The organism is Shinella daejeonensis, assembly GCF_024281235.1.
Taxonomy (GTDB): Bacteria; Pseudomonadota; Alphaproteobacteria; order Rhizobiales; family Rhizobiaceae; genus Shinella; species Shinella daejeonensis.
This window is the reverse complement of record NZ_JAHWXY010000003.1, coordinates 226,610-284,280: the sequence shown is the minus strand read 5'-3', so window position 1 is coordinate 284,280 and position 57,671 is coordinate 226,610. Positions and strand designations below refer to the sequence as shown.

The following is a 57,671-nucleotide window of genomic DNA, read 5'->3' as shown; positions in this document are numbered from 1 at the left end:
CTCGCGCCGGGTTCCCGCCGGAGCGTGAAATCTTCCCGGCAGGAGTGCTGTCCTGCCGCGGCGACTTGACGCAACCGATTCTCAAACGCACTCTCTCCCCGCACCGGCATCGTCTGTGAGGAGGCAGGCGGTATCGGCGCGTCACGGCCGCGGCGAGAGGGTTTTGCGGCCCTTAAGGAGGACAGAGCTAAATGACCATATTGTTGGGCGTGATTGCATGCGGATTGCTCTCGGTGGTTTATGCCATCTGGGCGATACGGTCGGTGCTTGCCGCGGATCAGGGCAATGCCCGCATGCAGGAAATTGCAGGCTACATCCGGGAAGGGGCGCAGGCCTATCTCACCCGGCAGTACAAGACCATCGCCATCGTCGGGGTCGTCGTCTTCGTCGGCACCTGGCTCCTTCTGTCCGCAACGGCCGCGATCGGCTTCCTGATCGGTGCGGTGCTGTCGGGGGTCGCCGGCTTCATCGGCATGCATGTTTCCGTGCGCGCCAACGTCCGCACGGCGCAGGCCGCGTCCGCCAGCCTGTCCTCCGGTCTCGATATCGCCTTCAAGTCCGGTGCGATCACCGGCATGCTGGTCGCCGGTCTGGCGCTGCTCGGGGTGTCGATCTACTACTGGGTGCTCACCGGCCCGCTCGGCCATGAGACCGCCTCGCGGCAGGTCATCGATTCCCTCGTGGCGCTCGGCTTTGGCGCGTCGCTGATCTCGATCTTCGCCCGCCTCGGCGGCGGCATCTTCACCAAGGGGGCCGATGTCGGCGGCGACCTCGTCGGCAAGGTCGAGGCCGGCATTCCAGAGGACGACCCGCGCAACCCGGCCACCATCGCCGATAACGTCGGCGACAACGTCGGCGATTGCGCCGGCATGGCGGCCGATCTCTTCGAGACCTACGCGGTGACCGTGGTCGCCACCATGGTGCTCGCGGCGATCTTCTTTGCCGGCACGCCGATCCTGGCCAGCACCATGGCCTATCCGCTGGCGATTTGCGCGGCCTGCGTCATCACCTCCATCGTCGGAACCTTCTTCGTGAAGCTCGGCTCCAACGGCTCGATCATGGGCGCCCTCTACAAGGGACTCATCGTCACGGGCGTGCTGTCGATCCTCGGTCTTGCCGCCGCCACGTCGGCGACCGTCGGCTGGGGTGTCATCGGCACGGTGAACGGCATGGAGATCACCGGCAGCGCGCTCTTCGCCTGCGGACTGATCGGCCTCGTGGTTACCGCGCTGATCGTGGTGATCACCGAATATTACACCGGCACCAACAAGCGCCCGGTGAATTCCATCGCCCAGGCCTCCGTCACCGGCCACGGCACCAACGTCATCCAGGGCCTTGCGGTGTCGCTCGAATCGACGGCGCTGCCGGCCATCGTCATCGTCGGCGGCATCATCTCCACCTATCAGCTCGCCGGCCTTTTCGGCACCGGCATCGCCGTCACCGCCATGCTCGGCATCGCCGGCATGATCGTGGCGCTCGACGCCTTCGGTCCGGTCACCGACAATGCCGGAGGGATCGCCGAAATGGCGGGCCTCGACCCGGAGGTGCGCAAGTCCACCGACGCGCTGGACGCCGTCGGCAATACGACGAAGGCGGTCACCAAGGGCTATGCGATCGGCTCGGCCGGTCTCGGCGCGCTGGTGCTCTTCGCCGCCTATTCGAACGACCTCGCCTATTTCGCGGCGAACGGCGACAAATATCCGTATTTCGCGGATGTCGGCGCGATCTCCTTCGATCTCTCCAATCCCTATGTGGTGGCGGGACTGATCTTCGGCGGTCTCATTCCGTATCTCTTCGGCGGCATCGCGATGACCGCCGTCGGCCGTGCGGCGGGCGCCATCGTCGAGGAAGTGCGGCGGCAGTTCCGCGAGAAGCCCGGCATCATGGCGGGGACCGAGCGGCCGGATTACGGGCGGGCCGTGGACCTTCTCACAAAGGCGGCGATCCGCGAGATGATCGTGCCGTCGTTGCTGCCGGTGCTGGCGCCGTTCGTCGTCTATTTCGGCGTGCTGCTCATCTCCGGTTCGAAGGCCTCCGCCTTCGCGGCGCTCGGAGCCTCGCTGCTCGGCGTTATCGTCAACGGCCTTTTCGTGGCGATTTCCATGACCTCGGGCGGCGGCGCCTGGGACAACGCGAAGAAGAGCTTCGAGGACGGCTTCGTCGATAAGGACGGCAACCGTCACCTGAAGGGCTCGGAAGCCCACAAGGCCTCCGTCACCGGCGATACGGTCGGCGATCCCTACAAGGACACCGCCGGCCCGGCCGTCAATCCGGCGATCAAGATCACCAATATCGTCGCGCTCCTGCTGCTCGCCATCCTCGCCTGAGGAGGGGAAGCAGGAAAAAAACCGCGGGGATCGTCATCCCCGCGGTTTTTTCGTCGATTTTTCCGATGATTGCGGACGTCCGGCAAGACGGCCGCGTCGGTCAGGAGCCGTTGCCGAGCACGTTCTTGAGCATCATGCCCGGGTTGGCTCCGCCACGCAGCAACTGGCCGAGGAAGCTGAGTTCCGCGCCGCCGGTGGGGGTCGTGCGCGAGATCAAATCGAAGACCGCGCCGTCCTGAAGCGTGTAATGGGCCAGCCGCCCGACATTGCCGTCCTTGTCGAAATAGACGGCGAGGATGCTCTGCTCGACGAGCTTCGGCTTCATGAAGGCGACGGGGCGCGAGCGCGTCTGCGAAATATAGTAGAAGACCTCGTTACCGAAGGTCGCGGTGGAAGTGGGCGTGCCGAGCGACAGGAGCACCTGCTCGCGCGACGAGCCGACGGGAGCGAGCGCCAGCGTTTCCTGATCGACGACGTAGCCTTGATGCAGGACTTCGCCGGTGTTGCAGCCCGACAGGATGGCGAGGGAGAGGCCCGCGGCAAGAGTGGTGTTACGCAGCAGCTTCATATTCAACGCATCTCTCTTCAACGGCGTCCCCGGACTGTGTTCGCCGCACAGCCATTGCAATTCGTGCCTGCTTGGGTAAACCAGCTTCGACCGTCATGCAACATGACATGCGACGGCTCGATAGTTTGAAACGGGCAAAACTGGGCTTAATGATGATTTTCGGCCTGTTCGGGAAAAAAAACGGCAACCGGCGAATTGTCGAGCGGCAATATGCGCATCTGACGGCGGCGGCGCGCGAGCCCGGCCTCTACGAGGCGCTGGGCGTTCCGGATACCGTGATGGGGCGTTTCGAGATGCTGTCGGCCGTTCTCATCCTCTATTTCCGGCGCACCCGCAGTTGCGCCACCTCCGGCCAGGAGATCGCCCAGGAGATCATCGACGCCTTTTTCGAGGATGTGGATCATTCCATTCGCGAACTCGGCGTCAGCGACGTCGGCGTGCCGAAGCGGATGAAGAAATTCGCCGCCATGTTCTACGGCCGGCTGGAATCCTATGCCGCGGCTCTCGATGCCGCCGACCGGGAGGCATTGGCGCTGGCGCTGCGCCGCAATATATATCCCGAGGCCGGCGACGACGCGCCCTCGATGGAGGCGCTTGCCGACCACCTGATGGCGGTCGAGTGGACCCTGGCGAGCGTGCCGGAAGAGGATATCGATATCGGGGCGCTGCGCCTGTCGCCGCCTCCCGAAACCCGTCCCGGCTGAGGTTGCGGCGCGTCTGTGCGCCGGCAATCGCATGAAAACAAACAGATAGAGCGTTTTCGCGATTCGGTGAAAAGCGGAAATGCTCTAGAATGAAGAATGGACCGGCCGGCGAATCGAAATTCGCGCCGGCGTCCGGAAAGCGATCATGAAGAAAGACGACGATACTCCCTTTTCCTATCCCGTGCGGGTCGGGCATGTCTCGGCCAATCCGGTCGAGGTCACGATCGCGGCCGACGCGGAGGAGCGGGCGGGACTTGCGGCCCTCTGGAACATCCTCGAGGTCAAGGCGCTGTCGGCCAGCTTCCAGTTGCAGCGCTGGAAGCGCGACGGCGTGCGCCTGAAGGGCCGGGTCTCGGCCGATATCGTGCAGGCCTGCGTGGTGACGCTGGAGCCGGTGGACGCCCATATCGACGAGGCGGTCGAAGTGGTGTTCGTGCCGGAAGGCTCCAGACTGGCGCGCATGCCGGCGGCGATCGAGAGCGGCGAGATGCTGCTCGACCCGGAAGGTCCGGACGCGCCGGAAAGCTTTTCCGGCGACAGCATCGATGTCGGGGCGGTGGCGGCGGAACATGTCGCCCTGGCGATAGACCCTTACCCGCGCAAGGTGGACGTGACCTTTTCCGGCCATATAGAGAGCACCGAAAAGGACGACCGCAAGCCGTCTCCCTTCGCCGTGCTCAAGGACTGGAAAAAAGACTGAACGATAATATCGGGGCGGCGGATAATTCAGTTGTCACCCCTGCGAAAAGCAGTATTTTGACGCAATTCCGTCGTACCGGTTCCCCGTCGCCGGAAACAGAACAAGGCAATACACGCGTGGTCACGATTTCCGTTGATGTCATGGGTGGCGATTTCGGTCCGAATGTCGCCATCCCCGGCGCAGCCAAGGCCCTGGAGCGACACCCCGACATACGCTTCATTCTCTACGGCGACGCCGCCCAGTGCGAGCCGCTCCTGGATCGGCATCCGAAGCTGAAGGCGGCGAGTACCTTCCATCATTGCGACGTCGCGGTCGCCATGGACGAAAAACCCAGCCAGGCGCTGCGTCGCGGCCGGGGGAAATCCTCCATGTGGCGGACCATCGACGCGGTCGCCAAGGGTGAGGCCGACGTGGCCGTTTCGGCCGGCAACACCGGTGCGCTGATGGCGATGTCGAAATTCTGCCTGCGCATGATGGCCAATATCGAGCGGCCGGCGATCGCCGGGATCTGGCCGACCCTCAAGGGCGAAAGCATCGTGCTCGATATCGGCGCCACCATCGGCGCCGACGCCAACCAGCTTTTCGACTTCGCGCTGATGGGCGGCGCCATGGCCCGGGCGCTCTTCGATATCGAGAAGCCGACCCTTGGCCTCCTGAATGTCGGCGTCGAGGAGATCAAGGGGCAGGAAGAGGTCAAGGCCGCCGGCCAGCTCATCCGCGAGGCCAACTTCGAGGCCATCGACTATTACGGCTTCGTCGAAGGCGACGACATCGGCAAGGGAACGGTGGACGTCGTGGTCACGGAAGGCTTCGCCGGCAATATCGCCCTCAAGGCGGCGGAAGGAACGGCACGCCAGATCGCGACCTATCTGCGCGCCGCCATGTCGCGCACGCTGCTCGCCCGTCTCGGCTATATTCTCGCCAAGAGCGCTTTCGACCGGGTGCGCGAGAAGATGGATCCCCGCAAGGTCAACGGCGGGGTCTTCCTGGGGCTGAACGGTATCGTGATCAAGAGCCACGGCGGCACGGATGCCGAGGGGTTCGCCGCCGCCGTCGACGTCGGCTACGACATGGCCCGCAACGGGCTCAAGGACAAGATCGAAAAAGATTTGCAAAAGTATCATGCCGGCCGCCCCGTCGAAGGCGAGGCTCCCGGCGTGAGCGGTGGGGTATGAAGATGATCCGTTCAGTGGTTCGCGGCTTCGGAACAGCGCTTCCCAAGCGGGTGCTCAAGAATGCCGAGCTGGAAAGCATGGTCGATACGACCGACGAATGGATCGTGCAGCGCACCGGCATCCGCCAGCGCTATATCGCCGGCGAGGGCGAGACGACCGCGTCGCTGGGGGCCGCCGCCGCGCAGCAGGCGCTGGACCGCGCCGGACTGACAGCGGCGGATATAGACCTGATCATCGTCGCCACATCGACCCCGGACAACACCTTCCCGGCCGTCGCCGTCGATATCCAGAACCGGCTCGGCATGCATCACGGCTTCGCTTTCGACATGCAGGCGGTCTGTTCCGGCTTCGTCTATGCGGTTGCGACCGCCGACGCCCATCTTCGCGGCGGGCTGGCCCGGCGCGCGCTGGTGATCGGCGCGGAGACCTTCTCGCGCATTCTCGACTGGACGGATCGCACCACCTGCGTGCTGTTCGGCGACGGCGCGGGGGCGATCGTGCTGGAGGCGCAGGAAAGCGCCGGCACCAACGCGGACCGCGGCGTTCTGACGGCGCAGCTGCGCTCCGACGGCGCGCATCGCGACAAGCTCTATGTCGACGGCGGTCCTTCCAGCACGGGCACCGTCGGCCATCTGCGGATGGAGGGCCGCGAGGTCTTCAAGCACGCGGTCGGCATGATCACCGACGTCATCGTCGCGGCCTATGACGCCACCGGCTTTTCCAGCGACGATATCGACTGGATGGTGCCGCATCAGGCGAACAAGCGTATTATCGACGCTTCGGCGAAGAAGCTCGGTATCGCGCCCGAGAAAGTCGTGGTGACGGTGGATCTGCACGGCAATACCTCCGCCGCCTCCATTCCGCTGGCGCTGGCGGCAGCCGCCGGCGACGGTCGCATCAGGCAGGGCGATCTCGTTCTTCTGGAGGCGATGGGCGGGGGATTCACCTGGGGCGCGGTGCTGCTACGCTGGTAGCGTAGCGGCGGGCTCGGCGTCCCGACCTTCGGGTCCCCTTCTTTCCGGCGGGGGAGAAGGGGAGAACGGCCGCGTTGCGCATAGGCGATTGTGCCGGGTTCACACGTCACGCCGCTTGACCAGCCGGGGCAAGGACAATAGTCTTTCGCGACTAACCATGCGCTTTCTATAGGAAATCGGCGAGGAGAAGATGAGCGGCAAAACGGTGACACGTGCGGATTTGGCCGAATCGGTTTTCCGCAAAGTCGGTCTGTCCCGAACCGAATCGGCGGAACTGGTGGAGACGGTGATCGACGAAATCTGCAACGCCATCGTGCGTGGAGAGAGCGTCAAGCTGTCGTCTTTCGCCACTTTCCAGGTGCGCGACAAGAATGAGCGGATCGGACGCAACCCGAAGACCGGCGAGGAAGTTCCGATCTCACCGCGGCGCGTCATGACCTTCAAGGCCTCCAATGTTCTGAAACAGCGTGTTCTGAAGGCGCATCTCGTCCGCAAGGCGAAGCAAAAGCCCCAATCGCCGGACAGTTGAGGAAAGCCGGAGGAAATGCCGGTCTCGGGCCTGAGAGCTTGAATGACGGCTGATAACCCGCTGAAATATATGCGATTCGCTGGTGCGTCTTTGCAGGCTGCACCATAGGTTCCGACAGGGGGTAGAATGGACAAGAGCCCGGACGCTTTCCGCACCATCAGCGAGGTCGCCGACGAACTCGACCTGCCGCAGCATGTGCTGCGCTTCTGGGAAACGCGTTTCAACCAGATCAGGCCGATGAAGCGCGGCGGCGGGCGGCGCTACTACCGCCCGGACGATATCGAACTGCTCAAGGGCATCCGGCATCTGCTTTACGACCACGGCTATACGATCAAGGGCGTCCAGAAGCTTCTCAGGAACAATGGCAACAAGTTCGTGGCGGCCATCGCCAGCGGCGACCTTGCGACGGTCGAGGCGCTGGCGGCCGCCAGCCACGAGGAACCGCAGCCGCCGAAGGCCGGAAGCGACGAGGACCAGATCGTCGGCCGGGCCAAGGCGCCGGCCAGCCGCCGTTTCTTCTCTTTCGTCGGCGGCGGGGACGATGCTCCGGAAGTCTCCATCGGCACGTCGAGCGTCGGCAAGGAGGATCGGGCGCTGCTCCAGGAGGCGCTTTACGATCTGCTGGAATGCAAGCGCCTGCTCGATCAGGTGCGCTGAACGCGTCCTTTTCCCGGCCGGCGAACGGGAAGCCAGGCTCAACCCCGATTTTGTCCCTACTTTCGCATTTTAAGCTTGCAAGCAAGTGCCCGAGACTATAGGGGTTTCGGCGGTTCGGAGCGTAGCGCAGCCCGGTAGCGCACTTGACTGGGGGTCAAGGGGTCGTGGGTTCGAATCCCGCCGCTCCGACCATTTTCTTCCTTCCTCGCGGAAGTGGAAGACACCAATCCTTCTCATGATGATGTGACGATCCGGCCGCCGCTGGGGCAGCGGCAGGGAAGCCGGCAAGTTCACGATGACGACGGCCGACAAGGCTTGCCATATCGGTTTCACCAATATTATCGACGACCGCAAGAAAACGAAGATCGCGGTAACGAAGGTCGTTGCAACCCCGGCGCCAAAATCGGGCGAGGTAGCGGTGACGGGCAAGGATCTCATCTATACGCCGGCCAAGGGCTTCAAGGGGCGCGACACCGTCTGCACGAGGAACTCCGCGCCCAAGGTGCCGCGCGCCACGCTTTCGGGGTGTATCACCGTCACGGTGCGCTGACGGCAGGGCAGGTCGCGACCGCCGCTCTTTCCGCCATCGTGAGGCGGCGGCGGAAAGAAATGTCAGGCCCTTGATTTGAACACAATGGCCTCCTATATCCCTGTCATCGGCATTGCTGATGAGCGCTGGAACGTTTCTGCCGCTCGCAATCGCCGCCATCGTTTATTGCTTTTGACCACGGATGTACTGGCACTGGTGAGTAGACGATGAGAAGAAGGTCGGTGCGGTTTCGCCCCGACCTTTTTTGTTTCCCGCGGTCTGTCGGAAGCCGTTTTCGAGCAACCACCGCCGCCGCGCCGGCGCGAAGCGTCGGAATTCTTCGCCTTCCGATGGAACCAGCCGCCACCTCTCCACGTTCTGCACGAACCCGGCCATTGGGGGACGGGTTTTGCTTGAACAAGGAGACGGGAATGGAAGACGCAGCAGGAATCGGCTGGATTGCGGCCATCATCATTGGCGGCCTTGCCGGCTGGCTTGCCGAAATGTTCATGAAGAGCAACATGGGCGTGCTGATGAACATTATTCTCGGCATCGTCGGGGCGGCGGTCGCCAACCTCTTGCTCGGCCTGATCGGCGTGTCGCTCGGCGGCTGGATCGGCTATCTCATCGCCGGCTTCATCGGGGCCTGCATCCTCATTGCGATCGGCCGGGCCATCAAACGCTAGAGCATTTCCAGCCGAAGCGAGATCGCTTCGGCGTCGGATAATGCGGCAAGAACGTTATATCAGAGCAACCCGGTGAAATCCGGCTCACCGGGATTGCTCTGGACGCTCTCCTGCGATCGGGCGACGCGCCCGATTGCCGGTTTTGCGCCGCCATGAAAGACCGCGCATCCCGGAAGGGGGCGCGGTCTTTTGCCATCCGCCCTTCGCCGCTTCAGGAGGCCAGCGCCCGATAGAGCGCTTCCGTCTGGCCGATCATCCGGCCGACACCATAGCCGCCGCTACGCGCGCGGGCGGCCCCGGTGTAGCGCTGGAGGCGCGCCGGGTCGGCGACCGCGATCATCGCCTCGGCAAGAGGGCGCGGATCGTCGTCGTTTTCGACGATAAGGCCGTTGACGCCGTCGGCCAGCACCGTCGAGGCGCCTCCCACCCGCGTCAGGATCATCGGCTTGCCGGCAGCGGCGGCCTCCAGCATCACATAGGACATGGCCTCGTAGCGGCTCGGCATCACCAGCACGTCGATGGCCTCCATCGCCTGCGGACCGCTGAGAGCGGAGGTGAGGTGGATTCGCCCGGCATGGCGGGAGCGCGCAATCCGTTCGCGGACCTCCGCTTCCATCTCCCCCGAGCCGATCATCAGCAGCCTTGCCGCAGGCAGGCGGTCGGCCACAAGGCCGAAAGCGTCGAGCAGGCGCTTCGGCGCCTTCTGCGGGCAAAGCCGCCCGACGAAACCGAAAAGTAGGTCCCGCTCGCCCATGCCGATATCCGACCGGATCGCCGTGCGCGCTCCCCGTGGAGGCGTTGCGACGCCGTTGACGATGAGGTCGAGCTTGCGGGACGGTATGGCAAGCCTGCGGGCATGTTCGTATTCATCGGCGGATACGCAGATCACCCGGCCGGTGAAGAAGCGGGCCAGTATCGTTTCGACGGCGCCATAGACGAAGCGGCCGGCGCTCCCGAGACCGGGGTCCATGGTGCGGAAGGCGTGCGGTGTATAGACCCGCGCGGCGCGATCGCCCGGCAACCGCAGGCGGCAGAGCGCGCCCGCCTTGGAGCTGTGCCCGTGGACCACGTCGAACGGGCCATGGCTCCGGATGATCCGCGCCAGCCCGCGCCAGGCGGCAAGATCGGAAGGGCCGGGCGCGCGGCGCATGGCGAGGGAATGGACGCCGGGAAGGCCGAGGGACTGCAATTCCTCGATGAAACGCGGTTCCGCCCGCAGCGGCGAATAGATCGCCTCGACGTGATGACCGCGTGCCCCGAGACCCCGGCACAGATCGATGAAATGCCGTCCCGAACCGCCACCGCTCGGCTCCAGCACCTGTAGCAGCCGCAGCGGGCGCAGGGATCGTTCCGGCAGGGCATTCATGGAGCGGCGGTCCGGGCGGCGCGGTTGTGCCGCCATTCCAGCGCGAGGCAGCCCCATAGAATGCCGAGCAACAGATAGAAATGCCGCCAGTGATCGGTGTCGATCACGAATCCGATCACGGTGTGGCCGATGAGCGTGATGAAACTGATCATCAGGAACGGCTGCCAGGGCCGGTTGCGCAAGAGCGCGCGAAAAGCCGCTGCAAGCGTCCAGACGATCAGCGTCAGATAGCACAGGAAGCCGAGCCAGCCGTAGGTGGTCAGCGATTTCAGCCAGATATTGTGTTCGTCCTCGGGAAAGATGGTGCTGAACACCATCGGCCCGATGCCGAGCGGCTTTTCCATGGCCATGAGGAAGCCGATGCGGTGCCGCTCGAACCGGCCGAGGTGACCGCCGTCATACTCCTGCACCAGTTGGGAGCGGCTGGAGAAAAGGTCCGCGACCTTGTCGAATTGCAGCGCCACGACGAGCGCCGCGATCATCAGCGCCAGTGCAGAGAGGCTGAGGATGAGGATTTTCAGCCGGAAGGCTCCCGTGCGCTCCTTGAGCAGCATGACGAAGACCAGCGCCACGGCGCAGAAAAGATAAAGCGCCCAGGCGGCGCGCGAGAAGGACAGGAACACCCCCAGCGCGAGGATCAGCAGACCGGTGATCTTGAGCGGTGCGCCGTGAAGGCGGCCGGCGAGCAGGCCGTGCAGCAGATAGAGCGAGGGCGCGACGAGATAGGGGCCGAAGACGTTGGGATCCTGGAATGCTCCCATGGCGCGATCGTAGCGGGTGAATACCTCCGCGCCGGGAAAGGCGTGGAAATAGCCGAGGATACCGAGGCTTGCCGTCATCAGCGCGCCCGCCACCCAGGCGCGGAAGATCAGGTCCAGCCGCGAGGATCGCGCTTCGATGATGGCGGCGAAGAACACGCTGGAAAGCGCGAGGAACAGGGAGACGGCGATATACATCGGGCCGCCCGAAAGATCCTCCATCACCGTCAGCGACAGCATGCCGCCCATGTTGAAGACAACGAGCAGCACGAGGAGCGGCGCGACCGGGCGGGAGATGCGCAAGCCGACGATGGCCCACAGGCCGATGAGCCCGGCCATGAACAACTCGTAGGGCGCGGGCTCGCTGATGACGAAACCCGACAGGAAGACGCCGAAGGCGACCAGCGCCGACCCCAGGACGCCAAGCGCCGCAAGATGCGGCCGGAACGGTGGCGCGGCGATGAGGACCGTGTCGCTCAATAGGCGTTTTCCGTATTCAGAAGCCGCAGCGGTGTCACGAACAGGATCTTCAGATCCATCCAGAGCGACCAGTTTTCGATATAATAGAGGTCGAACTCCGTTCGGTAGCGGATCTTGTCGTCGTGATCGATCTCGCCGCGCCAGCCGTTGATCTGGGCCCAGCCGGTGACGCCCGGCTTGACGCGGTGGCGCGCGAAATAGCTCTCCACAACATCGACGTATTTGCGGTTGTGCGACTGCGCCTGGATGGCGTGCGGCCGCGGGCCGACGAGCGAAAGCTCGCCCTTGAGCACGTTGAAAATCTGCGGCAGTTCGTCGATGGAGGACTTTCGCAGGAAGCGCCCGACCGGCGTCACGCGGGGGTCGCCCTTGGTCACGGCGGCGCGCGCCGACGGGTCGGACAGATGCGTATACATCGAGCGGAACTTGTAGACCTCGATGATCTCGTTGTTGAAGCCGTGCCGCTTCTGCTTGAAGAGAACAGGGCCGGGGGACGAGAGTTTGACCGCCAGCGCCGCGCCGATGAAGACCGGCCACAGCAGCAGCAGCGCGATCACGCTGAAGGCGACGTCGAAGATGCGCTTGGCGACATTGTCCCAGTCGGCGATCGGCTTGTCGAAAACGTCGAGCATCGGCACGCTGCCGACCTGTGAGTAGCTGCGGGGCCGGAAGCGCAGGCCCCTGGCATGGGCGGCGATGCGGATGTCGACGGGCAGCACCCAGAGTTTCTTGAGAAGCGCCAGGATGCGCGCTTCGGCTGACAGCGGCAGCGCGATGATCAGCATGTCGATCCGGGCAAGACGCGCGAATTCGACCAGTTCGGAGATATTGCCGAGCTTGGGATAACCGGCGATGACGGACGGCGAGCGCCGTTCGTCGCGGTCGTCGAAGATGCCGCAGATGCGGATATCGTTTTCCGGCTGCCGTTCCAGCGCGCGGATCAGGTCTTTCGCGGGGTCCCCGCCGCCGACGATCACCGCGCGTCGCTCCATCGTGCCGTCGCGCACCCAGCGGCGGATCGAATAGGCGATGAACTGCCGCTCGGCGACGAGATAGAGGCCGCCGATGACGAGCCAGGCGGCAAACCACACGCGCGAGTAATCCTCGCTGCTCTTGAGGAAGAACAGGATCAGCGTCATCGCCGCGAAGGTGAGCCCCCAGGCCAGCAGCAGGCGGGGCGTCGTGCGCCATGGCGAACGCAGGGCCGGAACCTGATAGGTGTCGGCAAGCTGGAGAAGCAGGACGGCGAGCATCGGCCCGCCGATCAGCAGGGAGAAATAGAAGAACAGCATGTCCCGGTCGGGCTGCACATAGAACATGTTGATCGCATATCCGATGGCGAAGAGCATGACGCCTTCGAGAAGACGCAGGAGGCCGATGATCATCGCCGGCGAATAGGTGTCGTCGCGGAATTGCAGGGCGATCTGCTGCGCCAGCGGATTGAGGTCGGCCGTCTTGCCGCCGTCGATCTGCTCGCCCTCGCGGGACGGCATGGTGCGGATTTCCGTGACCTTGCGTCGCAACGCATCGGCGTCGAACGCAACGGGCTTTTCGACCTGGCTCATGGGGCACCTCCGGAATCCTGGCCCGGGGATAGCATGAAGCCCCTAAGAAACGCTTACGCGGGAGAGCGCAAGGGCCCGTCGGACGCGTGCGAACCGGCCGGTTTTCCGTCGAGAATGTCCCGATAGAGGTCAAGCAGGCGGTTTGCCATGACGGAGGCGGAGAAGGTATCCTGAAAGGCTGACGGATCGGGCATGACGCTGTCGCGCCAGCCGGGATCCTCGATCGCCTGCTGCATGATTGCGGCCAGCGAGGTGATGTCCTGTGGTTCGGCCAGCGCGGGACTGTCGGCGCCGAGGATCTCGGGAATGCCGCCGACCCGGCTTGCAATCACCGGTCTGCGGGCGGCGATCGCCTCCAGCACGATATAGGGCATGGCTTCGGCGCGCGAGGGAACGACGACCGTGCGGGCGAAGGCGAAGGCGTCCTGCGCCTTCATGGCCGGCAGCATGGCGATGCGCCGGCCGAGCCCCTGGCGTTCGATCATGGCGGCGTATTTGTCGCGCTCCGGCCCGTCGCCGACCATCATGGCGGAGAGCGGCCGGCCGACCAGCCGTTCGGCGAGCGCGAAGGCGTCGATGAAGAGGTCCGGCCCCTTCAGGTCGCGCAGCATGCCGATGTAGAGGAAGTCGACGGCGTCGGCCCGGGTATGGACGGCGCCGAAATCCCGGTCGTGAATGCCGTTGTAGATGCGCTCGAAGCGGCGGTGCGGCTTGCCGACCTTGCGCAGATAGGCCTCCTTCTCGTAGTCGCAGACAAAAACAAGCGCATCGGTCAGCGTTTCGAGGCCGCGTTCGGCCAGATGGATGGAAAGTCCCGATAACGTGCCGCGATCATAATGCAGGCTGCCGCCGTGCGGCGAATAGAGACGGGCTACGCGATACCTGTTCACCCGCAGGGCTGAGCCGACCAGCCGGGCGATGGCGCCGCCCTTGGCGCCGTGCCCATGCAGGATATCCGGCTGTAAGCTTTTGATTTCGTAAAAAGATTTCCGGAGTGTGCCAAGATCCGAAAAGCCGATGGAGCGGCTGATCGGCAGGCGGACGAGACCGAGTGACAGAAACGGACGGATGTCGTCGAACAGCGCGTCCTCGTAATCGCTTCCCGTCAGGCTGTCGCAGACGATGCCGATGTCGTGACCGGCCCGGGCGTGGAATTCGGCGAGATCGCGCACATGGCGGAAGATCCCGCCGATGGGGGAGCGGAAGCAATGGATGATGCGCAACGGCCCGTCACCCGCCATGACGGTCAGAACAGCCGTTCGCGGACGTAGATCGTATCGCCCGCCAGGACCGGATCGGAAATCGGAACGCGCCCCGTGATGATCTTGCCGTTGATCTTGCGCGTGATGTCGACATCGGCCTGATTGGCGCGCGGCGAGAAGCCGCCGGCCACCGCGATGGCGTTCTGAATGGTCATGCCGGCGACATAGCTGTACTGGCCGGCCTGGCCCACTTCGCCCATGAGGTAGATGGAGCGGTAGCGGTCGACCTCGATCGAAACGTCGGGATCGCGCAGATAGCCTTGCCGCAGTTTGGCGGCAAGGATGCTTTCCAGTTCCTGTAGCGTGCGGCCGCGCGCCGGCACCGCGCCGACGAGCGGGAAGGCGATATAGCCGGCCTGGTCCACGGAATAGGTGTTGCTGAGGCCGGCCTGTTCGAAGACGGTGATGCGCAGGCGGTCGCCGCTGTCGAGCCGGTAGGGCTGGATCGTCGCTTCGTGAAACGCCTTGGGGGCGGGCCGGTAGCCGCTACAGCCCGCAATCGCCGGCGCAATCAGCGCCAGCGCGAGCAGAACGCCCTTGTTGAACGTTGCGAATGCCATTCGCTTTCCCAATCCGGAATACCTCAGTCGTGCCTTCCTTATCGATCCGTTAGGGTTAACGGCTGGTAAAGGGCGCTCCGGGAATAGACGATCACGGGAAAGCCGTCCGGCTGCGGTTACGGATTTTACGGGTGTGAAAGCAGCGGAGATTAACCCTTAGGTTACCATGCTCGTTTACCTTCCGGTCGAGTTTATTGTCTGGAGTGGGTATATGGCCGGCCATCACGCGAGCCAGCAGGACGTCGATATCGACCTCGGCGGTCTTTTCGGCGCGATCTGGCGCAACCGCAGGCGCGTGTTGCTGGCGACCGTCGCCTGCGCCGGCATCGCTTTCGCCGCGGCAAGCCTGGTCAAGCCGACCTACAGGAGCGAGGCGCGGCTGATCATAGAAACACGCGAACCGGCTTTCACGACGGGTGCCGATCAGGCGCAGGGGCGGGATCAGCCGCCCTTCGACGAGCCCGGTATCGCCAGTCAGGTCCAGCTTCTGAGATCGGCCGATCTGATCAAGCAGGTCGCACGCAACATGAAGCTCTACGAACTGGAGGAGTTCGACCCGACCGCGAAGCCCTCGGCGCTGTCCGACCTGCTCGTCCTGCTCGGCGCCGGCAAGGACCCGCTCGACCTGGAGCCGGAGGAGCGGGTGCTGAAGGAATTCAACGAGAAGCTCCGCGTCTATCAGGTGGAGCGCTCCCGTGTCATCGCCATCGAGTTCAGTTCGCGCGATCCGCGTCTGGCGGCGGAAATCCCCAATGAAATGGCCAAGGTCTACATGTCGCTGCAAAGCGGCGCCAAGCTGGACACCAATTCGGAGGCGACGCGCTGGCTGGAGCCGGAAATCGCCAATCTGCGCGAAAAGGTGCGTGAGGCGGAGCAGAAGGTCGCGGAATATCGCGGGCAGTCCGATCTCCTGCCGACCGGCGAGAATGCCACCTTCGCCGTCCGGCAGCTTGGCGACATCTCCGCGGAACTGGCGCGGGTGCGTGGCGAGCGGGCGAATGCCGAAGCGCGCGCGGCGAGTGTCCGCGCGGTGCTGGAGGCCGGCGGCGCACCCGATACGCTGACGGATGTCGTCGGTTCGCAAATGATCCAGCGGCTGAAGGAGAGCGAAGCGCAGGTGCAGGCGCAGATCGCCGACCTTTCGACGTCGCTGCTCGAAGAGCACCCCCGGCTCAAGGGGTTGCGTTCACAGCTCGCGGGCGTTCGCCAGCAGATCAAGGCGGAGACGCAGAAGATCCTCGGCAGTCTCGCCAATGAGGCCAAGACGGCGACGTTGCGCGAGACCCAGCTCATCGAGCAACTTGCCGCGCTGAAGGCCGACACGGCGCGCGCCGGCGAGGACGAGGTCGGCCTGAAGGCGCTGGAGCGCGAGGCGGCGGCGCAGCGCCAGCTGCTTGAAACCTATCTTGCCCGCTATCGCGAGGCCATGTCGCGGCAGGACGGGAGCGCCGCCCCGGCCGATGCCCGAGTCATCTCGGCGGCGGTGGAGCCGACGGAAGCCGCCTTTCCCAAGGTGCTGCCGATCACCATCGTCGGCGGTGTCGCCGGGTTTGCGCTGAGCGCCATCGCCGTGCTGCTGGCGGAGCTGTTCAGCGGCCGGGCGCTGAAGCCTGTCGGCGCGACCGTTCCGGCGGCTGCCCCGGCGGCGCGGCGCAAGGAGGAAAACGAGGATCCGGATCCGCCTGTCGCGGTTGTCCCGGCATTCGAACCCGAACCGCAGGCGGTAGACGCCGCCGGCCGGGAGCGGGAAACGCCTTTTGCGGCGGCCTCGCTTCTCGCCGGCATTCCGTCGCCGGTCCCCGAGCCTTCGCAGGCGCATGCGTCGCTACTCGGTAGCGCCGAGGACGTGGACGAAGAGGCGGACTTTTCGGTGGCGGCGGTGGCGCGATACGTGGAGGACAACGGCGTTCCGGTTGCGATTGCCGTTTCTCCTTCCGGCGATCGCGGCTCGACCGTCACGGTCATGCTGGCGCGGCGCATCGCGCAAGCCGGCCGGCGGACGCTGCTGATCGACCTGACCGGTTCGGCCTGCCCGACACGGCTGATGGCCCGCGCCGACAATCTGCCGGGCATCACCGAGCTTCTGGTGGGCGAGGCGGCCTTTGGCGATATCATCCACGGCGATCGCCTTTCGGACGCCCATATCATCCCGCGCGGCAACGGCGACATTCGCCGGGCGATGCGGGGCATCGACCGCTTGTCGATGGTGATCGACGCCTTCGCCGACGCCTATGACACCGTGATCGTCGAATGCGGCCCGGCGGACGTCAGCGGGGTGCGCCGGCTGACGCGCGAGCGCGACACCGACATCATCCTCTGCCTGCCCGGATCGCAGGAGGACGAGATCGTCGAGCTGATCGGCGCCTTCGGCGATGCCGGCTACAGCGAGATCGTGCTGATGACGGGAGAGGGCGGATTGCCTTCGCCCGGCCGCGCCGCCGCATAGGCGGCTTGCCGCGGTTCAGCCGGAACGCAGGCGCTGGAGGAAGGAATAGAGCGGCGGGCTCCGTTTGATCAGCCGTTTGGCGGCGGCCTTGGAACGGTGCAGCATCGCCACGGCGCTGCCCGTCGGCGTGACCGGCCAGAGGAGATCGTGCTGGGTCGTCTCGACGGAGCACCAGGAACGCTTGTAGGGCTGGTCGCCGATGCCGAAATCGAACAGCCGGACGTCCTCGCCGCAAAGCCTCTGAATGATCAGATGGAAGAGAAACTCGCCGGGGCTTGCAGGGGCGGCCGGGCCTTCGTCGATGGATCCGAACTGGCAGATGACATGGTCGCCCTTGCGCGAGAGCCCGGCGATCGCCGCGATCCGTCCCTCGTGTCGTCCCTTGAGCCGAATGGCGTGCAGACGCAGCGGATAGGCGTCCGCTTCCTGCGGCAGATCCGCGAGCGTGCGGAAAAAATCCCGTGTCGCCGCATCGCGGAAGACATCGGGAAGTCCCATGGCGTCGAACCGGATGGCTTTCTGCTGGAAAAAGGCTTCGAGAAACAGGCGGTTTTCACGGGCCGTTCCGGCGATCACATGATCATAGCCGCCGAGCGCCATCAGCCGGCGTTCCGATACGCGGAATTTCTTGCGCCGATGGCGGGCGTTGATCTGCACCAGCGTCTGCTCGAAATCCGGATGGAGCGGCAGCTGGAAGGCGGTGTTCTGGTTGCGCGCGGCCGGCAGGCCGGAAAAGGGCGTCGTCTCACCGCGCCAGTCGAGCGGGACTTTCTCCAGAAGAAAAAGATCGAAGTGGCGGGCGAAGTCATCGCGCGCCTCGTCGAAAGCCCGGCGCAAGGGCATCCGCGCGGCAAGCGCGTGCAAGCCGGGCGTATAGAGCCCCGTGTTGATATTGCTGAAGCGGGTGCCGAGGAAGCGGGCGATCCGCGCCGGTCCGCGCTGTGCGATTTCCAGCGGCAGGAGGAATTGGGTTTGTCCGTCGGCGATGCCCTCGGCAATCAGAAGGCGGCAACCGCGGCTGTGCGCCCAGGCGTGGCACCAGTCGTATCCCTGATGGAGCGAAAGGACGTTTTCGGCTTCAAGCCGCCGCCAGCGTTCCTCCAGCGGCTCCATGCGCGGATGCAGGCGGATACGCAGGTCCGCCGCCGTGCGCCTGTCGTCGCCGCCGGACGCTCCGGAGGGGCCGGGAATGCTCTTACGCTCGAACGGCATGATCTGGACAGTGAACTGCACCGCTCCCATGGCGTGACCTTTGTCGACGACGTCGCCAGCCCTGCCGGCGTGAGGCAGGATAGGGGCAGGCCATGGAAGAAAGGTTTAAGGTGTCGGCCGAGACCGCGCCGGTGCGTGGAAAAACAGCCAGCGCGGTTAGCAAGGTCATAACGGCCGAGACGGTGACGATGGCGATATCAGCGATCCTTCGGCCGGCGCGGCTTTTCCATCCATTTGATGATGGCCATCGCCGGCAGGATCCACAGCAGGCCCGTGAACGTGAAATAGAGCAGGTGGATCCACCAGGGCGATTGTCCGAGCGTGGCGGAAGCGACGGTGGTCGCCACCAGCGCATAGACGATGACGAGGACGATGATCAGGACCGTGCCGATCAGCTTTCGGAGGCGAGGGGGCATGGACGATCTTCCAATCTGTGGCCTGCGGCCATTAAACATGCGGGCGACAAGGGCGCGACGGCATGACGCAAAGGTTCGGACCTTGTTTTGCACGGCCGGGTCGGGCAAATCAACGCCAGTAACAGGAGCCGAGAAAATGAGCGTCACGACCGCGACCGCATACCGCAGTTTCAACGATCCGGACAAGATCGAACGCAACCGTCGTCAGGTGCGTCGCTGGCTCGGCTTCGTGCTCTTCCTGCTCTTCTGTCTCGTGCTGGTCGGCGGCGCGACGCGGCTGACCGGATCCGGCCTCTCCATCACGCAATGGAAGCCGATCCATGGCGTCATCCCGCCGTTGTCGGTGAGCGAATGGCAGGAGGAATTCGAACTCTACAAGCGGATTCCGCAATATGAGCACATCAACAAGGGCATGAGCGTCGAGGAATTCAAGGTCATCTTCTGGTGGGAATGGGCGCATCGGTTGCTCGCCCGCTCCATTGGCTTCGTCTTCGCGCTGCCGCTCGCCTTTTTCTGGCTGACGGGCCGGATCGAGAAAAAGACGCGCTGGCCGCTGGTCGGGCTTCTGGCGCTTGGCGGTTTTCAGGGATTCATCGGCTGGTGGATGGTGACCTCGGGGCTCGCCGAACGGGTTTCCGTCAGTCAGTATCGCCTTGCCGCCCATCTCGTCGTCGCCTGTCTGATCTTCGCGGTCACCATGTGGATCATGCGGGCGCTGTCGCCGCACAGCGACGACCCCGCCCCGACGGCGTCTTCCCGGCGCATGGCGGTCGCAATCGCCTGTATGGCGGTCTTCCAGATCTATCTGGGGGCACTTGTGGCCGGTCTTCATGCCGGGCTTTCGTACAATAGCTGGCCGCTGATGGACGGCGCGATCGTGCCGGGCGGGCTTTTCCTGCAACAACCCTGGTGGATCAATCTTTTCGAAAATCCCAAGACGGTGCAATTCGTCCATCGCATCGGGGCCTATGTCCTCTTCGCGCTGGCGCTCGTGCATATGATCTCGTCGCTGCGCGCCGCGCCGCGTACGACCCATGCCCGCCGCTCCGTTGTCCTCTTCGCGCTTGTCCTCATGCAGGCGGTGATCGGTATCCTGACCCTCGTCTGGCAGGTTCCGCTCGGCTGGGCGCTCGCGCATCAGGGCGGCGCGCTGGTCGTGCTGGGCTTCGCCGTCGCGCATTGGCGCGGCTTTCTCGGAGAGTATGAGAGATAGGCAAGCAGGCGGATTGCTCCGCCTGTCCCTTCATCCCTTGAGCATCAGGTCCATGTTCTGCACCGCCGCCCCCGATGCGCCCTTGCCGAGATTGTCGAGCAGGGCGACGAGATTGACGTGCGGCGCGCCGGCGGTGCCGAAGACATAGAGCTTCATGCGATCGGTATCCGCCAGTTCGGTGGCGTCGATCCGGGCGAGTGCGGCGCTGTCCTTCAGGCGCACCACTTCCACGATGTCCTGCCCGGCGTAATGATCGGCCAGGGCTTCGTGAATGGAGCCGAGCGACGCGTTTGCCGCAAGATCGGCGAGATGCAGCGGGACCTGCACGATCATGCCCTGCGGGAATCGGCCGACCGAGGGCGAAAACAGCGGCGCGCGGGAAAGCAGGCCGTGGATCTGCATTTCGGGGACATGCTTGTGCTTGAGCGGCAGCCCGTAGAGGAAGTGCGGCGTGTCGAGCGGATCGGGGTGCGCCGGGTCTTCCATCTGGGCGATGAGTTGCTTGCCGCCGCCCGTATAGCCGGAAACGGCGTTGACCGTCACGGGATAGTCCTCCGGCAGGATCCCGGCCATGCGCAAGGGCCGCAGCAGGCCGATGGCGCCCGTCGGATAGCAGCCCGGATTGGCGACGAGCCTGGCGGCGGCGATCTTCGCGGATTGGTCGCGATCCATCTCGGCGAAGCCGTAGGTCCAGTCGGGGTCGGTGCGGTGCGCCGTCGAGGTGTCGATGACCCGCAGCCTGTTGTTGCCTGCGACCATGGCGACGGCTTCGCGCGCGGCATCGTCCGGCAGGCAGAGGATCGCGATATCCGCGCTGTTCAGCAGCTCTTCGCGCAGCGCCGCATTGCGGCGTTCGCTTTCGGGGATGGACAGAAGCTCCACATCGGCGCGGCCGGTCATGCGGGTGCGGATCTGCAACCCCGTCGTTCCGTGTTCGCCATCGATGAAGATCTTCGGTTTCATCTCGTGTCCAATCCTGAAAACCCCGGAAATTTGCCGGAAACGCACTATCCTGCCGGCTTCACGGGTCTGTCCGTGAAGCCCGGCCCGATATAGACCCTCGGCGGGCCGCGTTCAATGCGCTTCAACGCCGCCCGGCCAGCCATTCGGCGCGAAGGCCGAGCATGTACATGGCGACGGACGAGCCGGCGATTGCCGTGATATCGGCGTGGTCATAGGCGGGCGAGACTTCCACCACGTCGGAGCCGGTGACCTGCAATCCGCCGAGCTTGCGCAGCACGGACAGGATCTTCGCGCTGGAGGGGCCGCCGGAGACCGGCGTGCCGGTGCCGGGCGCAAAGGCGGGGTCGAGGCAATCGATATCGAAGGTCAGATAGGCCGGCGCCGGGCCGACGTGACGCAGGATGGTGTCGGCAAGCTCGGTCGTGCTCATCTCCTCCACCTCGTAGCCGTAGACGATGCGGATGCCGCAATCCTCCGGCGCATGGGTGCGGATACCGATCTGGATCGAGCGCGTCGGGTCGATCAGCCCCTCGCGCACCGCCGTGCCCACGAAGGAGCCGTGGTCGATCCGGCCCTTCTCATCCGGCCAGGTGTCCTGATGGGCGTCGAACTGCACGAGCGCGAGGGGGCCGTAGGTCCCGGCATGGGCGCGCAACAGGGGGAGGGTGATGAAATGGTCGCCGCCCAGCGTCAGCAGATAGGCTCCGGACTTCAGGATCTTGCGCGCCTCGCGCTCGATGGTCGCCGGTGTTTTCTGATGGTTGCCGTAGTCGAGCAGGCAGTCGCCGTAATCGATGACCGCCATGTGCTCGAACAGGTCGCGCGCGAAAGGATATTGCGGATCGTTGTCCATGATCGCCGAGGCGCGGCGGATCGCCTGGGGGCCGAAGCGCGTTCCGGGCCGGTTGGATGTCGCGGCATCGAAGGGAATGCCCCAGACGACGGCGTCGGCATCCTTCAGCACCTTCGTGTAGCGCCGGCGCATGAAGGACAGCACGCCGGCATAGGTCGGGTCCGATGCGGCGCTTTTGAGGCTTCGTGCGGTGACGGCGTGGTCGATGCTCTTGTTGGCCATGGCTTTCTCCGGATTTTGCCGGAGGTTGGCCAATCGGCGGGAGGAAGGCAAGGGGATTTCGGCGGCCGGAAAACGGAAAGGCCGGGCAAGCCCGGCCTTTCGCGATGGTTTCGTTCGGCAGGCGCAATCAGCGCCTGGAGAACTGGCGCGCAATCAGCGCTTGGAGAACTGGAAGGAACGGCGGGCCTTGGCGCGGCCGTACTTCTTGCGCTCGACGACGCGCGAGTCGCGCGTCAGGAAGCCGCCCTTCTTGAGAACCGCGCGCAGCGCCGGTTCGTAGTAGGTCAGCGCCTTGGAGATGCCGTGACGAACGGCGCCGGCCTGTCCGGAAAGACCGCCGCCGGCGACGGTGGCGTCGACGTCGAACTGGCCTTCACGGGCCGCCGCGATGATCGGCTGTTGCAGGATCATCTGCAGGACCGGACGGGCGAAATAGGCGTCGAAGGGCTTGCCGTTGATGGTGAACTTGCCGGAACCCGGCTTGACCCATACGCGGGCGACGGCGTCCTTGCGCTTGCCGGTGGCATAGGCGCGGCCCTGGGCGTCAACTTTCTTGACGTGAACCGGAGCGGCGGCCGGAGCGGCTTCGCCGGTGACGCCCAGATCCTTGAGCGAGGAGAGATCGGCCATTATCAGGCGCTCCTTGTGTTCTTGCTGTTCAGCTTGGCGACGTCGAGAACGACGGGCTGCTGGGCTTCGTGCGGATGGTTCGGGCCGGCATAGACGCGCAGGTTCTTCATCTGGCGGCGACCGAGCGGGCCACGCGGAACCATGCGCTCGACGGCCTTTTCGAGGACGCGCTCGGGGAAGCGGCCTTCGATGATCTGGCGCGCCGTGCGCTCCTTGATGCCGCCCGGATAGCCGGTGTGCCAGTAGTATTTCTTGTCGGAATACTTCTTGCCGGTGAGGGCGACCTTCTCGGCGTTGATCACGATGACGTTGTCACCGTCGTCGACGTGAGGCGTGAAGGTGGCCTTGTGCTTGCCGCGCAGGCGATTGGCGATGAGGGTAGCGAGGCGACCGACAACGAGCCCTTCGGCGTCGATGAGGATCCACTTCTTCTCTACCTCGGCGGGCTTCTGTACGAAGGTTGCCATGGGAAGTGCTCTTTCTTTGGAACCCAGGCCCTTGCGGGATCGGGCGTTTCTTGTTGCTTGGCTTGAGTGTCCGGGGACCTCAAGAAAGACCGGAGCCCGATGCGGACCCCGATCCGTGCGGCTTATAAGGGCGCATGGATTTTACGTCAAGTGATCGGATCAGGGGCTTTGTAATAATAATCAAATGAAAACAAAAGCTTAGTATTGCGGTATTCTGATACCTCAAATTATTCCGATCTGGAACGGCCGTGACGGTTCATGCGAGCTTCAGCACCAGGACGCCGGCCGCGATCACGCCGCCGGCGAGATAGCGCCAGACGCTCGCTTTTTCCCGCAGGATGAAGACGGAAATCAGCAGCGCGAAGAGGATCGCCGTTTCCCGTAGCGCCGCGACGGTGGCGACGGGGGCTTTTGTCATCGCCCAGAGCGCCAGCCCGTAGGAGGCGATGGAGCCCGCGCCGCCGAAAAGGCCGCGCCGCCAGTTGTGGCGGACGTGGTGGCGGACCGCAGCCGCGCCGCGCCGGAAAACCGCCCAGCCGAACAGCAGGACGGGCGGCAGCAGCGACATCCACAGTGTGTAGGAGATCGCGTTGCCCGAAATGCGCGCGCCGGCGCCGTCGACGAATGTATAGGTGGCGATCACGACGGCATTGGCGAGCGCCAGCAATACCGCGCGCCGGTCGCCATGGCGCGATTCGAAGGCGAGCGTCAGGACGCCGAGCGAGATCACCAGGACGCCGGCCATGGACGCCGTGGAAAGATGTTCGCCGAGCACGAGCCCGCTCGTTGCCGCGACGATCAGCGGCGCGCCGCCGCGCATCAGCGGATAGACGAGACCGATGTCGCCGGCGCGATAGGCGGCGGCGACAAGCTGGAAATAGGCGAACTGTAGAAAGGCCGAGACGAGGATGAACGGAAAGGCTCCGGGGGCGGGCAGCGGCACGAAGGGCAGGAAGACGAGGCCCACCGCGCCCGCGCCAAGCGCGATCATCGCCGCGTCGAGCGATTTATCCGTCCCCGCCTTGACGATGGCGTTCCAGGTGGCGTGCAGGGCCGCGCCGAACAGCACGAGAAAGAGGACGTCAAGGGGCAATCGGGACCTCGGCAGGACGGAAGCTGTGGGAAGATGCCCGTACCATTCTCTGAAAGCGATGGTTTGGCAATTGCGATTCTTTCCGGTCTCAGGCTTCCGCCGCAAGCGTCTTGACTTCGCCGCGTCCCGCCGCTCTGCTGCCGGCATAGCGCAGGAGGAGAGCCATGAAACACGATACCTATACCGACGCCTATATCGAGGGCGTCCTGCGCGATACCCGGGTGATCGCTCTGGTCGGGGCGTCGCCCAATCCGGACCGGCCGAGCCATCGGGTCATGGCGTTCCTGCTTGGCAAGGGCTATCGGGTCATCCCGGTCAATCCGGGGCAGGCGGGCAAGGAAATCCTCGGGCAGACGGTTCATGCCCGTCTTTCCGACATCAGGGAGCCGGTCGACATGGTCGATATCTTCCGCGCGCCGGAGGCGCTGCCGGGGATCGTCGACGAGGCGCTGGCGATGACGCCGCGGCCGAAGGTCCTCTGGGGCCAGCTTTCCGTCCGGGACGACGCGGCGGCGGCAACGGCGGAAGCCGCCGGCCTCAAGGTGGTGATGGATCGCTGCCCGGCCATCGAATTTCCGCGTCTCATCGGTTGAGGCACCGTTTCGCCCGATCGGCATGGGAAATGAAAAAACTTTCTTTGACGGGCCTTTAAGGGTCTGGAATAGTGCGGCCGACTTCAGTGAGGGAGGCCTTTCATGACCACGAAGAAACCCGGATTCGCAACGCTCGCCATCCATGCCGGCGCGCAACCGGATCCGACGACCGGCGCGCGCGCCACGCCGATCTACCAGACGACGAGCTTCGTATTCAACGATACGGATCACGCCGCCTCGCTCTTCGGCCTCCAGGCGTTCGGCAATATCTATACCCGCATCATGAACCCGACGCAGGCGGTTCTGGAAGAACGGGTGGCGGCGCTGGAAGGCGGCACGGCGGCGCTCGCCGTCGCCTCGGGCCACTCCGCGCAGCTTCTCGTCTTCCACACCATCATGCGCCCCGGCGAGAACTTCATCGCCGCACGCCGCCTCTACGGCGGATCGATCAACCAGTTCGGCCATGCCTTCAAGTCCTTCGACTGGCATGTGCGCTGGGCCGATCCGGCCGATCTTTCGAGCTTCGAAAGCCAGATCGACGACAAGACCAAGGCGATCTTCGTCGAGAGCCTCGCCAATCCCGGCGGAACCTTCGTCGATATCGCCGGCATTGCCGAGATCGCGCATCGCCACGGCCTGCCGCTCATCGTCGACAACACCATGGCGACGCCCTATCTGCTGCGCCCGCTGGAGCACGGCGCCGATATCGTCGTGCACTCGCTCACCAAATTCATGGGCGGCCACGGCAATTCCATGGGCGGCGTCATCGTCGACGGCGGCACCTTCGACTGGTCGGCCTCCGGCAAGTATCCGGCGCTCTCCGAGCCGCGGCCTGATTATGCCGGCATGGTGCTGCATGCGACCTTCGGCAATTTCGCTTTCGCCATCGCTTGCCGGGTGCTGGGGCTTCGCGATTTCGGCCCGTCCATTTCGCCCTTCAACGCCTTCCAGATCCTGACGGGCATCGAGACGCTGCCGCTCAGGATGCAGCGTCACTGCGACAATGCGCTTGCCGTTGCCAAATGGCTGAAGGGACAGGACAAGGTGTCCTGGGTCAATTATCCGGGCCTTGAAGACGATCCGAACCACGCGCTCCAGCAGCGCTATTCGCCGAAGGGCGCCGGCGCGGTCTTCACCTTCGGCCTCAAGGGCGGCTACGAATCGGGCAAGCGTTTCGTCGAGGGGCTGGAGATGTTCTCGCACCTTGCCAATATCGGCGACACCCGTTCGCTGGTCATCCATCCGGCTTCCACCACCCACAGCCAGCTCAACGAGGAGCAACTGGCGGCCGCCGGGGCGGGACCGGAAGTCGTGCGGCTTTCCGTCGGGCTGGAGGATGTGGCCGACATCATCGCCGACCTGGAGCAATCGCTGGCCAAGGCCTGATGCGAAAGCCGGGGCGGCCTTATCCTGCCGGCCCGGAAACATCGATTGCGTGAGGACGCTCTCCCCTTCTTCCGCCGGGAGGGAGGGGAGATGTCTTTCGGGCAATCCCTGTGGGCGCGGAAAAGAGGGCGGTCATGAGCAAGGCAGCGGATTTCGATATTTCGGGCATCGCGCCGGAAGAGGGCCGGCCGGCCACCGACCGGCTGATCGCCGGCGATCCGGTTTTCACCACCTGGAATATCGAGGAGGCCGAGGGCGGCCTCTATGCCGGGATCTGGCAATCGACGCCGGGGAAATGGCGCATTCGATACGACGAGTGGGAATATTTCCACATCCTCGAAGGCCGCTCCGTCGTGACCTGCGAAACCGGCGAGACGTTTTACCTCAAGGCCGGAGACCGGATGATCCTCAGACCCGGCTTCAAGGGAACCTGGGAAGTCATTGAAACGACTCGCAAGGATTATGTCATCCGTCTTTGATCCGGTCTCTCACCATTCGAGGTGGAGCGCCTCCAGTCCATGGAAGTGGTAGACGTCCTTCACCACCGGCTTTTCCGAAATCCTCAGACCCGGCAGCCGCGCAAACAGGATCGGCAGGGCGACGTTCAGTTCGAGCCGGGCCAGCGGCGCGCCGATGCAGAAATGAATGCCCGCGCCGAAGGAGACATTCGGGCCTTCGTCGCGATCCGGCCGGAAGGCGAGCGGATCGGTGAATTTCTTCGGATCGAGATTGGCCGCGGCCAGGATCATCGCCACCCTGTCGCCGCGACGGAACGGGACGCCGTCGAGTTCCACGTCCTCCAGCGCCCAGCGCTGGAACATATGGACCGGCGCGGAGATGCGCAGGCATTCCTCGATCGTGCGTTCCGTCGCTTTCGCGTCGGAGAAGAAAGCGGCGGGCGCCAGACCGCTTTCGAGGAGGGTGCGCACGGCATTGCCGATCTGGTGCACCGTCGCCTCATGGCCGGCGTTGAGCAGCACGATCGTCGTCGAGACCAGTTCGTCCTCGGTGAGCAGCTGCCCGCGATGCTCCGTATGGATCATATGCGAGAGCAGGTCGTCACGCGGCTCCGCCCGCCGCCGGGCGATGACGTCCCGCACATAGGCGGAAAATTCGGCTGCCGCCCGGTCGGCGGCCCGTTCGTCGTCCTGCGTCCGCCCGAACATATACATGCGCACATAGTCGTGCGACCATTTCAGGAGTTGCGGCCCCATTTCTTCGGGAATGCCGATCATCCGGGCGATCATCGTGACCGGCAATATATCGGCGAAGGCCGACAACAGCTCCACGCGCCCGTCCTTTTCGAACGTGTCGATCGCATTGTGGCAAAGCGTGGCGATCTCCGGCGTCAGCCGTTCGATCTGGCGCGACACGAAGGCGCGGTTGACGAGCGTGCGCAGCCGGGTATGTTCCGGCGGCTCGATCTCCAGCAGCGACCAGGCCTCCGCCGCGTCGAAATTCTTCAGGTGCGGCGAGGGGTCCGGCAGGCCGAGTTCCTCGCGGCTGGCGACATGCAGGATCTGCCGTCCGAAACGGCGGTCGCGCAAGAGGCTGTTGACCTGGTCGTAACCGGTGAAGGTCCAGAGCCGCTGCTCCTTCCAGTAGAAGGTGGGGCAGTGCGCATGCAGCGCCGCATAGACCGGATTGGGATCGGCGTAGAACTCCGGGTTGCGTCCGTCGAGCGAAACCGCGCGGCTGGCCGGGTCGATGGAGAGAAAGGGCAGGGGCTGGATCACGGACTGGGTCATGGCCGAAGGCCTAGCGGATTTCGCTGCGGCGGGAAAGCGCGGCGGCGCACCCGGGGCGAAATCCGCCGGTCCGGAGCGCCCTGCGCCGGAGGCAATTGTGGAAATCCTCCTCTGCTGGCGCGCCGGTTAACCCCATTGTGGCATAGAGCGCCGCAAAACGCGCGCCCGTCTTGAAGTGGGCAGGGCGGAACCTCTATGTAAGGGAGATGAAATTTGCTGATTCCCAACCCGCGCGGCGGGTTTCAGGGCCACTTGAGATGAAGGATTGATATGACAAATCCCGTAGATACCGCCATGGCTCTGGTGCCTATGGTCGTTGAGCAGACCAACCGCGGCGAACGTTCCTACGACATCTATTCGCGCCTCCTCAAGGAGCGCATCATCTTCCTCACCGGCCCGGTGGAAGATCATATCGCCACGCTCGTCTGCGCGCAGCTTCTCTTCCTCGAAGCCGAGAATCCGAAGAAGGAAATCGCGCTCTATATCAATTCGCCGGGCGGCGTCGTCACCTCCGGCATGGCGATCTACGATACGATGCAGTTCATTAGGCCGGCCGTCTCCACGCTGTGCATCGGCCAGGCCGCGTCCATGGGCTCGCTGCTGCTGGCCGCCGGCCATAAGGACATGCGCTTCGCCACGCCGAACGCCCGCATCATGGTGCACCAGCCGTCCGGCGGCTTCCAGGGCCAGGCGTCGGATATCGACCGTCACGCCCGCGACATCCTGAAGATGAAGCGCCGGCTGAACGAAGTCTATGTCAAGCATTGCGGCCGCACCTACGAGGAAGTGGAGCAGACGCTCGACCGCGACCATTTCATGAGCGCCGACGAGGCGAAGGACTGGGGGCTTGTCGACCGCGTCATCACCAGCCGCGAGGCGGTCGAAGGCGCCGAGAGCGCGTGAGAATCAAGGTTTTGTGTACGGCAACGCACAAATGTGACGCATTTGTAATGCTCGTGGGGCTTTATCCGGGCGGCAAAGCCGTTAATATTGGGCATTAATGCTATGTTGATGTGTAACCACCTAGCATTTGTCAGTTCGTCGGGGGATTCGTTGCCACCGGTCAAGGGCATGGCCCGGCGCCGGTCAGTACCTCCGGAGCCTTCCAGGGATGCGCTTTTGCGCAAGCGCTTCCCGCAAGGCGGTTTGAGTGGTCCGGTCGTTCCCCGCGGAATGAGCGGTGTGCTGGAAGGAAAGTGATATGAGCAAGGTCAGCGGCAGCAACGGCGGCGACTCCAAGAATACCCTTTACTGCTCCTTCTGCGGCAAGAGCCAGCACGAGGTCCGCAAACTGATTGCCGGCCCGACCGTGTTCATCTGCGATGAATGCGTCGAATTGTGCATGGACATCATCCGCGAGGAGAACAAGACCTCGATGGTGAAATCCCGCGATGGCGTTCCGACGCCGCAGGAGATCATCAAGGTCCTTGATGAATATGTCATCGGCCAGCAGCAGGCCAAGCGCATCCTGTCGGTGGCGGTGCACAACCACTACAAGCGCCTGGCGCATGCCGCCAAGGGCACCGATGTGGAACTGGCCAAGTCCAACATCATGCTGGTCGGCCCGACGGGTTGCGGCAAGACCTATCTTGCCCAGACGCTGGCGCGGATCATCGACGTGCCCTTCACGATGGCCGACGCCACGACATTGACCGAGGCCGGCTATGTCGGCGAGGATGTCGAGAACATCATCCTCAAGCTGCTTCAGGCCGCCGACTACAATGTCGAGCGCGCGCAGCGCGGCATCGTCTATATCGACGAGGTCGACAAGATCTCGCGCAAGTCGGACAATCCGTCGATAACCCGCGACGTATCGGGCGAGGGCGTGCAGCAGGCGCTTCTGAAGATCATGGAAGGCACGGTGGCCTCCGTTCCGCCGCAGGGCGGCCGCAAGCACCCGCAGCAGGAATTCCTTCAGGTCGATACGACGAACATCCTGTTCCTCTGCGGCGGCGCTTTCGCCGGTCTCGACAAGATCATCTCCGCTCGCGGCGAGAAGACCTCGATCGGCTTCGGCGCGACGGTGCGCGCGCCCGAAGAGCGCCGCGTCGGCGAAGTGCTGCGCGATCTCGAGCCGGAGGACCTGGTGAAATTCGGTCTCATTCCGGAATTCATCGGACGCCTGCCGGTCCTGGCGACGCTGGAAGACCTCGATGAGGATGCGCTGATCCAGATCCTGTCCGAACCGAAGAACGCGCTGGTCAAGCAATACCAGCGCCTGTTCGAGATGGAGGACGTGGAACTGACCTTCCACGAGGATGCGCTGCGCGAGATCGCCCGCAAGGCGATCGTCCGCAAGACCGGCGCGCGCGGCCTGCGTTCGATCATGGAGAAGATCCTGCTCGACACGATGTTCGAGCTGCCGATGCTGGAAGGCGTGCGCGAAGTCGTCATCTCGGATGAAGTCGTCAAGGGATCGGCCCGCCCCCTCTACATCTATTCCGAACGCGGGGAAGAGAAGACCACCGCTTCGGCCTGACGGTCGGTCGATCCGGAAGGACCCGCCGCCGGCGGGTCTTTTCGTTTTATCCTTGGCTTTTGCGGCCGGCCCGCTGGCCGCCGGGGCAGGGCTGCGGCAACGGCCGGCCGTTTCGGCATGACCGGCGCAAGGCCCGCGACAGCGCGGCGGACTAGGGTATCCTTTACGGTTCGGTCGAAGCTGGAGCGGCCAGGTGGCGGGCTTGAAAAAGTGTTAACAGAACGCCACTTGTGGGTGGACTAGGCATATCGGGCAAGCGCTGGCGATCCGGCCGGCCCGGTTCCCGGAAACGGGACGTTTGAAAGGAATTGAAATGACGAAGAAGACGTCCGCGCCGCCAGAGAGCACCGCATTCCCGGTCCTGCCGCTTCGCGACATCGTGGTTTTCCCCCACATGATCGTGCCTCTGTTCGTCGGCCGCGAGAAGTCGATCCGCGCGCTCGAGGAAGTGATGGGCACGGACAAGCAGATCATGCTTGCGACCCAGATCAACGCCTCCGACGACGACCCCGAAACCGATGCGATCTACCGCATCGGCACCGTCGCCAATGTGCTGCAACTGCTGAAGCTGCCCGACGGCACCGTCAAGGTGCTGGTCGAGGGCCGCGCCCGCGCGGAGATCGACAATTATACCGATCGCGAGGAGTTCTACGAGGCGGTGGCCCATGTGCTGGCCGAGCCGGAGGAGGACCCGGTCGAGATCGAGGCGCTGTCGCGCTCGGTGGTCTCCGAGTTCGAGAACTATGTGAAGCTCAACAAGAAGATTTCGCCCGAGGTCGTCGGCGCCGCGAGCCAGATCGAGGATTACTCGAAGCTTGCCGATACGGTCGCGTCGCATCTCTCCATCAAGATCGTCGAGAAGCAGGAAATGCTGGAGACGACGAGCGTCAAGCTGCGGCTTGAAAAAGCGCTCGGCTTCATGGAAGGCGAGATCTCGGTTCTCCAGGTGGAAAAGCGTATCCGTTCGCGCGTCAAGCGCCAGATGGAGAAGACCCAGCGCGAATACTATCTCAACGAGCAGATGAAGGCCATCCAGAAGGAGCTCGGCGACGGCGAGGACGGCCGCGACGAGATGGCCGAGCTGGAAGAGAAGATCGCCAAGGTCAAGCTTTCCAAGGAAGCGCGCGAGAAGGCGGACGCCGAGCTGAAGAAGCTGCGCCAGATGAGCCCGATGTCGGCGGAAGCCACCGTCGTGCGCAACTATCTCGACTGGCTGACCGGCATCCCGTGGGGCCGCAAGTCGAAGATCAAGACCGACCTCAACAACGCCGAGAAGATCCTCGACGAGGATCATTTCGGCCTCGACAAGGTCAAGGAGCGCATCGTCGAATATCTGGCCGTGCAGGCGCGCTCGAACAAGATCAAGGGTCCGATCCTTTGCCTCGTCGGCCCGCCCGGCGTCGGCAAGACCTCGCTTGCCAAGTCGATCGCCAAGGCGACCGGCCGCGAGTATGTCCGCATGGCGCTCGGCGGCGTGCGCGACGAGGCCGAGATCCGCGGTCATCGCCGCACCTATATCGGCTCGATGCCCGGCAAGGTCATCCAGTCGATGAAGAAGGCGAAGAAGTCCAACCCGCTCTTCCTGTTCGACGAGATCGACAAGATGGGCATGGATTTCCGCGGCGATCCGTCTTCGGCCCTGCTCGAGGTGCTCGATCCGGAACAGAACTCGACCTTCATGGACCACTATCTGGAAGTCGAATACGACCTGTCCAACGTGATGTTCATCACCACGGCGAACACGCTGAATATCCCGGCGCCGCTGATGGACCGCATGGAAGTGATCCGCATCGCCGGCTATACGGAAGAAGAGAAACTGGAGATCGCCAAGCGTCACCTGCTGCCGAAGGCGATCCGCGACCACGCGCTGCAACCGAAGGAATTCTCCGTCACGGACGGCGCGCTGATGGCGGTGATCCAGCAGTACACCCGCGAGGCCGGCGTCCGTAACTTCGAACGCGAACTGATGAAGCTCGCCCGCAAGGCGGTGACCGAGATCATCAAGGGCAAGACGAAGATGGTCGAGGTGACGGCGGACAACATCCACGACTTCCTCGGCGTTCCGCGCTTCCGCCACGGCGAAGCCGAGCGCGAGGATCAGGTCGGCGTCGTCACGGGGCTCGCCTGGACGGAAGTCGGCGGCGAATTGCTCACCATCGAGGGCGTCAGCCTTCCGGGCGGCAAGGGCCGGATGACGGTGACCGGCAACCTGAAGGACGTGATGAAGGAATCGATTTCGGCGGCGGCCTCCTACGTCCGCTCGCGCGCTGTCGATTTCGGCATCGAGCCGCCGCGCTTCGACAAGACCGATATCCATGTGCACGTTCCGGAAGGGGCGACGCCCAAGGACGGTCCGTCGGCCGGCATCGCCATGGCGACCGCCATCGTCTCCATCATGACCGGCATTCCGGTGTCGAAGGACATCGCGATGACCGGCGAGGTGACGTTGCGGGGCCGGGTTCTTCCCATCGGCGGCCTGAAGGAAAAGCTGCTCGCCGCTCTGCGCGGCGGCATCAAGAAGGTGCTGATCCCGGAAGAAAACGCCAAGGATCTGGCGGATATTCCGGACAATGTGAAGAACAATATGGAGATCGTTCCCGTCTCGCGCATGGGTGAGGTCATCGAGCACGCCTTGCTGCGCAAGCCCGAACCGATCGAGTGGGACGCATCGATGGAGGCGGCCAAGGTCGCTCCGGTCGAATCCGCCGACGACGGAACCGGCGCGATCGCCCACTAACGGGCAAGGGCGCGAAAATCGCCCGATTTTGCCTCAGAATGGAAAAAGGCCGGCCATTGTGCCGGCCTTTTTTATGGAAAATCGTGCGAAAAGCCCGGATTCCCAAGGGATGCAGCCGAAATTCGGTTGCGAGGGAAAAGCCGATGCGTATTCTGCCCCGGACTTGTCATGAGTCGTTTCGAACCGAATGAAAGGGGTGGAAACATGAACAAGAATGAACTCGTCTCCGCGGTTGCAGAGAAGTCCGGTCTGTCCAAGACCGATGCCGCGTCGGCAGTCGACGCCGTTTTCGAAACCATCCAGTCGGAACTGAAGCAGGGCGGCGACATTCGTCTGGTCGGCTTCGGCAATTTCTCCGTTTCGCGTCGCGAAGCCTCCAAGGGCCGCAATCTCTCGACCGGCGCCGAAATCGAGATCCCGGCGCGCAACGTGCCGAAATTCTCGGCCGGCAAGGGTCTGAAGGACGCCGTCAACAGCTGATCCCTTCTTCGGCGCGGGGTTGCCGGGACTGCGGGCCGCCCGACGGCATGCGGATGGCCGGCGCCCCACCGGATGCATATACGGCGATGGCGGTGCCGCACGAAACGGCGGCTCCCACTCCGCCGCCAGGCTCGTTTACCGGGATCGGGGTTCGGCTTTCGCCGGGCCCCTTTTTCATTTCCGGGGATTGGGGGGCATTGTCATCCCCCTGTTACAGGGGGAGCGCAGAACCGCCGGGTTCCCAGAAACCGGATCCGGAGATTTTCGTGAAAACCCGTTCCCTGATCGCCGCGCTCGCGGCCGTACTGGCGGCATCGGTCGCCCCGGCCGCGGCCGAGCCCGTCTTTAACCGCATCGCCTCCTTCCCGGTCGCCGACAACCTGCCGCAGGGCACGGATGCCGCGACCGCGACCTCCGCCGAAATCATCGTCGCCACACCCGATGGCGCGATGCTCGTCTATTCCGACAGCCCGCTGAAGGCGATCGGTTTTGTGGATATCGCCGATCCGAGAGCGCCGAAGCCCGCCGGAATCGTTTCCTTTTCCGGCGAGCCGACGTCGGTGGCGGTGGTCGGCGGCAAGGCGCTCGTCGCCGTCAATACGCGCGAAAGCTTTGTCAAGCCTTCCGGCATGCTGGCAACCGTGGACATCGCCGGCAGGACGGTCGAGAACAGTTGCGATCTCGGCGGCCAGCCGGATTCCATCGCGGTCTCCAGGGACGGCACGCTCGCCGCGGTCGCCATCGAGAACGAGCGCGACGAAGACCTTGGCGACGGCGGACTGCCGCAGATGCCGGCCGGCGATCTGGTGATCGTTTCGCTGAAGGATGGCGTCGTCGACTGCGCCAGCCTGAAGCATGTGCCGCTGACCGGTCTGGCGGATGTCGCGCCGGAAGATCCCGAGCCCGAATTCGTCGACTTCAACGGTCGCGACGAGATCGCGCTCACGCTTCAGGAAAACAACCATATCGTCATCATCGACGGCAGGACCGGCACGGTGAAGAGCCATTTCTCCGCCGGCACGGTCGACCTCGAAGGCATCGACACGAAGAAGGATGGCGCGCTGACGTTCACCGGCGAGATGAAAGGTCTCGCCCGCGAGCCGGACGCCGTGAAGTGGCTGGATGACGACCGTCTGGTCGTCGCCAATGAAGGCGACTGGAAGGGCGGCGCGCGCGGCTTCACCATCTTCGACCGGCAAGGCCAGGTTCTTTACGAGAACGGCGCCGGCTTCGAACGCGAGATCGCGAAGATCGGTCACTACCCCGACAAGCGCAACAAGAAGGGCGTCGAGCCGGAAGGCCTGGAAGCCGCGACGTTCGGTGACGACAATCTGTTCTTCGTGCTGGCGGAACGCGCCTCGATCGTCGGCGTCTACAAGGACACCGGCGCGGAGCCTGAACTTCTCCAGCTTCTGCCGTCGGGCGTGGGTCCGGAAGGCGCTGTCGCCATCCCGGGCCGCAATCTCTTCGTGACGGCCAATGAGACCGATCTCGTCGAGGACGGCGGCGCCCGCTCGCACGTCATGATCTATGAGCGCGCGGAAGGGGAGATGGCCTATCCGCAACTCGTTTCCACCGAAAAGGACGGCGAGCTGATCGGCTTCGGCGCGCTTTCGGGTCTTGCTCCGATGAAGGACAAGCCCGGCATGCTCCATGCGGTGAACGACTCCTTCTACGCCTCGCAGCCGACGATCTTCACGATCGACGCCACCGCGAAGCCGGCGCGGATCGTCGACGCGCTGCGCATCACCCGCAACGGCGCCGCCGCGCAGAAGCTCGACAGCGAAGGCGTGACGACGGATGGCGAGGGCGGCTTCTGGCTCGCCAACGAGGGCGATGCCGACAAGCTCTACAGCCACGCCATCATCCATGTGAACGCCAAGGGCGAGATCGACAAGGAGATCGCCATTCCCGCCGAGCTTCGCGCCGGTGAGAAGCGCTTCGGTTTCGAAGGTATCACCAGCGTCGGCGAAGGTGACGACACGGTGCTGTGGATGGCCGTCCAGCGCGAATGGGGCGACGACGAGAAGGGCTTCGTGAAGCTCGTCTCCTACAAGCCGTCCTCCGGGGAATGGGGCGCGGTGCGCTACCCGCTCGAAACGACCGAAAGCGGCTGGGTCGGTCTTTCCGAAATCACCGTGCACGGCGATCACGCCTATATCATCGAGCGGGACAACCTTATCGGCCAGGCAGCGAAGCTGAAGAAGATCTACCGCGTCGCGCTCGCCGATCTGAAGCCGGCCGGGCTCGGTGGCGAACTGCCGGTGGTCACGAAGGAGGAAGTGCGCGATCTCCTTCCCGACCTCAAGTCGGCCACCAACGGCTATGTCGTCGACAAGGTGGAAGGCTTCGCCGTCGATGCCGCCGGCAACGGCTATGTCGTCACCGACAATGACGGCGTGGACGGCTCTTCCGGCGAAACGCTGTTCTTCGGCATCGGCCCGATGAACGCCATGTAAGCGCTGGCAAATCGACAGACGAAAGGCCGGGATCCTGCGATCCCGGCCTTTTCTTGTGGTAGGGGAATGTCAGCCGGTGGCGCGCAGCGCTGAAACGGTGGAATCGTTCGCGCGACGGTCGCGCTCGCGCTGCACTTCCGCCGTGCGCTCGCTGAGGCAATGAATGATCTCGCTGAGATTCTGCTTCTGCGTTTCGTCGAGAACCTCGAAGATGGCTTCGATGGTCTTGTGCTGCGGTTGCTGGGCGGCGGAGATCACGTTGCGGCCGGTCTCGGTGATGGAGACGATCTTCGCACGCCGGTCGCGCGGATCGGGGGCGCGTTTCACCAGCTTGTCCCGCTCCAGCCCGTCGATGGCCTCGGTGACCGTGCGCGGGGCGAAGCCCAGCGCGGAGGCGATGTCGGTGGACCGTTGCGGTCCCTGGCATTCCAGGAGCAGCAGAAACTTGCTGCGGGCAAGCGACACGCCTTCGTCCATCATGCACTCGTTTATCAGGCGGCTGACCTGATGGTAGAGTTTGAACATGCTCTGGGAGATTTCGATCGTCTTATTCATGAGGGTTAATATAGGTTTTGTGAGGGACCATGTCAAATTATCCCATGACATTCCCGGATGTTTGCCGTCCGGGCGCCGGCGTCTGGCCGGTCGCGATTGCGGCGGCCGGGCGCATGCGGGCGGGCGGATCGTCGGAAGACGGGTCAAGCCGCTGAATTCCCGGGCATAACCGGCTGGTTTGCGGTCTCGGCGGGCGGGAGGCATTGACCCCGGCTCCTGGCGGGGCGATTGTCGCGCCATGCCTTTCCGCTTCATCCATACGGCCGACCTGCACCTCGATTCGCCGCTTGCGTCGCTGGCGCTGCGCAATGCCGACCTCGGCGAACGGGTACGCAGCGCCACCCGCATGGCGCTGGAGCGGATCGTCGATCTCGCCATCGCCGAGACGGTCGACGCCGTGCTGATCGCCGGCGATCTCTATGACGGATCGCAGACCTCGATGGCGACGGCGCTGTTCCTGATGGAGCAGATGCGCCGGCTGGATCAGGCCGGCATCCGGGTCTACCTCATTCGCGGCAACCACGACGCCCAGTCACAGATCACCCGCGAGCTGACCTTTCCGCCGAATGTCCACGTTTTCGACGGGCGCGGCAAACCCGTGCTGGCCGGCCGGCTTGCCGGCGGCCGGGAGGTTCATGTTCACGGCATCAGCTTTGCCCAGCCGCATGCGCCGTCCTCGCTGCTGCCGTCGTTCCGGGCGCCGGTCGCCGATGCGGTCAATATCGGCCTCCTGCACACCAGCCTCGCCGGAGCCTCGCGGCACGACCCCTATGCGCCTTGCAGCGTGGCGGAACTGGAAGCCCACGGGTTCGATTACTGGGCGCTCGGCCATATCCACCAGCGCCGCGTGCATCGTGAAAAGCCGTGGATCGTCATGGCCGGCAATCCGCAGGGGCGCGACATCAACGAAAACGGTCCCAAGAGCGTGACGCTGGCGACGGTGGCCGACGACGGCGGCATCGCCTGCGAGGAGCGCCCCGTGGCGATCGCCGTCTTCGAACGGCTGACGGTCGACCTTGCCGGCGTCGAGGATTGGCGTGAGATGCTGGAGCGGGCGGAAGCGGCGCTGGCGGCCGGCCGGCAGGCGGCCGGCGCGCCGCTCATCGGGCGGCTGACGCTGACGGGCGCCACGCCGCTGGCGTGGCGGCTGCGACGAGACGAGGATCTGGTCGTCGGCGAATTGCAGAACCTTGCCGCATCGCTGGGAGAATGCTGGGTCGAGGCGGCTGAACTGGCGGTCACAGCGCCGGTCGACGAGCGGACGGACATGGCCGGCCCGGTCGCCGAGCTCGGCCGGCTGATGCGCGACGATGTCGTGCAGGCCCATGCCTATCGTGAAGACCTGCGGGGGATGCTCGCCGATCTCCTGCGGCAACTGCCGCGCGAGGCGCGCGCGCTGCTTGCCGCCGACGAGGCGGCGGAGGATGCGTTGCTGGACGACATCGTCACGGACGGCTGTGCGGCCGTGCTCGCCCGGCTCGGCGCGGAAGGAGCGGAAGGCTGATGCGGCTCGACCGGCTGGATCTCGTCCGCTACGGCAAGTTCACCGACCGCAGCCTGGACTTCGGCGCGCGGCAACCCGGGCGGCCGGATTTCCATCTCGTGCATGGACCCAACGAAGCCGGAAAGTCGACGCTTTTTTCTGCCTATCTCGACCTGCTCTTCGGCATCGAGAAGTCGAGCGCCTATGGCTTCCTGCATCCCTATCCGGTGATGCGCGTCGGCGGCCGGCTGACCGTTGCGGGCGTGGTCCAGGAGGCCTATCGCATCAAGCGCAATCAGGGATCGCTGGTGACTGGCGACGAACGGGCGCTGCCCGATACGTTGTTTTCGTCCGTGCTCGGCGGCATGGATCGTCCGGCCTATCGGGCGATGTTCTCGCTCGACGACGAGAGCATCGAGAAGGGCGGCGAGGATATCCTGCGCAGCGAGGGGGAACTGGGCGCGATGCTCTTTTCCGCCAGTTCCGGTCTTTCGGATCTTGCCGCGGGCCTTGCGGCGCTGAAAGGCGAGGCGGATGATTTCTACCGGCCGCAGGCCCGCAAGCACCGGCTCGGCGCGCTGAAGGGGGAGATCGAGGCGCTGCGCGAGGAACGCAAGGCGCTGGACGTGGCGGCGCGCGACTACGGCGTGCTTTTGCGTGAACGGGATAACGCGACCGCCGGCCATGCGACGGCCTTGCAGGGGCGCAACGAACTGCGGGAACGGCTTGCCGCGCTCGAACGCAGCCTTGACGCGCTGCCGCTGCTTGCCCGGCTGCGCCTGCTGCGCGAACAGCTTGGAACCTTCGATCTCGGCGAGCCGCCGCCGCCCGGCTGGCGGGCCCTGAGCGGGGAACTGGCGCGCGAGGAAGCGGAAATCGGCGCGCGGGCCGCCCGCATGGACGCCGAGCGCCTGCGGCTTTGCGAAACGCTCGCCGCCCTTCCCGACGATCCGGCCGTACTGGAGGCGGAGCCGGAGATCGCCAGCCTGTCCGGCTCGGATCTGGAAGCCCGTTTCCGCACGGCCGACCTCGACCTCGGATCGCGCGAGGCGGAGCGGGACCGGCTGGACGCGGCCGTTGCGGCATTGCTCGCAAGCCTCGGGCTTCCCCCGCAAACCGATCCGCGAACGGCGCTTCTGCCACCCGGCGCTGTCGAACGCCTGAGCACCCTGTTTTCAAGGCGTTCCGGCCTGCTGGAGCGCCTGGATGCGGCCTGCGCCGAGCGGGACGAGGCGGAGCGGGCGCTTGCCGAAGCACGTCGGGCGGCGGGTGTCGACGACGGGCAGGGCGATTCTTCCGAAGACCGGGCCTTCGACGCCCTGTCGCTCGCGGTGCGGGCGGCGCGGGCCGGCGATGTTGTCACCCGGCGACGGGAGGCGCGTCGGCAGGTGGCGCTGGCCGAAGAGGCGCTTGCGGCGGCCGGCCGGCGTCTGCATCCCTGGGCGGGCGATCCGGCGGCATTGCCGACCCTCGCCGTCCCCTCCGCGGCGCTTCTCAAGGATCTGCGGACCCGTTTCGAGACGGCGGTCGACGCGTGCCGGCAGGCCGACCGGGAACGGCTTGAGCGGGAGCGGGAAGCGGCGATGCGCGGTGCGGCGCTGGAAGCGCTGCTGAAGACCGCCGGCGTTGTCGGCTCCGGCGAAGGGGAGAGCCTGCGTCGGGCGCGCGACGAGGCCTGGCGCAGTCACCGCGCCCGGCTCGACGCGGAAAGCGCGGCAACCTTCGAACGGGCATTGCAGGCGGACGACCGGGCGGTCGACGCGCGGCTCGCCCATGCGGACCGGCTCTCGGAAATCCGGCTTGTGGAACGGGCGGCCGCCGAGGCCGAGGCGCGGCGCGACGCGCTTCGGGAAGACGGCGAGCGCGTGGAGGCGGCGCGGAGCGCCGTCGCGGCGGAAATCGGACGATTGGCGGAAGACCTCGGTTTGCCGCTGGAGACGACGGTCGATTCCATTGAGACATGGCTGACGCACCGGCAGGAGGCCTTAACGGCGCAGGAGACGCTGGCGCGGCTGCGCATCGACGAGGAACTGGCGACGAAGGAAGAACGCGCGGCCTTCGCACGCCTTGCCGGCCTCCTTGAATGGCCGGGGCCGGAGGGCGCATCCTTCGAGGAAATACTGCTGGCCGCCGAGGATCGGCTGGCGGCGCTGCGGGAGGCGCGGGCGCTACGCCATGCCGCACGGGACGCGGCCGAACGGGCCGAAGAGCGGTTGACGGAGCGTCGGCGCGTAGCCGACGAAGCCGGGAAGGCGGCCGCCCTGTGGCAGGACAACTGGACAGGCGTCATCGCCGGCACCTGGCTTTCCGGCCCGCTGGCGCCGGCCGATCCGGAGCGCGTCGGCGGGCTGCTGCCCGTCCTGCAAACGCTCGCGCAGCGGCTGGAGCAGCGCGAGGAACTGGAACACCGTATCCGCGCCATGCGCAACGACCGGGACGACTATATCCGCGGAGCCGGCGACCTTGCCGCGCGTCTCGGCATGGACGCCGGGGCTCCGGCGGAAACCATGGCCGCCATCGGCCGGCGACTGGAGGCGGCAAGGGCCGGGCGGCAGCGGCGGCAGGAACTGGAAGCGGCGTTCGAGCGCCTTGCCGGGGACGAGGCGGATCTGGAAGAACGCCGTTCGATCCTGGAGGCGCGGCTTGCCGAGATGTTCGAATGGCTCGGCTGCGGCTCGCTGGTCGAAGCCGACCGCCTGCTGGACGCCCATCGCCGCCGGCAGGATATCATCGAGCGGGTGGACGAGACGGCGCGCGATCTCATGCGGAAGATGCGGACGGAGACGGTGGAGGAGGCCGAAGCGGCGCTCTCCAGCGTCGACGAGGCGCAACTGGCCGCGGAACGTCTCGATCTTGCCACGCAGGCCGAGGCGGCCGAAGGCGAGGTCGAGCGTCACCATGCGGCACGGGTGCGGGCGGAGGAGGCTCTGGCGGGCGTGGCCGGCAGCGATGCCGCCGCCGCGCTGGAGGAGCGCCGCCGCACCGCCTTGCTCGAAGTGGCGGAAGGTTCGCGGCGCTATCTGGCGATGCGCGCCGGCGCGCTCGCCGCCGAGCAGGCCCTGCGTCTTTATCGCGAACGGCATCGCAGCGTCATGATGGACCGCGCCTCGGAGACCTTCCACATCATTACCGGCGGCCAATATACCGGCCTGTCGACGGTGATGGAAAAGGACAGCGAGTTTCTGGTGGTCAACGCCGCCGGCGGCGGTTCCAAACTGGCGCGCGACCTTTCCAAGGGCACGCGTTTCCAGCTCTATCTGGCGCTGCGAGTCGCCGGCTATCATGAAATCGCCGCAAGCCGCGAGACCGTCCCCTTCGTCGCCGACGACATCATGGAGACCTTCGATGACGAGCGCGCGCTGAATACGTTGAGGGTCATGGCGAATATGGCGATGAGCGGGCAGGTCATCTATCTGACGCACCATCAGCATTTGCGCGATCTCGCACGGGAGGCCTGCCCGGATGTCTCGATCCATGAGCTTTAGCGGTCTTGTCCCGCATCCCCGAACTTGACTTGGCGGACGGTAAATGGTTCTTGGCGCAGCATCCGAACCTGTGCGGACTCCGCTTCGCCAGGGCAACGCCGGCGCTGACGTCGCAAGCGGCGTGCCGAAGACGAGCGGGCCAGAGACAAACTGGCCGGAGACGAATTGGCCAGAAACGGGCAGGCATGACGAAAAGGACCGCAAGAGAGAAGGTCGTCCGGGAGCGCCATTTCGCCCCCGCAAGCCTGCTGCTGCTGTTCTTCGGCCTTTTCCTTGCGCATTTCCTGCCCGTCGATGCGACGCTTTCGCCGGTTTCCGTCGCCCCCGCGACGGCCGAGGGCGGACTGGCCCCGGCACCGCTCGTCACGGATGACGAATTCCTGTTCCCGGCGACCGGTCACGCAGAACGGCGCGGCTGGTACGCCAAGAAGGGCTTTACCGGCGGCGACGCGGCCGGCAAGGCGCTGGCGGCCCGCGCTGGCCCCGCCGCCTATCCGTTCGAGCCGCATTCCCGGCTGACGCCATACGCGCCCGACGAGGACGCCGCCGTTTCCCCGGCTTCCGCCGGCTTCCGCAGCCGCGCGCCTCCGTCCCTCTTTCTTTAAAGGCCTCGTGGCGCCGCCGATGGCTGCGCCGACCGACCAGAATCCCGGAAGCCGGGCGTAGACGCGGATAGCGTATGCCGGGCTCTTTCCAAATCGAAGTGGATCGACTCCATGCGCATTTCCAAATGGCACCTTCTGACCTATGCCGCCATCATCCTGTTCGGGGTGCTGGCGGCCGTGCCGAACGTTCTCACACCCCAGCAGCAGGAAGTGTTCGGACGTTTCCTGCCCGCCAAGCCCGTCACCCTCGGCCTTGACCTCAAGGGCGGCTCGCATCTCGTTCTGGAGGTGGATTCGGCCGCCCTGCGCAAGGCGCGCATGGACACGCTGCTGAACGATGCGCGGGCCATCCTGCGCACGGCCGGCGAACGCGCCTCCGCCGCGCGCCTTGCCGGTACGACGCTGACGATCACGCTTGCCGATCAGGCGGCGCGGGACAAGGTGCTGCCGGAGGTGCGCAAGCTTGCCGCGCCGACAGGGACGCTCGGCTTTTCCACCGGCGCGTCCGATATCGATGTTTCGTCCTCGGGCGATACGATCACCGTCGTGCTGACGGAAGCCGGCATCAACGAGCGCATGTCGGCGGCCGTCGAGCAAAGCCTTGAGATCATCCGCCGCCGTGTCGACCAGGTGGGTGTTGCCGAGCCGCTGATCCAGCGCGTGGGCGGCGACCGCATTCTCGTCCAGCTTCCGGGCCTCCAGGATCCGACCCGCCTGCGCCAGCTGCTCGGCTCCACCGCGCAGATGAGCTTCCACATGGTCGACCAGACGGTGGACCCGAACAGCGTTCCGCCGCGCGGCGTGATGATCCTGCCCGGCGCCAACGATGACAACAGATACGCGGTCGAGGAGCGCGTCGCCATCTCCGGCGACCGGCTCGCCGACGCCAAGGCCGGCTTCGACCAGCGCACCAACGAGCCGATCGTCTCCTTCAGCTTCGATTCCACCGGAGCGCGCCTGTTCGCCGATATCACCAAGGCCAATGTCGGAAAGCCCTTCGCCATCGTGCTCGACGGCAAGGTTCTGACCGCGCCGGTGATCCGCGAACCGATCATCGGCGGACAGGGCCAGATCTCCGGCAACTTCAATCCGCAGGAGGCGACCGTGCTTTCGGCGCTGTTGCGCTCCGGCGCGCTGCCCGCGCCGCTCACCATCATCGAGGAGCGCACGGTCGGCCCCAACCTCGGCAGCGACTCGATCCGCATGGGCCTCTATACCGGTCTTGCCGGCTTCGTCGCGGTGGTCCTGCTGATGCAGGTCCTCTACAGTTCCTGGGGCCTCATCGCCAATGTCGGCCTCATCCTGCATACGATCATGACGATCGGCGTGCTCGGCCTGCTCGGCTCGACCCTGACGCTGCCCGGCATCGCCGGTATCATTCTCGGCATCGGCATGGCGGTGGACGCCAATATCCTCATCAACGCCCGCATCCGGGAAGAGACGGCGGGCGGGGCAGGGGCCATGAAGGCGCTCGATCTCGGCTTCAACCGCGCCTATGCCACCATCGTCGACGGCAATATGACCACCATGGTGGGCATGATCCTGCTCTTCATGTTCGGCAGCGGCCCGGTGCGCGGCTTCGCCATCACCATGATCATCGGCATCGCGATCTCGATGTTCACCTCGATCACCGTCGTGCGCCTGCTGATGCGGGATGTCGTGACGCGCCGCAAGATGAAGAAGATCGAGATCCATTCGATCTTCGGCAAGGTCTGGAGCCTGCCGAGCTTCTCCTTCATGCGCGGCCGCTATATCGCCATCGGCACCTCGGCGGTCATCTCCACGGCCTCGATCATCCTGTTCTTCACGCCTGGCCTCAACTACGGCATCGACTTCGTCGGGGGTATCCAGGTCGAGGCCACCTCGAAGGATCCGATCGACCTGTCGACGTTGCGCGCCAGGATGGAAGGGCTGGAACTTGGCGAAGTGGCGCTTCAGGAATTCGGACAGGGCACCTCCGTCCTCGTCCGTGTCCAGCGTCAGCCGGGCGGGGAAGAGGCGCAGACCGCCGCCCTCCAGAAGGTCCGCGACGGTGTCGCCGAAGTCATTCCGGACGCCAATTTCGAGCGCACGGAGGTGGTGGGGCCAACCGTCAGCACCGAACTGGCCCGTTCCGGCTTCCTGGCCGTCGGGCTCGGCATGCTGGCGATCCTGATCTATATCTGGTGGCGGTTCGAATGGCATTTCGCGGTGGGCGCCATCGTGACGCTGATCCTCGACATCACCAAGATGATCGGCTTCTTCTCGCTGATGCAGATCGACTTCAACCTGACCGCCATCGCCTCCGTGCTGACGCTGATCGGCTATTCGGTGAACGACAAGGTCGTCGTCTACGACCGCATGCGCGAGAACCTGCGCAAGTACAAGACGATGCCGTTCTCTGAATTGATCGACCTGTCGATCAATCAGGTGATCATGCGATGCATCTTCACCTCGATCGCGATCGTCGCCTCGCTGCTGCCGATGGCGATCTGGGGCGGCGACACGGTCAAGCCTTTCGCCTGGCCGATGATCTTCGGCGTCATCGTCGCGACGACCTCGTCGATCTATATCGGCGGCCCGATCCTGCTGTTCCTCAGCCGCTGGTTCAAGGATCGCGAAGGCGTGCGCGCACCGAAGGGTGGCCAGATCGCCGAAGGCTGAGCGTCTTCAGCCTGAAAATGAGAACGGGCGCCCTTGGGCGCCCGTTTGCGTTTGAGGACCGTTACGGCGCAAAGCGGCCGAGACTGAAGGTTGCGGGGTCGACGCCTGCCTGCCGGAGCGGGCCGGGCAGCGGGCTGCCGGTGATCAAGGATGCGGCGAGGCTGCCGAGAGCGGGCGAGGTAAGGATCCCGGAACCGCCCTGGCCGGCCAGCCAGAAGAACGACGGATCGTCCGGTGCCGCGCCGACGACCGGCAGGCGATCGGGCGAGAAACTGCGCATGCCGGCCCAACTGCTGGCGATGCGGCGCACCGACAGCGTGGTGGCCTCTTCGAGGTAGTGGGCGGCATAGGCGATGTCGAGTTCCTCCGGCTGCACGTCGCCGGGCGGGCAGGGCGTCTCGTCGGCCGGCGAGACGAGCAGTCGCCCGGCGTCCGGCTTGAAGTAGAAACTGTCGTCGATCTCGTTCATCTCCGGCAAGCGTTGCGCGTCGACGGATTCCGGCAGGTCGACGGTGATCGCCGTGCGGCGATGCGGCACGATCCCGAGGGCCGCCAGACCGGCCATCTCGGCGATGCCGTCCGCCCAGCCGCCGGCGGCATTGACCAGAAGGCGCGCGTGGACGGTTCCCGCGGCTGTCTCGATGGACCAGCCATCGCCTTGCCGTTTCAGCGCGTGGCAGCGATGGCCTTCGAGGATTTCCGCTCCTTGACGGCGCGCTTCGCGCGCATAGGCCTGAAGCAGTGCGTCGACATCGATGTCCCAATAGTCGGGATCGAAATAGGCGGCCTTCACATAGACGGGGTCGAGGATCGGCGCGCGGGCGTGAAGCGCCGCCGCATCGAGCCATTCGACGGCGACGCCGAGCGCCTGCGTTTCGGTGAACCGGGCGCGCAGCCTTTCCTCCTTGCCGTCTCCGGCGAAAACGACGCAGCCCCGGGCCGTCAGCAGCGGCACCGGCGCAAAGCCCTCCGGCGGTGTCGCCAGAAAGCCGAATGCGGCCTGCGCCAGCGCGTTCACGGCCGGAAGATTGTCGCGCAGCGTGAACTCGGCGGCCGAGCGGCCGGTGCTGTGATAACCGAGCGCGTTTTCCTGTTCCAGCACTGCGACGGACCGGTGCGGCGCCAGAAAACAGGCGAGCGATAGTCCCGCCATTCCGCCGCCGATGATCGCTACGTCGAAAGTCCGCATGCCATTCCCCGCTTGTTCCGTCTCCGGAGCATTTTCGGTGACACACGATCACCTGCAATCGCTCCGGTTTTTGTTTTCCCGCCTTATCCGACGCCGAAGCGATCCCGCTCCGACTGGAAGTGCTCTTTGTTCTAGCCGTATTTCCGAACGCAAAACCGTTTCACACTTTTGCTGGAAATGCTCTAGGTCTACGAAAGCATGGACCATTCTTCAAATTTATAGGCGTGAAGATCGTTATTGATCGGCTTTATGCGTCCTGTCCCCAGGACCAGGGGGCCACCGGGGCGACATGGCCGAGGAAAACCCGTTCGGCGGGGTTCAGCGCCGCGCCGGGATTGGTGATCCGGAATGTGTCCGTCTCCGGCAGGTCATCATAGGGCGGCAGTTGCCACACTTCGCCCGCTTCGACGGCCCGCGCCGCCAGATGGACGGGCAGCATGCCGATGCCGGCGTTGGCGACGACGAGGCGCAGCACCTCCTCCACGTTGAAGGCCAGTGCCCGCACATGCTGGCCGAAGGAGCCGATGGCGCGCACGGCGGTCACGGGTCCCATATGCGGCCCGCCGAGCACGTCGGCTAGGAAACTGACATAGGGTTCGCCGCGCAGATCCTCGATTGTCACGCCGGCGACCCCGAACAGCCGGTGGCCGCGTCCGCAATAAAGGGCATAGCGCTCGCGGCAGAACGGCGCCTTGTCCAGTGTTTGCGGAATGATGCCGTCGGAAAGGCCGAGCGTTGCGACGCCGCGCTCCACCGACCGGATGACGTTCGTCGTCGTCTCGACGACGATGCCCACCGTCACGCGCGGATGGAGCCGGAAGAATTCGGCGATGGCCCGGTCCCATTCGGGGTTCATCGCATGGCTGACGGTATGGATGGCGATATGGCCGGACACCGCCTCGCTCGCCGCCTCCATCGCCTCGGGCAGGCGCACGACGGCGGTGAACATGTCGCGGCACAGCGCATTCAGCCGCGCGCCGGCTTCCGTCAGCTCGAAGCGGCCCGGGCTGCGGTCGATCAGCCGGTGCCCCACCGATTGCTCCAGCCGCTTCAGCGCCATGCTGACGGCAGGCTGTTGCAGGAGCAGCCGGTTGGCCGCCCGGGTGATGCTGCCTTCCTCCACCACCACCGCGAAGGTGCGCAGCAGGTTCCAGTCGAGATTGTGGGCGAAACGTTCGAGACGGTTGATCGGCATGGGCCGACGCTAGAGCAAATCGCGTGAAAGCGCGACGTGATTTTGGAAGGGAGCCGGAGGGGCGCGGCGGGAACGGGATTCCCCTGTCGTCCGTGGCGGGAGGATGCCGGCTGCCCCGTCCCCTTCGACCGATGGGCGTGAAGGAGACGGGGGCGGCGGGCAGGGCCGGTTCACTTCATCGTATAGACGTCGATGGAGAAATATTTCTCGTTGATCTTCTGATAGGTGCCGTCCGCGCGAATGGCCTTGAGGGCGGCATTGAGCCGTTCGCGCAGGTCGTTGTCTTCCTGCCGTACGGCGATGCCGACCCCGTCGCCAACGAACTTCGGATCGGTGACCGGTTCTCCGACCAGTTCGCAGCAGGCCATTCCGTCCTCGTTCTTGGTCACCCAGTCGAGCAGCGGGATCATGTCGCCGGCCTGAAGGTCGAGGCGGCCGTTCACCATGTCGAGATTGACGTCGTCCTGCGTCGGATAGAGCTTGATGTCGGCGTCAGGGTAGACTGCGGCGGCATATTCGGACTGTGTCGTGCCCGATTGCGCGCCGATCGTCTTGCCCTTCAGCGCCTCGTTGGAAAAATCCGTCAGGCCGGATCCCTTGGGGGCGGCAAGCGTCATGGCGGCGAGGTAATAGGGATCGGTGAAGGATACCTGCTGCTTGCGCTCTTCGGTGATGAACATCGATGCGATGATCATGTCGTATTTCCGGGCGATCAGCCCCGGGATGATGCCGTCCCAGTCCTGCGCGATCACCTTGCATTCCGCCTGCATCTGCTTGCAGAGCGCCAGGCCGATCTCGACGTCGAAGCCGCCGAGATTGCCGGCCGAATCCTGGAAGTTGAAGGGCGGATAGGCGCCCTCCGTGCCGATTGTCAGCGTTTCGGCCGATGCGGCGGCGGCAAGGAGCGTCGCGCCGGAAAGGGTGAGAGCCAGTATGGTCTTCTTCATGGTTGTTCCCCGATGTCGTTATGACGATGCGGAACGGTAGCGCGCGCCCGCGCATAAGCGAAATAGATAGGCTTTATGTTTGCTATTCCGTGGGTTGATGACAGGGCGCGGCCGCGCTGGGCCAATGCGGGCGTTCGCAAATGACTCGACGTCTCAGAAAAAGCCGCCAGCCGGCTGAATCGATTCGGAAAACGCCGCCGGACTTGCGGTTCACACGGCCTTTCGGCCACTCCATGGTCCTCCGGCAAGGAGGCGATCCGTTATGGCCTGTGCCGCGGCGTCGGTTCCGGCCCTCGAATAGAAGTTGCCCCGGACCTGATAATGCGCGGCCATCACGCGGAAGAAGGCGGACACGAGCGCCGGATCGGGCGGGAGAGGATCGTTCCAGAAGGCGTTGAGCGTGCCCGGATAGCTGAGGCCGGGCGTGTCGAAGACGGCCGATCCGAGCGTCTTGACCGGCTTTGCAAGACGGAAGGCGGAAAGGGCGGAGGTGGAATTCACGGTCACCATGCCGATGGCGGCTGCCGTGAGCGAGTGGAGATCGCCGCCGTCGATGACATGGATCCGTTCGGCCAGGCCAAGTCGCTCGGCCGTCTCCCGGACGAGGCCGTTCCAGTCGATCAGGCCGTTGTCGAGCGGATGCAGCTTGACCAGAAGCTGATGGTCGCTCCGCGCATGGCGCGAAAACGAGTCCAGCACCAGCCGGATCGCCTCTTCCTGCCCGGAAAAGGGCGAGTGGGCGCGGATCTGGTAGTCGGTCTGCAATTGCAGGGGATAGACGAAGAAGCGGGCCTGCGCGCCGAGCAGGCGGCGGGTGACGACCTCGACCCGGGCGTTCGTCTTCCGCCGGCGGGCCAGCCGCCGCAGCCAGCCGGCATATTCGGCAAGCGGATGGAACAGCGCGTGGCGCTTGTAATGGGGATAAAGGAACCACAGGAAGACGTTCGGCAGGTTGTAGAGGAGGTCGTAGGCGGCTTCGGCGAGAAAGGTCTGGCGGTAGCGCGCCGTTCCGTCCGGCTCCGGCAGACCGTCCGCCAGCGCGAGAATTTCCTCCGGATTGCGCGGGAAATGCGAGTTGGAAGACATGCCGTCGCGCTCGAAGGTCACCCAATCGGGACGCAGATAGCCCATTTCGACCACATAGACGGGGATTGCGAGCGCTCTGGCGGCGGCGGTCGCCGCCTTGTGGCAGGGGCGCTCTTCCCCGAGCAGGATCAGATCGCTGACGCCATTCTTCTCCATGAAGGCGCGCACGAACGCCGGCCAGTTCTCCGACCGGCCGCGATAGCCGGTCGCTCCGGGCCGCCGCCAGAAGATCCGGTCGCCGGCGTTCAGATTGATGCGCAGGCAGATATGGCCCGCCGCTTCGAGGCGTTCCGCGCATTTCATGAAGATGGGTGAAGACGGACCCTGGAGGAAGAGGAAGACCCGCCGCTTTGCGGCCGCGCCAGCCTCGGTCCCGGCCGCGCTCATTGCCGGCTCCGGCGCTGGGCGTCCGCATAGGCGAAGGCGGAGGCGAGCAGGTTCCACGGGGCTTCCTCGCGCGGGGCGGGCGGTTCGGCGGCCGTATCCGCGTCGCGGGCGCTCGCCAGCGGCGTGATGACATAATCCGTTCGCGGGTCCGGGAAGGGATCGGCGAAGGCTTTCAGCAAGGGGGCGTGATCGCCGTAGAATATCAGCCAGACCGGACGGTCCAGCGTATCGAGCCGGTCCATCAGCAGACCGAGCGAATGATCGGCCCGTCTCAGGAGTTCCGTATAGATTTCGACGGGATTCGTCAGCGGGCCGCAGCGCCCCGCCTCCCAGGGACCGTGATTGGCCATGGAGGCGACGAAGAGGAAGGCCGGCTGTTCCGCGTCGAGATCGTCGACGATGTCGATCACCTTTGCCGTCAGCGCCTGGTCCGAAACATAGGGGCCGTCCGTGCGGGGATCATGGGCGAAGGCGTCGAGCATCGACATCGCGTCGAAGCCGAGGGCCGGAAGCGCCCGGTCGCGCAGGAAGAACGACTTGTCGTAGGGGTGGATGAAATGGGTGAGCCAGCCGGCCCGTTTCAGCCGCATCGGCCAGACGACATCCGCATAATGGGCGGCGCGCAGGTAGGGATGGCTGGCGTCCACATAGGCGTCCTCCGGTTGCAGGCCGCTCAGCACCGCAAATTCGGTCCGCAGCGTATAGCCGCCCTCGAACACGCTCGTCATCCGTCCGGATTGGCGGGCGCCGGCCCGCGCCCGGTCGAGATTGGGAAGATGAAGGTCCCCGACGCCGAAGTGCCTGAGGTCGATGAAGGATTCCGACTGCCATACGACGACCAGCGGTGCGCCCTGGGGATGGCCGAACCCCGTCGCCTCGCCCAGTTCGTGAAAGGCGTGTTGCAGCGTCGCTCTCAATTCGGCGAGGATGAGGGCACGCCGTTTTCCGAGCCAGATGATGAAATGGTAGACGATCGAGGCGAAGGTGCCGAAACGCACGGTATTGGCCCGCAGGTCGAGCGATTTCAGCAATCGCTCGCTGAAGCGGACAAGCCTGGCGTTCACGGGCTTCACGAACAGCAGGAGCCAGGGGCCATAGGCGACGACGAACCCGGCGAGGATCCACAGTGCGCGGTTGCGCTCGGGCAGGACGGTCGGCTCGAAGTAGAAATAGAGCCCTGAAGCGCCGAAGACGTAGGTGCAGGCGGCGATCCAGAACACCACGTTCAGTTTCGTGGCGTAGAAGATCGTCTTGTATTTGAAGACGTCGATGACGAGCGCGATGTCGGAAAAAACCAGCGGCTCCCGGATGAAGATGAATTTGGCGCGCGAAATCGCGGTGAAGATGATGAAGAAGCTCATCGTGCCCTGCGCCGCGTAGATCGGCCGCCAGGAAATCGCGAAAAAGCCGGCGAAGACGAGGGCGATGACGGGCAGGCGAGCCAGATATTCGAGCACGGCCCGGGAGCGGGAGCGCTGTATCTTCGCATATTGCTTGTGGACGACATGCCGCGGCAGGGCGAAGCCGTCCGTCAGATAGACGATGACGCAGGCCCACAGGTAGCAGAGGGCCAGAAGCACCGGCGTGTGGCGTGCGAGAACGTGCAGGAATTCGGGGATGCGCGTATTTCCTTTTCAAGGACCGGACGCCGCGCGGCGTCCGATGTGATCTCCTGGCCTTACGGCGCGCGATGGCGCCGTCTCCTGCCGTGCCTTGCCCGCAAGACGCCGGGAGGACGTCTCGTCTTTCCCTTCCACCGGCCGGCAATCCCCGCTTTTATCGGAAAGTCGTCCCCGAAATCAATCGAGGCGCATCGTTATAACCGGTTCGAATCCACACGTTTGTGGCGAGAAAAGGTCGCGGAGGAACACGTTATGAAAGGTCTGTTAAGGCTTTTTACTTGCCACGGCGGATTGCCATCCTGTATTCCAATGAATTGATACGAAGAAGTTCGAGTGCCCGGCAATCCCTTCAGGCCGCTTCTCTCGGGGGCGCGGACGAGGGGATGGTATCGGCGAATGCGTGTTTGGTGGCAATGACAGTCGAAATTATTGGATATGCTGCAATCGCCCCGGGTGCGGATTCGGCATCGCAGCTTTTTGATGTGCTGTGCAAGGGGATATGCACCGTCACCGAAGTGCCGGCCGCCCGCTGGGACCGGGCGCGGTTCTGGCATCCCAATCCGGGCGTCGCGGGAAAGACCTATACGTTCGCCGCCGGCGTGGTCGGGGATATCGAATCTTTCGACGCGCGTCTTTTCGGCCTTTCGCGCCGCGAGGCGATGGCGATGGATCCGCAGCAGCGCCTGCTGCTCTCGGTGACCTGGCGCGCGCTTGAGGACGCCAATCTGCCGCTTGCCGATCTGCGCGACGAAACCGTTGGCGTCTATGTCGGCGCATCGAGCCTCGACAGCGCAAACCTGTCGGCGGAGGACCCGGCATCCGGCGGCCCCTATTTCATGACGGGCAACACCCTTTCCATCGTCGCCAACCGCATTTCCCATATTTTCGGCCTGAGCGGGCCAAGCCTTACCATCGACACAGCCTGTTCATCCTCTCTGGTGGCTCTCGACCAGGCGGTGCGGGCGCTCAATCGCGGCGAGATCGACACCGCCATCGTCGGAGGCGTGAACCTGCTCAGCCATCCGCTGCCCTTCGTCGGCTTCGCGCAGGCCCGCATGCTGTCGCCGGAAGGCCGCTGTCGGGCTTATGACGACGACGCCTCGGGTTACGTCCGGGCGGAAGGCGCAGTCACGGTCGTGCTGCGGCGCTCCGACCGCGCCAGCGCCAAGGGAGACCGCAGCCGCGCGCGCATCGTTGCGTCCGGCGTCAATTCGGCAGGCCGCACCAACGGCATTTCGCTGCCCTCCCAGGAGGCGCAGGCCCGTCTGCTCGAACAGATCTACTCCGAGTCCGCCCTCGATCCGAATCACATCGCGTTTATCGAGGGGCATGGAACCGGCACGAAGGTCGGCGATCCGGCGGAGGTCTGGGCGATCGGCCATGTGATCGGCGCCAAACGCCACGCGCCGGTGCCGCTCGGCTCCATCAAGACCAATATCGGCCATACCGAACCGGCCTCCGGCCTCTTCGGCCTGATCAAGGCGGTGATGGCGCTGGAAAACGATTATCTCCCGGCCTCGCTGTTCTTTGAAAAGCCGAACGAGACGATCGATTTCGCCGGCCTCAACGTGCGGGTGACGTCGACCGCGCTCGAATTGCTGCGCGGCCAGCGGCCGCGGCTGGCCGGTGTCAATTCCTTCGGCTTCGGCGGCACCAACGTTCACGTCGTCATCTCCGATCCCGTATCGCGGCCGCCGGCCCCGGCCGCCGTGGCCGGTGATTATTTCATGGTGAGCGCCCATACGCATACGGCGCTGACACGGCTGCTGGAGGACTATCGCGATGTCCTTTCCGCAAGTGAGGCCGCCGAGGCCGATGCGCTGACCGCGGCTGCCACCGCCGGCCGGACTCCGCTTCGCCATCGCTTCGTCTGTGATGGCCGCAGCAGTCGCGGCGTGACGACCGCCATCGACCGGTTCCTCGCTATCGGCAACCGGTCGCAGGGCGCCAGCGGCGAAGCGCCGGCCGGCGATCCCAAGGTCGCCTTCGTCTTCGCCGGCAACGGAGCGCAATGGGCCGGAATGGGTGTCGAGGCCTTCCGGGGCAATGCATCCTTCCGTCGGCACTTCACCGCCGTCAGTGCGCTGTTCGAGGCGCATATCGGCGAGCGGCTGTCGGACCTGCTGGTCGATCCGGCGCTTGCGGGGCGCTTGACGGATACCCGCGTCGCCCAGCCGTTGCTCTTCTCCATTCAGGTGGCGCTTGCGCAATGCCTGATCGGTGCGGGAATTCGGCCCGCCGCGGTCCTCGGCCATTCGATCGGTGAGGTTGCCGCCGCCCATATCGCCGGCGCCCTGTCGCTCGTTGACGCCGTGGCGGTGGTCGCGGTGCGCTCGCGCTGCCAGCACGCCACACAGGGCAAGGGGACGATGGCCGCCGCCCTTTGCAGCGCGGAAGCCGCGCATGCCTTCCTGGAAAAGAACGGTTTCGATGATCTGACCGTCGGCGCGGTCAATGCCAGCAATTCCGTGACGATTTCCGGCCCGCGTGCGTCCATCGAGGCGGTCCGTTCGCTCGCCCGCCGCCAGAAGATCGCGGTCCAGTTGCTCGATATCGACTATCCGTTCCACCATCCGCTGGTCGACGAGGCGAAGGACGAGTTCCTGTCGACCCTGCCGACCCTTTCCCCGCGCGAGGCGGAATACGATTTCATCTCGACGGTGACCGGCGATGCGCTTGTGGGTACGGCGCTGGATGCATCCTATTGGTGGCGCAATGTGCGCGAGCCGGTCCATTTCATGCAAGGAATGGCCAAGGCTCTGGAGGCTGGCTGCAATCTGCTGATCGAGCTTTCTCCGCGCGCCATCCTGACGAATTATCTCAAGGACGCCGTCAAGGTGGCCGGCGCCTCGGCGCAGACGATCTCCACGCTCGACAGGGACGAGGAGAAGGAGGGGCAGGATCCGGTCGCCCGCTGTATCATGCGGGCTCTCGCGCATGGCGCGGCCCTTCCCCGGGCCGCACGCAACGCGGCGATCGACCTGCCGGCCGTGCCCTACGAACGGGAATCGATGGCCGGCGCTCCGACGAGCGACAGCTACGATATCTTCGGCCGCGACGCCGCCGCCTACACGCTGGCGGGCTGGCGGGCCGATCCCAATGGCTTTGCCTGGAAGAACCATGTCGATGCGCGGCTTTTCTGCGATCTGGCCGAACATGTCGTGGACGGCCGGTCCATCATGCCGGGAGCGGGTTTTATCGAGATCGCGTTGCAGGCCGCCCGCCAGTCGCTTGGAACGGACCACGTTCAACTGACGAATATCGAACTGCTGCGACCGCTGGAACTCGATGCCAATATGGTCGAATTGTCGAGCATTCTGTCGCGCGAGACGGGCATGATCGAAATCCGCTCACGGGAGCGCCTGAGCGCCGACGACTGGACGGTGCACGCGGTCTGCCGCTGCCAGAAGGTCATGCCCGGGGTGCGCGCGGGCGGTTTTGCCGCCTTGCCGGAGACCGGCGTGCAGGAAGTGCCGAAGGAGCAGATCTATCGCATCGCCTCGTCCTTCGGGCTCGACTACGGACCAGCTTTCCGGCTGGCGCGGCGCGCCCTGACGGATGGCGGCAGGCGTATCGACGTGGAACTGGAGCGGCCGCTTTCGCCTGCTCACCCGATGCTTGCCTGGGGCCTGAACCCGATGGTTCTGGACGCAGCCTTTCACGGGCTCGTCGGCCTGTTCGACAAGTTCTCCGGCGACGAGGAGGGCGCGCCCTATATTCCGGTCCACTTCGGTTCGGTCTGCGTGCTTGGCGGCGCAGGGGCTGTGGCGCGGGCGCGCATCGACGTGGAACGGGTCAGCCCCCATTCGATCAAGGCCAGGTTCCTTCTGGAAACGGCGGACGGCACGCCGGTGCTGCTTCTGGAGGATTGCCGCTTCCGCCGCACCTGGCTGCGCCAGCACCAGTCGCTGTCCTCGCTTGCCTATCATTACGAAGCCCGGCCGGCGCCGGGAGTGCTCGGCGCTTGCGACGCCACCGAAGGTTTCTTTCTCGAGACGCGCGAAGACTGCCCGCTGGAAGATGCGACCCTGCTGATCAATGCGGCCGTCTTCCGCGCGACCTACGACATTGCGGCCGCCGTCGTGGACGGCAACGGCCGCATCGGTGTCGGCGCGCTGCCGGGCGATCGGGCGTTTCGCGCCTTCCTGGCCAATGTCTTCCATATTCTGGAGGACGCCGGACTTGCCCGTCAGGAAGCGGGCGTCTGGACGATCGAGCCCAATCCCGACCTGCCGGCTGTCGGCGAGGTCCTGTCCGAATTCCTCGCCGACCGACCGAACCGTGGCGCCGAGGCGGTGATGCTGGCCGATATCCGTGCCGGCGCGCTGCGGCATATCGAGGAACTGGCGCGAAACGAAGCCGGCGATGCGCCGGAACTGCCGGGCAAGGCGACCGGCCAGGCTTTCCTCCTGCATGCGCCTCAGGCCCGCGAACGCGGCGAGATCGTGCTGGAGGCTGCGGCGAAGGTGATCGCCGCAAGAGGGCGGGCGCTGTCCGTCACACAGATCGGCGTGTCTTCCGCCGGTTTCAGCCAGCGGCTTGCCGACATGGTGGCCCGGGCCGGCGGTCGCCTCGATATCGTCGAGCCGGCGGACGACCTGCGCCGCGCCGCGGAGGTTCCCTTCGAGCAGAGCGCCCGGGTCGATGTCGGGAAATGCCCGCGCCCGCTCGTCCATGCGGACCTCATCATCAGTGTGGGCGATCGCCTCAACGCCGTGCTCTCGTCGGACGAGGCTCTGGCGGCCGCCTTCGCCGAGGGGCTGGCCAATGGCGCGCATCTGATCGCCGTCGAGACCGCGCCCTCGCGAATCTACGATTTCTTTTTCGGCCTCAGCGCCGACTGGTTCTCCAGCGGGATCGGCGGCGAATTCTACGTCGGACGGCTGGCGAGCGAGACGGACTGGAGCGCGCGCCTGTCGTCGGTCGCCGGCAAGCGCCATAGCATCCGGACGATATCCGCCATTCATGGCCCCCTGCTGCTGATCGAGGCGACCGGGAGCGATGCAGGCGGCGCGGCGAAGGCCGTCGAAGCGCCGCCGTTCGTGCAGATCGGCGACAATCCGGCGCTGGCCGGTGGCGGCGCGCGAATATCCCTCCACGGGACGGAAGCGGAATGTGCGGCGGCGCTCGACGCGGCGCAGGACGGTCCCGCGACGGCGGCCTATGTCTACGCTCTGCCCGCGCCTGCCGCCGATACGGCTGCGACGCTTGCCCGCGAGGCCAATGCGCTGGCGTGTTTTGCCGGTGTCCTGCAAGGACGCGGCAACGGCAAGAGCAAACCGGTCCTCATGCTGCTTCTGCCCGGCGGTGCGCCAGCCGTCGCGCCGCCCGGAGATCCGGCGGCCGATCCGCTCGCCTCGGGGCTATGGACATTCGCCCGGGTGCTTGCCAACGAATTCAGCGGCGTCGATGTGCGTCTTGTCGATGCCGCCCCGGAAGACTGGCCCGCGGCGCTGCGCCTTCTTGCCGCCTCGCAGGCGGAGCGCGAGTGGCGCGTGATGCCCGGCGGCCATGCCGCCGAAGCGCTGCGCGTCGCCGGTGGCCCGATCGATCCGGTGACCGGCTCGACCGATGATTTCAGCGCTGCGACGGTGCGACAGCGCACCCAGTCGCGCGTCGACAGCCTCTACTGGGAGGCGACGGACGTGCCCCTGCCGGGCGCGGAGGACGTCGTGGTCGAGGTGGCCGCCGCCGGTCTCAACTTCCGCGACGTGATGTGGGCGATGGGCCTGCTGCCCGAAGAGGCTCTGGAAGACGGCTTCGCCGGCGCCACCATCGGCATGGAATTCTCCGGTCGCGTCACGGCCGTTGGCAAGGGTGTGGCGGACCTTGCGGTCGGCGACGCGGTGATGGGGATCGGCCCTGCCGCCTTTTCGACCCATGCGGTCGTCAGGCGCGCCGGGATCGCCAAGATTCCAGGCGACCTCGATGTGGTGGCCGCGGCCACCGTTCCCGTGACTTTCCTGACGGCCTGGTACGCCATCGTCGAGCTCGGCCGCGCGCGCAGGGGCGAGACGATCCTCGTTCACGGCGCCGCCGGCGGCGTCGGGCTTGCGGCGATCCAGATTGCAGCAGCGCTCGGCCTCAAGGTCTTCGCGACGGCCGGCAGCGCCGAGAAGCGGCGCTATCTGCGCGCCCTCGGCGTCGAGCATGTCTTCGATTCCCGCTCGCTTTCCTTCGTCGCCGATGTTCGGGAGGCGACGGATGGCGCAGGCGTGGACCTGGTGCTGAACTCGC

At 65.1% G+C, this 57,671-nt stretch carries 45 protein-coding genes and 1 tRNA gene (2 of these 46 running past the window's edge); 26 read left to right on the top strand and 20 right to left on the bottom strand.

The annotated features are described in order from the left end of the window. Positions 1 to 28 carry the final stretch of an MFS transporter gene (locus KYK29_RS11985; RefSeq protein ID WP_254691123.1) on the top strand. 1,205 nt of this gene lie to the left of the window's left edge, so 28 of the gene's 1,233 nt are visible here — the last part of the coding sequence; its start codon lies beyond the left edge, outside the window; the stop codon is at positions 26 to 28. Between the two features lie 163 nt (positions 29 to 191). Further along, positions 192 to 2,327, top strand: coding sequence for a sodium-translocating pyrophosphatase (locus KYK29_RS11980; protein WP_254691122.1), 2,136 nt, complete (start codon positions 192 to 194; stop codon positions 2,325 to 2,327). 100 nt (positions 2,328 to 2,427) lie between these two features. Here KYK29_RS11980 and KYK29_RS11975 read toward each other — a convergent pair whose 3' ends face one another. After that, the gene (locus KYK29_RS11975; RefSeq protein WP_254691279.1) at positions 2,428 to 2,895 is read right to left on the bottom strand and encodes an outer membrane protein assembly factor BamE; all 468 of its coding nucleotides are present in this window, start codon (positions 2,893 to 2,895) and stop codon (positions 2,428 to 2,430) included. Positions 2,896 to 3,047: 152 nt separating this feature from the next. Between KYK29_RS11975 and KYK29_RS11970 the strand changes: the two genes are divergently transcribed. The 9 genes from KYK29_RS11970 to KYK29_RS11930 all read left to right on the top strand — a co-directional run bounded on the left by KYK29_RS11970 (position 3,048) and on the right by KYK29_RS11930 (position 8,849). Beyond that, on the top strand, positions 3,048 to 3,599 hold the full coding sequence (locus KYK29_RS11970) for a ubiquinol-cytochrome C chaperone family protein (protein WP_254691278.1): 552 nt from the start codon (positions 3,048 to 3,050) through the stop codon (positions 3,597 to 3,599). 145 nt (positions 3,600 to 3,744) lie between these two features. Beyond that, the gene (locus KYK29_RS11965; RefSeq protein WP_254691121.1) at positions 3,745 to 4,299 is read left to right on the top strand and encodes a YceD family protein; all 555 of its coding nucleotides are present in this window, start codon (positions 3,745 to 3,747) and stop codon (positions 4,297 to 4,299) included. A gap of 116 nt (positions 4,300 to 4,415) precedes the next feature. Beyond that, positions 4,416 to 5,474: a phosphate acyltransferase PlsX gene (gene plsX / locus KYK29_RS11960; protein ID WP_254691120.1), complete on the top strand. Its 1,059-nt coding sequence runs from the start codon at positions 4,416 to 4,418 to the stop codon at positions 5,472 to 5,474. Between the two features lie 2 nt (positions 5,475 to 5,476). Then, the gene (locus tag KYK29_RS11955) at positions 5,477 to 6,448 is read left to right on the top strand and encodes a beta-ketoacyl-ACP synthase III (RefSeq protein WP_254691119.1); all 972 of its coding nucleotides are present in this window, start codon (positions 5,477 to 5,479) and stop codon (positions 6,446 to 6,448) included. A gap of 190 nt (positions 6,449 to 6,638) precedes the next feature. Next, entirely contained in the window at positions 6,639 to 6,977 is a 339-nt protein-coding gene (locus KYK29_RS11950) for an integration host factor subunit alpha (protein ID WP_254691118.1), read from the top strand. A 126-nt stretch (positions 6,978 to 7,103) separates the two neighbouring features. Next, positions 7,104 to 7,634: a MerR family transcriptional regulator gene (locus KYK29_RS11945; RefSeq protein ID WP_254691117.1), complete on the top strand. Its 531-nt coding sequence runs from the start codon at positions 7,104 to 7,106 to the stop codon at positions 7,632 to 7,634. Positions 7,635 to 7,749: 115 nt separating this feature from the next. Beyond that, positions 7,750 to 7,826 (top strand) — tRNA-Pro (locus KYK29_RS11940). Between the two features lie 103 nt (positions 7,827 to 7,929). After that, positions 7,930 to 8,184 (top strand): hypothetical protein, encoded by a 255-nt coding sequence (locus KYK29_RS11935; protein ID WP_254691116.1) that lies wholly within the window; start codon positions 7,930 to 7,932, stop codon positions 8,182 to 8,184. 410 nt (positions 8,185 to 8,594) lie between these two features. Beyond that, entirely contained in the window at positions 8,595 to 8,849 is a 255-nt protein-coding gene (locus KYK29_RS11930) for a GlsB/YeaQ/YmgE family stress response membrane protein (protein ID WP_254691115.1), read from the top strand. 211 nt (positions 8,850 to 9,060) lie between these two features. Here KYK29_RS11930 and KYK29_RS11925 read toward each other — a convergent pair whose 3' ends face one another. Genes KYK29_RS11925 through KYK29_RS11905 form a run of 5 tightly spaced genes read right to left on the bottom strand, consistent with a single transcriptional unit; the run spans position 9,061 to position 14,840 of the window. Beyond that, positions 9,061 to 10,215 carry a glycosyltransferase family 4 protein gene (locus KYK29_RS11925; protein WP_254691114.1) on the bottom strand — a complete coding sequence of 385 codons (1,155 nt, stop codon included), beginning with the start codon at positions 10,213 to 10,215 and terminating at the stop codon, positions 9,061 to 9,063. Then, positions 10,212 to 11,453 (bottom strand): O-antigen ligase family protein, encoded by a 1,242-nt coding sequence (locus KYK29_RS11920; RefSeq protein WP_254691113.1) that lies wholly within the window; start codon positions 11,451 to 11,453, stop codon positions 10,212 to 10,214. Before KYK29_RS11920 ends, KYK29_RS11925 begins: the two co-directional genes overlap by 4 nt. Then, the gene (locus tag KYK29_RS11915) at positions 11,450 to 13,018 is read right to left on the bottom strand and encodes an undecaprenyl-phosphate glucose phosphotransferase (protein ID WP_254691112.1); all 1,569 of its coding nucleotides are present in this window, start codon (positions 13,016 to 13,018) and stop codon (positions 11,450 to 11,452) included. Before KYK29_RS11915 ends, KYK29_RS11920 begins: the two co-directional genes overlap by 4 nt. Positions 13,019 to 13,071: 53 nt before the next feature. After that, positions 13,072 to 14,259, bottom strand: a complete 1,188-nt coding sequence (locus tag KYK29_RS11910) for a glycosyltransferase family 4 protein (protein ID WP_254691111.1) — start codon at positions 14,257 to 14,259, stop codon at positions 13,072 to 13,074. A gap of 5 nt (positions 14,260 to 14,264) precedes the next feature. Beyond that, positions 14,265 to 14,840 carry a polysaccharide biosynthesis/export family protein gene (locus KYK29_RS11905; protein ID WP_254691110.1) on the bottom strand — a complete coding sequence of 192 codons (576 nt, stop codon included), beginning with the start codon at positions 14,838 to 14,840 and terminating at the stop codon, positions 14,265 to 14,267. 211 nt (positions 14,841 to 15,051) lie between these two features. Here KYK29_RS11905 and KYK29_RS11900 point away from each other — a divergent pair, with 211 nt between their 5' ends. Continuing rightward, positions 15,052 to 17,286 carry a GumC family protein gene (locus KYK29_RS11900; RefSeq protein WP_254691109.1) on the top strand — a complete coding sequence of 745 codons (2,235 nt, stop codon included), beginning with the start codon at positions 15,052 to 15,054 and terminating at the stop codon, positions 17,284 to 17,286. Positions 17,287 to 17,301: 15 nt separating this feature from the next. Here the strand turns inward: KYK29_RS11900 and KYK29_RS11895 are convergent, their stop codons facing one another. After that, a complete protein-coding gene (locus tag KYK29_RS11895) occupies positions 17,302 to 18,528 on the bottom strand; it encodes a GNAT family N-acetyltransferase (RefSeq protein ID WP_254691108.1) in 1,227 nt (408 codons plus the stop codon). Positions 18,529 to 18,695: 167 nt separating this feature from the next. Continuing rightward, positions 18,696 to 18,914 (bottom strand): DUF2842 domain-containing protein, encoded by a 219-nt coding sequence (locus KYK29_RS11890; protein WP_254691107.1) that lies wholly within the window; start codon positions 18,912 to 18,914, stop codon positions 18,696 to 18,698. Positions 18,915 to 19,050: 136 nt separating this feature from the next. On the opposite strand from KYK29_RS11890, the gene KYK29_RS11885 reads away from it, so the two are divergent. Beyond that, positions 19,051 to 20,127, top strand: coding sequence for a COX15/CtaA family protein (locus tag KYK29_RS11885; RefSeq protein WP_254691106.1), 1,077 nt, complete (start codon positions 19,051 to 19,053; stop codon positions 20,125 to 20,127). Positions 20,128 to 20,157: 30 nt separating this feature from the next. On the opposite strand, the gene argC is transcribed toward KYK29_RS11885, so the two are convergent. From argC to KYK29_RS11860, 5 genes are all read right to left on the bottom strand, one after another. After that, the gene (argC, locus tag KYK29_RS11880) at positions 20,158 to 21,090 is read right to left on the bottom strand and encodes an N-acetyl-gamma-glutamyl-phosphate reductase (protein WP_254691105.1); all 933 of its coding nucleotides are present in this window, start codon (positions 21,088 to 21,090) and stop codon (positions 20,158 to 20,160) included. A gap of 121 nt (positions 21,091 to 21,211) precedes the next feature. Continuing rightward, positions 21,212 to 22,165, bottom strand: a complete 954-nt coding sequence (speB, locus tag KYK29_RS11875; protein ID WP_254691104.1) for an agmatinase — start codon at positions 22,163 to 22,165, stop codon at positions 21,212 to 21,214. Between the two features lie 153 nt (positions 22,166 to 22,318). Beyond that, the gene (gene rpsI / locus KYK29_RS11870) at positions 22,319 to 22,795 is read right to left on the bottom strand and encodes a 30S ribosomal protein S9 (protein WP_254691103.1); all 477 of its coding nucleotides are present in this window, start codon (positions 22,793 to 22,795) and stop codon (positions 22,319 to 22,321) included. Between the two features lie 2 nt (positions 22,796 to 22,797). Then, entirely contained in the window at positions 22,798 to 23,262 is a 465-nt protein-coding gene (gene rplM, locus KYK29_RS11865) for a 50S ribosomal protein L13 (protein WP_254691102.1), read from the bottom strand. Between the two features lie 256 nt (positions 23,263 to 23,518). Beyond that, entirely contained in the window at positions 23,519 to 24,355 is an 837-nt protein-coding gene (locus KYK29_RS11860; RefSeq protein ID WP_254691101.1) for an EamA family transporter, read from the bottom strand. 164 nt (positions 24,356 to 24,519) lie between these two features. On the opposite strand from KYK29_RS11860, the gene KYK29_RS11855 reads away from it, so the two are divergent. From KYK29_RS11855 to KYK29_RS11845, 3 genes are all read left to right on the top strand, one after another. Beyond that, positions 24,520 to 24,948 (top strand): CoA-binding protein, encoded by a 429-nt coding sequence (locus KYK29_RS11855; RefSeq protein ID WP_254691100.1) that lies wholly within the window; start codon positions 24,520 to 24,522, stop codon positions 24,946 to 24,948. A gap of 102 nt (positions 24,949 to 25,050) precedes the next feature. Next, on the top strand, positions 25,051 to 26,334 hold the full coding sequence (locus KYK29_RS11850; RefSeq protein WP_254691099.1) for an O-acetylhomoserine aminocarboxypropyltransferase: 1,284 nt from the start codon (positions 25,051 to 25,053) through the stop codon (positions 26,332 to 26,334). Positions 26,335 to 26,468: 134 nt separating this feature from the next. Then, the gene (locus KYK29_RS11845) at positions 26,469 to 26,813 is read left to right on the top strand and encodes a cupin domain-containing protein (RefSeq protein ID WP_254691098.1); all 345 of its coding nucleotides are present in this window, start codon (positions 26,469 to 26,471) and stop codon (positions 26,811 to 26,813) included. Between the two features lie 9 nt (positions 26,814 to 26,822). Here the strand turns inward: KYK29_RS11845 and KYK29_RS11840 are convergent, their stop codons facing one another. Beyond that, positions 26,823 to 28,082, bottom strand: coding sequence for a cytochrome P450 (locus KYK29_RS11840; RefSeq protein ID WP_254691097.1), 1,260 nt, complete (start codon positions 28,080 to 28,082; stop codon positions 26,823 to 26,825). Positions 28,083 to 28,352: 270 nt separating this feature from the next. Here KYK29_RS11840 and clpP point away from each other — a divergent pair, with 270 nt between their 5' ends. The 5 genes from clpP to KYK29_RS11815 all read left to right on the top strand — a co-directional run bounded on the left by clpP (position 28,353) and on the right by KYK29_RS11815 (position 36,237). Then, positions 28,353 to 28,985, top strand: coding sequence for an ATP-dependent Clp endopeptidase proteolytic subunit ClpP (gene clpP / locus KYK29_RS11835; RefSeq protein WP_254691096.1), 633 nt, complete (start codon positions 28,353 to 28,355; stop codon positions 28,983 to 28,985). A gap of 298 nt (positions 28,986 to 29,283) precedes the next feature. Beyond that, positions 29,284 to 30,561, top strand: coding sequence for an ATP-dependent Clp protease ATP-binding subunit ClpX (clpX, locus tag KYK29_RS11830; protein WP_254691095.1), 1,278 nt, complete (start codon positions 29,284 to 29,286; stop codon positions 30,559 to 30,561). 313 nt (positions 30,562 to 30,874) lie between these two features. Then, positions 30,875 to 33,298 (top strand): endopeptidase La, encoded by a 2,424-nt coding sequence (gene lon, locus KYK29_RS11825; protein ID WP_254691094.1) that lies wholly within the window; start codon positions 30,875 to 30,877, stop codon positions 33,296 to 33,298. A 204-nt stretch (positions 33,299 to 33,502) separates the two neighbouring features. After that, a complete protein-coding gene (gene hupB, locus KYK29_RS11820; protein WP_254691093.1) occupies positions 33,503 to 33,778 on the top strand; it encodes a DNA-binding protein HupB in 276 nt (91 codons plus the stop codon). A 266-nt stretch (positions 33,779 to 34,044) separates the two neighbouring features. After that, the gene (locus tag KYK29_RS11815) at positions 34,045 to 36,237 is read left to right on the top strand and encodes an esterase-like activity of phytase family protein (RefSeq protein ID WP_254691092.1); all 2,193 of its coding nucleotides are present in this window, start codon (positions 34,045 to 34,047) and stop codon (positions 36,235 to 36,237) included. A 69-nt stretch (positions 36,238 to 36,306) separates the two neighbouring features. On the opposite strand, the gene KYK29_RS11810 is transcribed toward KYK29_RS11815, so the two are convergent. After that, entirely contained in the window at positions 36,307 to 36,792 is a 486-nt protein-coding gene (locus tag KYK29_RS11810) for a MarR family winged helix-turn-helix transcriptional regulator (RefSeq protein ID WP_254691091.1), read from the bottom strand. A gap of 238 nt (positions 36,793 to 37,030) precedes the next feature. Here KYK29_RS11810 and KYK29_RS11805 point away from each other — a divergent pair, with 238 nt between their 5' ends. From KYK29_RS11805 to secD, 4 genes are all read left to right on the top strand, one after another. Further along, complete coding sequence (locus tag KYK29_RS11805) at positions 37,031 to 38,296, top strand: metallophosphoesterase family protein (protein ID WP_254691090.1); 1,266 nt, start codon at positions 37,031 to 37,033, stop codon at positions 38,294 to 38,296. Beyond that, a complete protein-coding gene (locus tag KYK29_RS11800) occupies positions 38,296 to 41,760 on the top strand; it encodes an AAA family ATPase (protein WP_254691089.1) in 3,465 nt (1,154 codons plus the stop codon). The genes KYK29_RS11805 and KYK29_RS11800 overlap by 1 nt, the downstream gene beginning before the upstream one ends. A 185-nt stretch (positions 41,761 to 41,945) precedes the next feature. Next, on the top strand, positions 41,946 to 42,365 hold the full coding sequence (locus KYK29_RS11795; RefSeq protein WP_254691088.1) for a hypothetical protein: 420 nt from the start codon (positions 41,946 to 41,948) through the stop codon (positions 42,363 to 42,365). Between the two features lie 111 nt (positions 42,366 to 42,476). Beyond that, positions 42,477 to 45,008, top strand: coding sequence for a protein translocase subunit SecD (gene secD, locus KYK29_RS11790; protein ID WP_254691087.1), 2,532 nt, complete (start codon positions 42,477 to 42,479; stop codon positions 45,006 to 45,008). Between the two features lie 61 nt (positions 45,009 to 45,069). On the opposite strand, the gene KYK29_RS11785 is transcribed toward secD, so the two are convergent. The 5 genes from KYK29_RS11785 to KYK29_RS11765 form a co-directional block, all read right to left on the bottom strand. After that, the gene (locus KYK29_RS11785) at positions 45,070 to 46,197 is read right to left on the bottom strand and encodes an NAD(P)/FAD-dependent oxidoreductase (RefSeq protein WP_254691086.1); all 1,128 of its coding nucleotides are present in this window, start codon (positions 46,195 to 46,197) and stop codon (positions 45,070 to 45,072) included. Between the two features lie 247 nt (positions 46,198 to 46,444). Then, the gene (locus KYK29_RS11780) at positions 46,445 to 47,392 is read right to left on the bottom strand and encodes a LysR family transcriptional regulator (RefSeq protein ID WP_254691085.1); all 948 of its coding nucleotides are present in this window, start codon (positions 47,390 to 47,392) and stop codon (positions 46,445 to 46,447) included. Positions 47,393 to 47,562: 170 nt separating this feature from the next. Next, complete coding sequence (locus tag KYK29_RS11775) at positions 47,563 to 48,339, bottom strand: ABC transporter substrate-binding protein (RefSeq protein ID WP_254691084.1); 777 nt, start codon at positions 48,337 to 48,339, stop codon at positions 47,563 to 47,565. Positions 48,340 to 48,549: 210 nt separating this feature from the next. Then, entirely contained in the window at positions 48,550 to 49,812 is a 1,263-nt protein-coding gene (locus tag KYK29_RS11770; RefSeq protein ID WP_254691083.1) for a capsule polysaccharide biogenesis protein, read from the bottom strand. Next, complete coding sequence (locus KYK29_RS11765) at positions 49,809 to 51,392, bottom strand: LTA synthase family protein (RefSeq protein WP_254691082.1); 1,584 nt, start codon at positions 51,390 to 51,392, stop codon at positions 49,809 to 49,811. Before KYK29_RS11765 ends, KYK29_RS11770 begins: the two co-directional genes overlap by 4 nt. Positions 51,393 to 51,847: 455 nt before the next feature. Between KYK29_RS11765 and KYK29_RS11760 the strand changes: the two genes are divergently transcribed. Beyond that, positions 51,848 to 57,671, top strand: partial view of a type I polyketide synthase gene (locus KYK29_RS11760; protein WP_254691081.1) — the 5' portion only. The gene runs 1,565 nt beyond the window's last position; 5,824 of the gene's 7,389 nt are visible here — the first part of the coding sequence; its start codon is at positions 51,848 to 51,850; the stop codon falls past the right edge of the window.

Bases quoted from the DNA above. Each gene is read 5' to 3' on its own strand.
- KYK29_RS11980 (WP_254691122.1), top strand. From the start codon at position 192: ATGACCATATTGTTGGGCGTGATTGCATGCGGATTGCTCTCGGTGGTT.
- KYK29_RS11975 (WP_254691279.1), bottom strand. From the start codon at position 2,895: ATGAAGCTGCTGCGTAACACCACTCTTGCCGCGGGCCTCTCCCTCGCC.
- KYK29_RS11970 (WP_254691278.1), top strand. From the start codon at position 3,048: ATGATTTTCGGCCTGTTCGGGAAAAAAAACGGCAACCGGCGAATTGTC.
- KYK29_RS11965 (WP_254691121.1), top strand. From the start codon at position 3,745: ATGAAGAAAGACGACGATACTCCCTTTTCCTATCCCGTGCGGGTCGGG.
- KYK29_RS11955 (WP_254691119.1), top strand. From the start codon at position 5,477: ATGATCCGTTCAGTGGTTCGCGGCTTCGGAACAGCGCTTCCCAAGCGG.
- KYK29_RS11950 (WP_254691118.1), top strand. From the start codon at position 6,639: ATGAGCGGCAAAACGGTGACACGTGCGGATTTGGCCGAATCGGTTTTC.
- KYK29_RS11945 (WP_254691117.1), top strand. From the start codon at position 7,104: ATGGACAAGAGCCCGGACGCTTTCCGCACCATCAGCGAGGTCGCCGAC.
- KYK29_RS11935 (WP_254691116.1), top strand. From the start codon at position 7,930: ATGACGACGGCCGACAAGGCTTGCCATATCGGTTTCACCAATATTATC.
- KYK29_RS11930 (WP_254691115.1), top strand. From the start codon at position 8,595: ATGGAAGACGCAGCAGGAATCGGCTGGATTGCGGCCATCATCATTGGC.
- KYK29_RS11925 (WP_254691114.1), bottom strand. From the start codon at position 10,215: ATGAATGCCCTGCCGGAACGATCCCTGCGCCCGCTGCGGCTGCTACAG.
- KYK29_RS11915 (WP_254691112.1), bottom strand. From the start codon at position 13,018: ATGAGCCAGGTCGAAAAGCCCGTTGCGTTCGACGCCGATGCGTTGCGA.
- KYK29_RS11910 (WP_254691111.1), bottom strand. From the start codon at position 14,259: ATGGCGGGTGACGGGCCGTTGCGCATCATCCATTGCTTCCGCTCCCCC.
- KYK29_RS11905 (WP_254691110.1), bottom strand. From the start codon at position 14,840: ATGGCATTCGCAACGTTCAACAAGGGCGTTCTGCTCGCGCTGGCGCTG.
- KYK29_RS11900 (WP_254691109.1), top strand. From the start codon at position 15,052: ATGGCCGGCCATCACGCGAGCCAGCAGGACGTCGATATCGACCTCGGC.
- KYK29_RS11895 (WP_254691108.1), bottom strand. From the start codon at position 18,528: ATGGGAGCGGTGCAGTTCACTGTCCAGATCATGCCGTTCGAGCGTAAG.
- KYK29_RS11890 (WP_254691107.1), bottom strand. From the start codon at position 18,914: ATGCCCCCTCGCCTCCGAAAGCTGATCGGCACGGTCCTGATCATCGTC.
- KYK29_RS11885 (WP_254691106.1), top strand. From the start codon at position 19,051: ATGAGCGTCACGACCGCGACCGCATACCGCAGTTTCAACGATCCGGAC.
- argC (WP_254691105.1), bottom strand. From the start codon at position 21,090: ATGAAACCGAAGATCTTCATCGATGGCGAACACGGAACGACGGGGTTG.
- speB (WP_254691104.1), bottom strand. From the start codon at position 22,165: ATGGCCAACAAGAGCATCGACCACGCCGTCACCGCACGAAGCCTCAAA.
- rpsI (WP_254691103.1), bottom strand. From the start codon at position 22,795: ATGGCCGATCTCTCCTCGCTCAAGGATCTGGGCGTCACCGGCGAAGCC.
- rplM (WP_254691102.1), bottom strand. From the start codon at position 23,262: ATGGCAACCTTCGTACAGAAGCCCGCCGAGGTAGAGAAGAAGTGGATC.
- KYK29_RS11855 (WP_254691100.1), top strand. From the start codon at position 24,520: ATGAAACACGATACCTATACCGACGCCTATATCGAGGGCGTCCTGCGC.
- KYK29_RS11850 (WP_254691099.1), top strand. From the start codon at position 25,051: ATGACCACGAAGAAACCCGGATTCGCAACGCTCGCCATCCATGCCGGC.
- KYK29_RS11845 (WP_254691098.1), top strand. From the start codon at position 26,469: ATGAGCAAGGCAGCGGATTTCGATATTTCGGGCATCGCGCCGGAAGAG.
- KYK29_RS11840 (WP_254691097.1), bottom strand. From the start codon at position 28,082: ATGACCCAGTCCGTGATCCAGCCCCTGCCCTTTCTCTCCATCGACCCG.
- clpP (WP_254691096.1), top strand. From the start codon at position 28,353: ATGACAAATCCCGTAGATACCGCCATGGCTCTGGTGCCTATGGTCGTT.
- clpX (WP_254691095.1), top strand. From the start codon at position 29,284: ATGAGCAAGGTCAGCGGCAGCAACGGCGGCGACTCCAAGAATACCCTT.
- lon (WP_254691094.1), top strand. From the start codon at position 30,875: ATGACGAAGAAGACGTCCGCGCCGCCAGAGAGCACCGCATTCCCGGTC.
- hupB (WP_254691093.1), top strand. From the start codon at position 33,503: ATGAACAAGAATGAACTCGTCTCCGCGGTTGCAGAGAAGTCCGGTCTG.
- KYK29_RS11810 (WP_254691091.1), bottom strand. From the start codon at position 36,792: ATGAATAAGACGATCGAAATCTCCCAGAGCATGTTCAAACTCTACCAT.
- KYK29_RS11805 (WP_254691090.1), top strand. From the start codon at position 37,031: ATGCCTTTCCGCTTCATCCATACGGCCGACCTGCACCTCGATTCGCCG.
- KYK29_RS11800 (WP_254691089.1), top strand. From the start codon at position 38,296: ATGCGGCTCGACCGGCTGGATCTCGTCCGCTACGGCAAGTTCACCGAC.
- KYK29_RS11795 (WP_254691088.1), top strand. From the start codon at position 41,946: ATGACGAAAAGGACCGCAAGAGAGAAGGTCGTCCGGGAGCGCCATTTC.
- secD (WP_254691087.1), top strand. From the start codon at position 42,477: ATGCGCATTTCCAAATGGCACCTTCTGACCTATGCCGCCATCATCCTG.
- KYK29_RS11785 (WP_254691086.1), bottom strand. From the start codon at position 46,197: ATGCGGACTTTCGACGTAGCGATCATCGGCGGCGGAATGGCGGGACTA.
- KYK29_RS11780 (WP_254691085.1), bottom strand. From the start codon at position 47,392: ATGCCGATCAACCGTCTCGAACGTTTCGCCCACAATCTCGACTGGAAC.
- KYK29_RS11775 (WP_254691084.1), bottom strand. From the start codon at position 48,339: ATGAAGAAGACCATACTGGCTCTCACCCTTTCCGGCGCGACGCTCCTT.
- KYK29_RS11770 (WP_254691083.1), bottom strand. From the start codon at position 49,812: ATGAGCGCGGCCGGGACCGAGGCTGGCGCGGCCGCAAAGCGGCGGGTC.